The sequence below is a fragment of the Alloprevotella sp. oral taxon 473 str. F0040 genome (genome assembly GCF_000318095.2).
Lineage (GTDB): Bacteria > Bacteroidota > Bacteroidia > Bacteroidales > Bacteroidaceae > Alloprevotella.
Genome location: NZ_KB290710.1, coordinates 142,722 through 200,392 on the forward strand (window position 1 = coordinate 142,722; position 57,671 = coordinate 200,392).

The 57,671-nt window shown below is 48.0% G+C and carries 34 protein-coding genes and 1 pseudogene (1 of these 35 only partly in view); 13 read left to right on the top strand and 22 right to left on the bottom strand.

All coding sequences use genetic code 11. The annotated features are described in order from the left end of the window. Window positions 1-37: 37 nt before the first annotated feature. The 4 genes from HMPREF9999_RS02175 to udk form a co-directional block, all read right to left on the bottom strand. Window positions 38-1,495, bottom strand: a complete 1,458-nt coding sequence (locus HMPREF9999_RS02175) for a TrkH family potassium uptake protein (RefSeq protein ID WP_009436651.1) — start codon at window positions 1,493-1,495, stop codon at window positions 38-40. Window positions 1,496-1,504: 9 nt separating this feature from the next. Continuing rightward, complete coding sequence (gene trkA / locus HMPREF9999_RS02180; protein WP_009436652.1) at window positions 1,505-2,851, bottom strand: Trk system potassium transporter TrkA; 1,347 nt, start codon at window positions 2,849-2,851, stop codon at window positions 1,505-1,507. A 134-nt stretch (window positions 2,852-2,985) separates the two neighbouring features. After that, window positions 2,986-4,896, bottom strand: coding sequence for a 1-deoxy-D-xylulose-5-phosphate synthase (gene dxs / locus HMPREF9999_RS02185; protein ID WP_009436653.1), 1,911 nt, complete (start codon window positions 4,894-4,896; stop codon window positions 2,986-2,988). A 190-nt stretch (window positions 4,897-5,086) separates the two neighbouring features. Next, window positions 5,087-5,725: a uridine kinase gene (udk, locus tag HMPREF9999_RS02190; protein ID WP_009436656.1), complete on the bottom strand. Its 639-nt coding sequence runs from the start codon at window positions 5,723-5,725 to the stop codon at window positions 5,087-5,089. Between the two features lie 441 nt (window positions 5,726-6,166). Between udk and HMPREF9999_RS02195 the strand changes: the two genes are divergently transcribed. Both HMPREF9999_RS02195 and HMPREF9999_RS02200 read left to right on the top strand, forming a co-directional pair. Beyond that, on the top strand, window positions 6,167-6,670 hold the full coding sequence (locus HMPREF9999_RS02195) for a hypothetical protein (RefSeq protein WP_009436657.1): 504 nt from the start codon (window positions 6,167-6,169) through the stop codon (window positions 6,668-6,670). A gap of 181 nt (window positions 6,671-6,851) precedes the next feature. Beyond that, window positions 6,852-8,993 carry a GDSL-type esterase/lipase family protein gene (locus tag HMPREF9999_RS02200; RefSeq protein ID WP_009436658.1) on the top strand — a complete coding sequence of 714 codons (2,142 nt, stop codon included), beginning with the start codon at window positions 6,852-6,854 and terminating at the stop codon, window positions 8,991-8,993. Between the two features lie 219 nt (window positions 8,994-9,212). Here the strand turns inward: HMPREF9999_RS02200 and HMPREF9999_RS02205 are convergent, their stop codons facing one another. From HMPREF9999_RS02205 to HMPREF9999_RS02235, 7 genes are all read right to left on the bottom strand, one after another. Then, complete coding sequence (locus HMPREF9999_RS02205) at window positions 9,213-10,367, bottom strand: TIGR02281 family clan AA aspartic protease (RefSeq protein ID WP_009436659.1); 1,155 nt, start codon at window positions 10,365-10,367, stop codon at window positions 9,213-9,215. 37 nt (window positions 10,368-10,404) lie between these two features. Next, window positions 10,405-11,880 (bottom strand): thioredoxin family protein, encoded by a 1,476-nt coding sequence (locus HMPREF9999_RS10180; protein WP_009436660.1) that lies wholly within the window; start codon window positions 11,878-11,880, stop codon window positions 10,405-10,407. Between the two features lie 222 nt (window positions 11,881-12,102). Continuing rightward, entirely contained in the window at window positions 12,103-13,113 is a 1,011-nt protein-coding gene (locus HMPREF9999_RS02215; RefSeq protein WP_009436661.1) for a fibrobacter succinogenes major paralogous domain-containing protein, read from the bottom strand. A 66-nt stretch (window positions 13,114-13,179) separates the two neighbouring features. Then, entirely contained in the window at window positions 13,180-14,265 is a 1,086-nt protein-coding gene (locus HMPREF9999_RS02220; RefSeq protein WP_044062948.1) for a hypothetical protein, read from the bottom strand. Between the two features lie 106 nt (window positions 14,266-14,371). Then, on the bottom strand, window positions 14,372-14,662 hold the full coding sequence (locus HMPREF9999_RS02225) for a hypothetical protein (protein WP_044062949.1): 291 nt from the start codon (window positions 14,660-14,662) through the stop codon (window positions 14,372-14,374). Between the two features lie 9 nt (window positions 14,663-14,671). Then, window positions 14,672-16,015 (bottom strand): RagB/SusD family nutrient uptake outer membrane protein, encoded by a 1,344-nt coding sequence (locus tag HMPREF9999_RS02230; protein WP_044062951.1) that lies wholly within the window; start codon window positions 16,013-16,015, stop codon window positions 14,672-14,674. 66 nt (window positions 16,016-16,081) lie between these two features. Beyond that, window positions 16,082-19,483 carry a SusC/RagA family TonB-linked outer membrane protein gene (locus HMPREF9999_RS02235; RefSeq protein ID WP_044062989.1) on the bottom strand — a complete coding sequence of 1,134 codons (3,402 nt, stop codon included), beginning with the start codon at window positions 19,481-19,483 and terminating at the stop codon, window positions 16,082-16,084. A 1,268-nt stretch (window positions 19,484-20,751) separates the two neighbouring features. Between HMPREF9999_RS02235 and HMPREF9999_RS02240 the strand changes: the two genes are divergently transcribed. Then, window positions 20,752-23,838: a SusC/RagA family TonB-linked outer membrane protein gene (locus HMPREF9999_RS02240; protein ID WP_009436669.1), complete on the top strand. Its 3,087-nt coding sequence runs from the start codon at window positions 20,752-20,754 to the stop codon at window positions 23,836-23,838. 19 nt (window positions 23,839-23,857) lie between these two features. Beyond that, the gene (locus HMPREF9999_RS02245) at window positions 23,858-25,468 is read left to right on the top strand and encodes a RagB/SusD family nutrient uptake outer membrane protein (protein WP_009436670.1); all 1,611 of its coding nucleotides are present in this window, start codon (window positions 23,858-23,860) and stop codon (window positions 25,466-25,468) included. Window positions 25,469-25,675: 207 nt separating this feature from the next. Here the strand turns inward: HMPREF9999_RS02245 and HMPREF9999_RS10185 are convergent. Both HMPREF9999_RS10185 and HMPREF9999_RS02260 read right to left on the bottom strand, forming a co-directional pair. Beyond that, window positions 25,676-26,557: pseudogene (locus tag HMPREF9999_RS10185) on the bottom strand (IS982 family transposase). A 1,505-nt stretch (window positions 26,558-28,062) separates the two neighbouring features. Next, window positions 28,063-29,703 carry a fumarate hydratase gene (locus HMPREF9999_RS02260; RefSeq protein WP_009436677.1) on the bottom strand — a complete coding sequence of 547 codons (1,641 nt, stop codon included), beginning with the start codon at window positions 29,701-29,703 and terminating at the stop codon, window positions 28,063-28,065. Between the two features lie 246 nt (window positions 29,704-29,949). Here HMPREF9999_RS02260 and HMPREF9999_RS02265 point away from each other — a divergent pair, with 246 nt between their 5' ends. From HMPREF9999_RS02265 to HMPREF9999_RS02295, 7 genes are all read left to right on the top strand, one after another. Next, complete coding sequence (locus HMPREF9999_RS02265; protein ID WP_009436678.1) at window positions 29,950-31,140, top strand: DUF2027 domain-containing protein; 1,191 nt, start codon at window positions 29,950-29,952, stop codon at window positions 31,138-31,140. Window positions 31,141-31,147: 7 nt separating this feature from the next. Next, window positions 31,148-32,260, top strand: coding sequence for an AAA family ATPase (locus tag HMPREF9999_RS02270; protein ID WP_009436679.1), 1,113 nt, complete (start codon window positions 31,148-31,150; stop codon window positions 32,258-32,260). Next, a complete protein-coding gene (locus HMPREF9999_RS02275; protein ID WP_009436680.1) occupies window positions 32,257-32,964 on the top strand; it encodes a DUF4276 family protein in 708 nt (235 codons plus the stop codon). The genes HMPREF9999_RS02270 and HMPREF9999_RS02275 overlap by 4 nt, the downstream gene beginning before the upstream one ends. A gap of 51 nt (window positions 32,965-33,015) precedes the next feature. Next, the gene (locus tag HMPREF9999_RS02280) at window positions 33,016-35,046 is read left to right on the top strand and encodes a S46 family peptidase (RefSeq protein ID WP_009436681.1); all 2,031 of its coding nucleotides are present in this window, start codon (window positions 33,016-33,018) and stop codon (window positions 35,044-35,046) included. Then, complete coding sequence (locus HMPREF9999_RS02285; RefSeq protein ID WP_009436682.1) at window positions 35,043-36,647, top strand: methyltransferase RsmF C-terminal domain-like protein; 1,605 nt, start codon at window positions 35,043-35,045, stop codon at window positions 36,645-36,647. Before HMPREF9999_RS02280 ends, HMPREF9999_RS02285 begins: the two co-directional genes overlap by 4 nt. A 170-nt stretch (window positions 36,648-36,817) precedes the next feature. Further along, window positions 36,818-37,753, top strand: a complete 936-nt coding sequence (gene prmA, locus HMPREF9999_RS02290; RefSeq protein ID WP_009436683.1) for a 50S ribosomal protein L11 methyltransferase — start codon at window positions 36,818-36,820, stop codon at window positions 37,751-37,753. A gap of 31 nt (window positions 37,754-37,784) precedes the next feature. After that, window positions 37,785-38,525, top strand: coding sequence for a beta-L-arabinofuranosidase domain-containing protein (locus HMPREF9999_RS02295; protein WP_009436684.1), 741 nt, complete (start codon window positions 37,785-37,787; stop codon window positions 38,523-38,525). 75 nt (window positions 38,526-38,600) lie between these two features. Here the strand turns inward: HMPREF9999_RS02295 and HMPREF9999_RS02300 are convergent, their stop codons facing one another. Then, window positions 38,601-39,917, bottom strand: a complete 1,317-nt coding sequence (locus HMPREF9999_RS02300) for a hypothetical protein (protein WP_009436685.1) — start codon at window positions 39,915-39,917, stop codon at window positions 38,601-38,603. Between the two features lie 146 nt (window positions 39,918-40,063). Next, complete coding sequence (locus tag HMPREF9999_RS02305) at window positions 40,064-42,805, bottom strand: ATP-binding protein (protein WP_198144608.1); 2,742 nt, start codon at window positions 42,803-42,805, stop codon at window positions 40,064-40,066. Between the two features lie 779 nt (window positions 42,806-43,584). Between HMPREF9999_RS02305 and HMPREF9999_RS02310 the strand changes: the two genes are divergently transcribed. Together HMPREF9999_RS02310 and HMPREF9999_RS10570 are read left to right on the top strand one after the other, a co-directional pair. Further along, the gene (locus HMPREF9999_RS02310) at window positions 43,585-44,913 is read left to right on the top strand and encodes a hypothetical protein (protein WP_009436688.1); all 1,329 of its coding nucleotides are present in this window, start codon (window positions 43,585-43,587) and stop codon (window positions 44,911-44,913) included. 185 nt (window positions 44,914-45,098) lie between these two features. Then, a complete protein-coding gene (locus tag HMPREF9999_RS10570; protein ID WP_009436689.1) occupies window positions 45,099-46,898 on the top strand; it encodes a hypothetical protein in 1,800 nt (599 codons plus the stop codon). Window positions 46,899-47,294: 396 nt separating this feature from the next. Here HMPREF9999_RS10570 and HMPREF9999_RS02325 read toward each other — a convergent pair whose 3' ends face one another. From HMPREF9999_RS02325 to HMPREF9999_RS02360, 7 genes are all read right to left on the bottom strand, one after another. Next, entirely contained in the window at window positions 47,295-49,682 is a 2,388-nt protein-coding gene (locus HMPREF9999_RS02325; protein WP_009436692.1) for a zinc-dependent metalloprotease, read from the bottom strand. 275 nt (window positions 49,683-49,957) lie between these two features. Beyond that, on the bottom strand, window positions 49,958-50,578 hold the full coding sequence (locus tag HMPREF9999_RS02330; RefSeq protein WP_009436693.1) for a hypothetical protein: 621 nt from the start codon (window positions 50,576-50,578) through the stop codon (window positions 49,958-49,960). A gap of 140 nt (window positions 50,579-50,718) precedes the next feature. Next, window positions 50,719-51,765, bottom strand: a complete 1,047-nt coding sequence (locus HMPREF9999_RS02335) for a hypothetical protein (RefSeq protein WP_009436694.1) — start codon at window positions 51,763-51,765, stop codon at window positions 50,719-50,721. A gap of 704 nt (window positions 51,766-52,469) precedes the next feature. Further along, window positions 52,470-53,888, bottom strand: a complete 1,419-nt coding sequence (radA, locus tag HMPREF9999_RS02340) for a DNA repair protein RadA (protein ID WP_009436696.1) — start codon at window positions 53,886-53,888, stop codon at window positions 52,470-52,472. Window positions 53,889-53,967: 79 nt separating this feature from the next. Continuing rightward, window positions 53,968-54,315 carry a MerR family transcriptional regulator gene (locus HMPREF9999_RS02345; RefSeq protein ID WP_044062953.1) on the bottom strand — a complete coding sequence of 116 codons (348 nt, stop codon included), beginning with the start codon at window positions 54,313-54,315 and terminating at the stop codon, window positions 53,968-53,970. Between the two features lie 210 nt (window positions 54,316-54,525). Beyond that, the gene (locus HMPREF9999_RS02350; RefSeq protein ID WP_157049580.1) at window positions 54,526-57,273 is read right to left on the bottom strand and encodes a DUF3472 domain-containing protein; all 2,748 of its coding nucleotides are present in this window, start codon (window positions 57,271-57,273) and stop codon (window positions 54,526-54,528) included. Window positions 57,274-57,488: 215 nt separating this feature from the next. Then, a protein-coding gene (locus tag HMPREF9999_RS02360) for a ComEC/Rec2 family competence protein (RefSeq protein WP_044062954.1) crosses the window boundary here: on the bottom strand, window positions 57,489-57,671 show its final stretch. 2,100 nt of this gene lie beyond the right edge of the window; 183 of the gene's 2,283 nt are visible here — the last part of the coding sequence; the start codon falls outside the window, past its right edge — the gene reads right to left on this strand; its stop codon occupies window positions 57,489-57,491.

The following is a 57,671-nucleotide window of genomic DNA, read 5'->3' on the forward strand; positions in this document are numbered from 1 at the left end:
CTCTAACGTCTAAAGTCTAATCTCTAACGTCTAAATCCTAATTATCTCTCCAGAAGGAGGGTGTGAAAGGGAGGAGGAGCCCGAAGATTTCGAGACGTCCAGCGAGCATGAGGAAGGAACTGAGCCAGAGACCGAGGTCAGGAAGTTCGCTCCAGGAGTCGAGGGGCCCGAGGGAGTAGCCTATGCCAGGGCCTACGTTGCAAAAAGTGGAGATGCTCAGACCGAAACTATCAAACACTGGATAGCCCAGCATGACGAAGATGCTGATGCCTACAATCATGAGGAAAAGATAGCAACAGATATAGGCAAAGATGCTCTGGAGAACGTCGGTGGTGAGATAGTCGTTGTTGATGCGCAAAGGAAGGACAGCGCGAGGGTGGAGGATGCGGCGCACTTCAGTGCGCATGACCTTTATGGCAGTGAGGATGCGCACGGTCTTGACACCACCTGCGGTGCTCCCCGCGCAAGCTCCCATGACACTCACCAAGATGAGGCTAATCCAGGTGAGATGAGGCCACTGCATAAAGTTTTCCGTGGTGAATCCTGTGGTGCTCATCATGGAGGTGACATAGAAGAGCGACTCGCGGAAGCCATGCTCGGAAGGGTCGCCTGAATGCCACCACTGACTCAAGGTGCAGGTGGTGGTGAAGAGGATGATAAAGGTGATAAATAGCCGTAGTTCCTCGTCCTTCCATAAGAGTCTGAAACGCTGTTTGAAAATCATGAAGTAGAGCAGCGAGAAGTTGACAGAGCCGAGGAACATAAAGAACACCGAAACATATTCGATGGCAGGAGAGTTGAAATGGGCTATGCTAGCTGTGTGTGTAGAGAAGCCTCCCGTGGCAATGGTAGCAAAACTATGATTGATGGCATCAAAGGTGTTCATACCACATAGTCGGTAGGCGATGGCACACGCAATGGTGATGAGGAGATAGGTGCTCCAAAGATAGTGGGCAGTGGTGCTAACACGCGAGTGGAGTTTGCCGAGTTTTAGTCCTGTGGCTTCGGCAGAAAAGAGTTCTTGCTCGCCTATACCGAGTGCAGGTAGTAGAGCGAGGGTGAAGAAGATGATCCCCATGCCACCCACCCAGTGGGTGATGCTGCGCCAAAGCAAGATGGAATGGGGCAGAACATCGATATTGGTGAAAGCTGTGGAGCCTGTGGTGGTGAATCCCGACATGGCTTCAAAGAAGGCTGCTGAAGGGCGAAGCATGTGTCCGCCAAAAAGAAAGGGCAGCATGCCCAAAATGCCATAGATAATCCATACGATGGCGACGATGAAAAAGCCATCTCTTCGCTCAAAGTGAGTGGGACCTTTGCCTGCCAAAATACCCAATAATAGACTTAGCGCGGTGCAGATGCCGATGGGTACAATCCATGTGCTGTGGTGAGATTCGCCATAGCCGATGCCTACGAGCCAACAGATGAGGAACAGCAAGGCTTCGAGACCTATGAGTCCTGAGAAGGCGCGAGCAATGATGCGATAGTTCAGCATGAAATGGGGTTATTTGAGAAACTTTTCCAATTTGCGAGTTTCGCTGTGTAGACAGAAGATGAGGAGCACATCGCCAGCTTGGAAGATAGTGTTGCCGTTGGCCAGATACCCTTTGTCACCACGCACATAACCACCTATGCTGGCTTGCGATGGCAGATGGAGATGTTTGACAGCTTTGCGGGTGAAGATGGAGTCAGGTTTGACACAATACTCTAGCACATCGGCATCGGCCACGGTAAAGCTCTTGATGGAGGCCACATTAGCTTTTAGTAGCATGCGATAGATGTGGGCAGCCGCAAAGGTTTTCTTGTTGATGATAGAACCGACATCCACTTTCTCAGCCAGTTCGACGTAGCCGCTCTGTTCGACCATGGCAATGGTTTTGGTGAAATTGAGCAATCGTTTGGCGGAGAGCGATGCGATGATGTTGGACTCTGTGTTTTTGGTGGCAGCCACAAAGACATCAGCTTTGCGGATACCTTCGTCGTTGAGAAAGCTCAAATCGCGGGCATCACCTCTATACACTTGATTTTTGGTGTGGGTGATGGCACTGTGTACGGCTTTCTCTTTTTCAGGATTTCGCTCCACGACCCACGTGCTGATGTCGTTGGGAAGTGTATTGACACTATGGATGGTGATGTCGCTGCCGCCCATATACACCACGCGTTTGGCTTCGGGAATGTTCTCTTTATCGAAAATATGGCGCACGAACTGAATGTGTTCGGGGCGCGTCATGACAAACACCAAGTCGCCTAAGAGTATGGACGTTTCCCCATGAGGGATGATGGTCACACCGTTGCGCTTGATGGCGGTGATGTGGAAGGGATCTTCAGGACTTGAGATTTCCGAGATTACTCTGTCGATGAGTTCGCAGTCTTCGCGCACCACTACGGCAAAAAGTAGGAGTTTTCCACCCTGCATTTCCCACCATTGGCGTGCCCATGGACGAGAGATAAGGTGGTTAATCTCATTGGCTACGAGCAGTTCGGGATAAATCATAGAGTCGATGCCGAGTTTGCGGAAAAACTCTAGGTTGTCTGCTTCCATATACTCTATGCTGTCTACGCGTGCCACGCACTTCTTAGCTCCTAGCTTCTTAGCCAGCATGCAGCTTGTCATGTTGCGGCTCTCATCGGGAGTGACGCCTACGAAGAGGTCACAACCTTCTACACCAACTTCGCGGAGGAAGCTGATGGAAGTGGGAGCACCACGCACTTTAAGCAGGTCTTCGTGCGGGCAAGCCGTTTTGAAAGATTGCTCGTTTTCGGTGATGAGCACGATGTCGTGCTTGTCTCGGGTGAGGAGTGTGGCTAAGTGACTACCCACTTCTCCTGCTCCAGCTATGACTATGCGCATGACTATGATAGAATGGCGCGGTGCGCCTTTTGAGATACTCGGATGATGTTTTGATAGATTTGCTCCTCTAGCGGAGTTTGGGCATTACCTATGAGATTTTGCTCTGCTTAGCTTCTGAGGCAAGTCGATGTCTTTTAGAGATGTGCTGCAATGGCTTGTTCTATGCCAGCTTGGTCGATGCCACAGAGATGGTGTAATTCATGGACAGCTCCATGTTCGACAAAGTTGTCGGGGAGCCCGAGGCGCACCACTTTAGAGGCCACACCATGATCTGCCAAGAGTTCAAGCACAGCACTGCCGATGCCGCCTTGGCGAGCCCCATCTTCGAGGGTGATGAGGGTGCGATGTGTGCGTGCCACTTGGAGTATCAAATCTTCATCTAGAGGTTTGGCGAAGCGCAAATCCACATGGGTGATTTTTACCTTGGGATGTTTCATCTCGATAGCCTCAATGGCATCTGCAGCAGTAACACCGATGGGGCCGAAAGAGAGCAGTGCCACTTCGCCCGTACCTTGTCGAAGCAGACGACCACGCCCTATTTCTACGGCCTTCATAGGGCATCGCCAGTCGCTTTGTCTACCGCCACCACGAGGATAGCGAATCACAAAGGGATGTTTCGCTGCTTGCTGCGCGGTGAACATGAGGTGGCGCAATTCGCATTCGTCGTAGGGAGAAGCGATGATGAGATTGGGGATGGGGCGCAAGGCCGCAATGTCGAAGACACCGTGGTGGGTGGGGCCGTCTTCTCCCACGAGTCCAGCACGATCTAGGCAGAACACCACGGGCAAATCCAAGAGCGCGGTGTCGTGGATGATGTTGTCGTAGGCACGCTGTGCAAACGAACTGTAGATGTTGCAGAAAGGAATCATGCCTTCCTTTGCCATTCCAGCAGAGAAAGTGGTGGCGTGGCCTTCGGCGATGCCGACGTCAAACGTGCGTTCGGGCATCTGTTGCTGCATGATGTGCATGGAACAGCCTGTGAGCATGGCTGGAGTGACCCCAATGATGCGTGGATTTTGTTCGGCGAGTTCGACTAGTGTGTGTCCGAATACGTCTTGAAACTTAGGAGCAGCATCGGGACGTTCGGGAGTAGCGAGTTTCACCTCTGCTTCAGGGTCAAACTTACCTGGAGCGTGCCATCCGAGAGGGTCGGCTTCAGCACATCCGTAGCCTTTGCCCTTAGTGGTCTTGATGTGCAAGAGCTTAGGGCCTTTCATGTCTTTGATGCCTTGGAGAATCTCTACGAGTTCGAGGACGTTATGTCCATCGTAAGGGCCGAAATAGCGGATGTTCATGCCCTCAAAGATGTTTTGTTCTTCGGAGAGGAATGATTTTACTGCATTGTTCAGGCGGATCAAACTCTTGCGACGTGAGGTGTTAAGCAGTCCCCAGTGTTCAAATCGGCGGGCGATGCGATTGCGCCAACGATTATATCCAGCAGAAGCGTGGAGTTTGAGGAGATATTGCTTCATGCCTCCGACAGAGTTAGAGATACTCATGTCATTATCGTTGAGGATGATGAGCAAATCATTGGGAACTTCTGAGGCGTTGTAGAGGCCTTCAAAGGCTAAACCTCCACTCATGGCACCATCGCCGATGATGGCCACTACTTTGCGTTCGGGATGACCTTGTTGCAAGGCCGCAACATTCATGCCGAGGGCAGCAGAGATGGAGTTAGAAGCGTGACCACAAGCAAAGGTGTCGTATTCACTCTCAGAGGGCGAGGGAAATGGTTTGATGCCTCCCAGCTGACGATTGGTGTGAAACTGATCGCGACGGCCAGTGAGGATTTTATGTCCATAGGCTTGGTGTCCCACATCCCACACGATGCGGTCGTCGGGTGTCGTAAACACATAGTGCAAGGCCACCGTCAGTTCGATAGCTCCAAGGCTAGAAGCCAAGTGCCCAGGGTTTTGTGAGAGCTCTTCAAAGATGTCTTGGCGCAACTCCCGACACAGCTGGGGCAGGTCGGCCAGTGACAAACGTCGTAGGTCGGCAGGCGAATCAATGCGCGATAAGAGGGGATATTTTTCGGGAGTTGTCATGTCTGAAAGATGTTAGAGTCAAGATCTTAGGCGTTGTCCTCGTGGAGTTCCTTCCTTGGGTGATGTTGCCATTCTCGACGTGAAGGTACGCAAAAATTGCAGCTACGCAAGTGCGCACCGCAATGTTTCTCATCTACAACGTCAAAAAACAACGTCTATTGTCCAAGGGCAAATAGGTAACGTCTAATGTCTATGTTCCGAGAGCCTCAGAGATTTGTTGTCTTCTGAAAGCAGAACGGATGTATTGTTGCATCATGGCAATGGCGCGCTTGTTGTCGCCGCCATTGGGCAGGATGATGTCGGCATGCTCTTTGGAAGGTTCGATGAACTCATCGTGCATGGGTTTGAGCACATTGCGATATTTCTCGATAAGCATCTCGAGAGAGTGACCACGCTCTGCGATGTCGCGCTCAATGACACGGAGCAAACGCTCATCGCTGCACGTATCGACAAAGATTTTCAAATCCATTTGATCGCGCAGTTCCTTGTCGTAGAGCGCCATGATGCCTTCCACGATGATCACATCGTGGGGTTCCACGTGAATGGGCTCCTCACATCGGGTGCAAGTGAGGTATGAATAGGTGGGTTGCTCGATAGCTTCTCCACGTTTCAATTGTTCGATTTGGTGAGCCAACAGAGGCCAGTCAAAAGCGTTAGGGTGGTCAAAGTTGGTGAGCTTGCGCTGATCTTCTGGCACATCCCATTGGTGCTTGTAATAAGAGTCTTGCGGGATGACGGCCACCGCATCAGGGGGCAAACTTTCCACGATTTTTCGCACCACAGTAGTCTTGCCAGACCCTGTGCCGCCTGCTATTCCGATGATGAGCATGGGAGAGGAGTGAATGTTCAGTTGATGGGAACTGCTAGTTTGGCCATGTGTGGTCTCGATAGTTCCACATCAACGGCACAATTCGTACAGTTTGTAAGGGCAAATGTACGAAGAAAAAATGAAATCTACCCAGTAGTGCCTATAATTTAGCCCCTATAGTTCCCACCTATACCTCGTATTAGCGCATCTTTAGTTGGCATTTTCTTTGTATAAATTATCAGGTGTTATCTCATGCTGTTGGCTTTGTACTCTTCTACTTTAGTCTTTGGTAGCATAATTGTTTAGAGGTTCAGAATGATTTCTTTATCTTGAAAAGCTATTAAAAAGCTGTTTTCAATTTGTCTGCTCAAAAAAGAATGAATAACTTTGGCATACTATTTCAGAGATATCGCACTGTAAGAGTTGCAGGTGCTCTGATACTCATCCTAACATCATTAACTCATGAAAATTAGTGCTTATTTTTTATTGTATAGTCTGTTTGTTTTGCCTTTTTGTCCGAGTGTGGCGAAGGCACAAGAGGTGGTGCGCTATGAGCCCGTCGCACTCTCGTTTTGGACTGCCGACAATCTCTCTATAAGTCTCTCGCGACAAGGCGATGGCTACTTGCTCACCCTCCAACTGAGGGCTACCGACCGCAGATTTCTCCCCGAGAGCACACTGTGGTTACGCACTTTTGATGATCAGATGATCCAACTTTCGGGAAAGCTCATCGACAATGAGGTGCAACTCTCCGTCAAAGACGAATCGGTGTCGGGCTATCCCAAACGCCGCATGGTCGCCACAGCCGTTTACCCCATCACGCGTGCACAGTTGTCGCAGTTGAGTCGTGGAGTGAAGCAACTTCGCCTTTCGACGATTCCCATGACCTATGATGTGCGCTTCGATCGCGACCGTATCGGACAGGCACTCTACAACCTCTTCTTGGCACAAGAAGAAGTGATGTAAGGGCAGAACGTGGTCTACCTATCAGTGCTAGTCTTGTTATGCTAGCGACAACAGAGGCCTTTAGCTGGTACTATTCTGCACTTCTTCGCGTTGTGTCTGTGGACTCTTGCTCCAGCGAACAATAGGATGTCTTCAGATGTCATGAGCCATTCTCCCTTTGTCTTTAAAATATAGTCTTCCCATGTATAAATACCTCCTATCTTTTCTTTTACTACTAACCACACTCTCCGCCACCGCTCGCAAAGTGGTGCGCGTGGCTTGCGTGGGCAATAGCATCACCTACGGCACAGGAATCGCCAATCGTGAGCAAGATGCCTATCCTGCACAATTGCAACGTATGCTCGGAAAGGATTATGTCGTGGGTAACTTCGGAAAACCAGGGGCTACCCTCCTGCGACATGGCCATCGTCCTTATTTCCAGCAGACGGAATTTCGTGAGGCGTTGCAGTTTAAGGGAGATATTGCCGTGATCCATCTCGGCATCAACGACACCGATCCGCGAAATTGGCCCAACTTCCGAGATGAGTTTGTGGGCGACTATGTGGCACTCATGGACTCTCTGCGACAAGCTAATCCCAAAGTGCGCATCATCCTTTCGCGCCTTACGCCGATTCGCTACGATCATCCACGTTTCGACTCTGGCACTGAACTTTGGCGCAGAGAAATCTCCGAGACCATCGACCGCATCGCCGCATCACAGGGCGTGGAACTCATCGATTTCTACCAACCGCTCATAGCGCATCCCGACTGGTTGGGCGATGGCATACATCCTGACCCACGTGGGGCGAAGGTTCTGGCTGAAACTGTGTATAAAGGTATCACGGGCAATTATGGCGGTTTGCAACTTTCACCACTGTTCTCCGATGGCATGGTGCTCCAACGCGGAGGTTGCTATGTCCATGGCCTAGCAAATGCCGGAGCTAACGTGGTGGTGAGCTATGAAGGCCGAGAACTGGGCAAGGCAGTTGCCAACAATCGTGGTGAATGGCGCATTTGGGCAGTGCTTTCCCAGCCTGTGGAGAGCGGAACACTGACCATTGCCGCAGGTCGAGAGGTGAAACGCTTCAAAGATGTGGCAGTGGGCGAAGTGTGGCTCTGCAGTGGACAGTCGAACATGGCTTTCAAGGTGAAACAAGCTGCGACTGCGCAACAAACTATCGCGCAGTGCAACGACAAAGGATTGCGCCTATATAATATGACACCTCGATGGGAAACCGACAATGTGAGTTGGGACAGCACAGCCCTTGCCGAGGTGGATCAGTTGCGACTCTTTGAGGCGCACCCTTGGGAGGTAGCTTCGCCCGAAAGTGTGGGTGATTTTTCTGCTGTGGCCTATTATATGGGCAAGATGATTCGCGATAGTCTCAAAGTGCCTGTGGGCATCGTGTGCAATGCTGTGGGAGGTACGCCCACAGAAGCATGGATAGACCGCCCTGTGTTGGAAGAGCATTTCTCACAAATCTTCCGCAACTGGCGAGGAAATGACTTTGTGATGGACTGGGTGCGCGGACGTGCTGCTAAGAATGTAGCACTTCGTCCCGAGGCACGTCACCCTTATCATCCTGCTTATTGCTATGAAGCTGGGATGCGCCTCCTAGAAGGCTACACTTTTAAGGGAGTGGCGTGGTATCAAGGTGAATCGAATGCGCACAACGCTACGACCTATGCGCGATTGCTGCGCTTGTTGCAAGAGAGTTGGACGCAGCGTTTCACCCAAACTGCGCAAGCTACCGAGCGAGTGGTGGCAGGGCTGGATTCACTTACTCCACAATTGCGCCTGCAACAATTGGCTTTTGCCAAAAAACATCCCTTTTATCTGGTGCAACTTTCCAGTATCGAGCGTCCATCATGGCCTTGGTTTCGCGAAACGCAGCGCAGTCTTGCACAAGAACTCCATCTTCCCCTCATCGTTACCTCCGACAAAGGATTGCGCCGTGATGTGCATCCTCCCTACAAGGCTGAGGTGGGTGAGCGTTTAGGCCGGGCGGTGCTCCGCAACGACTATGGTTTTGCACATAGTCCACTGAGTCCTGAGGTCACCTCTGCCCTCCGCGCTGGTAGTAGTGTGTGGCTCACGCTCGCCACTCCCATTCGCTTGACCACAAGTGACCAACAACCCATGCGCACCTTTGAAGTGGCTGGTGCAGATGAGCGTTTTTATCCCGCGACTGCTGAAGTCACTCCTGCAGGACAGCTTGTGCTTTCTGCTGAGGCAGTGAAACTACCGCGCTATGTACGCTATGGTTGGCAACCTTTCAGCGAGGGTAATGTAGTTTCTTCCCAAGGTCTTCCTCTTTCCACCTTCCGTTTGGAGGTGAAATGAGGAGCGCGCACTTTATTCTCTAGCTTAATAAAACAGCGACCAGCGAGATTCTCATCGAAATCTCGCTGGTCGCGTTCTTTTATATACCGAGTGTTTGCGGCTTGTGTGAGGAGCTGTGCTCCCTCGTGGGGTGATAGGGCTACAAGATAAGGACGTCGTCCTTTCTCCCATCTAGAGAGGAGAGTGGGGCAATCCTAATCCCTATCTGAATCCTAGGCACTATTTGCAATGAATGGTGAGACGTCGCTCTTCTGTGCTGCCTTTGGGGATGAAGACAATCTCTGTTTTCTTGCCTGAAAGCACGAAGGGCGGAGTCGAAACTGCCTTGGCAAAATCGATGCGCTCGCAGCGTTGCCCGTTAATCTCCACGATGCGGTCACCTTGATGGATGGGGAGCTTCGCATTCCACACAATGCCAGCCACGATAGTTCCATCGGCGGTGACGGTGGGCACCACTTCCCATTCGGGTTGATAGACTTTCAAGGGTTCTTTCTGCAAAGGATGAGGCAAGAAGTAGAACGCGCGGCGAGGGAAGTCAATGGCAACATCACCGTAGTTGAAGAGCATCGAACCGAGTCTGGAAGAAGTTCCATCGGTGGTGGTAGTGGCAACGTCCGCAAATCGGAAGCGTGCAATCTCCATTTGGGGAATGAGGATGCGGTGCTTGGTTGTCACTCCCTCTATGCCACTAGCACCCATGGACAAAGTACCGTCGGCAGTGGCCAGAATGCGCGCAGTGGAACGACTCTGGGTGAGGCGTTCGCGCTGACGGTTGGACATTTCGTAGAATCCCTCCGCTCCGCTGTCGAACATCACCGTGTCAGTGTCGCTTTTACCCAAGCGCACAGCCACCATGGGCACATAGTCGTTGGGCAGCAGTGGGAGCGCACGTGAGGGATCTAGGCCAAGTCCTTCGGTGAGGGTGGTGAAGATAAACTGACGTTGGCGAGTGTCCCACTTGACGATGCCCATGCGCAAGAGATTATACCCCAAGATGCCATCAATGAGTTGGGCGGTGGGGTTGCCTTTCTCCCATTGCATGGCTTGGATGTTGCGAAAGGTCACCGCACCTAATTGCAGACTGTCCAAACTCACGAGAGAAGTTTGCACCGCTCTGCCGTTGGAGTCTTCGCCAGTGCGCATTTCTCCTGCTTTGACTCCGATGCGTGAGGCAAACTCATGACTCACGCAGCAAGGCGCACCCGTGTCAAGCAGGAAGCGTCCTTGTTGGCCATTGACTTTCAAGGATACGATGAGCTTGCCCCCCTCATTGACATAGGGCACAATGGCGCGAAAACGCTGTGCCGCTGCGAAGAGTGAGGACGAAATCAACCAGCAGCCGAGGACAAATGACCGAAGAAAGGTAGATGTCATAGGTGAGAAACGGAATTAAACTAGGTGAATGGTAGAACTACTGTTGAGGAGTTGTGGGGATTTTCTCCATTTCCTCGAGAATTTTCTCCATGGGGAGTGAACCCACCACCTTTCCGGCTACAGTGCCATCGGGGTTGAGCACGAGGAGCGTGGGATAGGCAGAGATGCTGTAGCGCTTTGCCACCTCAGGGCCTTCGCCTTTTTCCATATCCAATTTGAGATTCACGAAGCGAGCATTGAACACCTTGCCCACTTCTGGGCGAGGGAAGACGTCGCGAGCCAATATCTTGCAAGGGCCACACCATTCGGTGAAGCAGTCTACAAAGACTTGCTTGCCACTCTCCTTAGCTTTGGCTAAAGCTTCTTTGAGTGAGAGATGATCAAACAAGATGCCATCATTTTTCTCCAAACGGTCTGCTAAGAAACTTAGTTGTTTGGCTCCACTTCCGGTTTCAACTGTAGAACGTTGACGGAGGTAAGTGCAAAGACGTTTGATTTGTTGAGCGTTGAGGTCGGGAAAATCGAAGGTGAGTTCGTAGCTAGCACGAGAACTCTGGAATTTATCGCCTTCTTTTTCCATGAAGTCTACGAGAGCTTCATATTGTTTGGTACCACGAAGTTCGGCGAGCTTGAGCGTAGGGTAGACTCCTGAAGTATCAGCTATGCCAGCTTTGCGTGCCCCTAGGGAGAGGTCTAAGAGGGCATCGGCATCGTAGGGTGTGGTGCCCGAAGCATAAGCCGCTGCTTCTGAATAAAACATACGTTCTAGGAAGCTATTCACCTTGTTTTCACCGATGTTTTTGATGAAAGCATCGCGGTGATCCACCAAATAGTGGTAAAGGGGAGCTTGACGATTGGTGACCAGACGGGAAAGGATGAACCAGTTGTCCTCCTTTGCATATTCCTTCTCCGAAAGTTGTGCCCAATATTCTTGTGCCACTTGGTTGAAGGTGGAGTCGTCTGCGAGGTTCAGCGCATAGAGGTAGTTGCGGAGCGTCTTCTTGTCGCGCTTTCCTTTTTGATAGGCTGCAGAGAGACCAGCGAGAGACGTTTTGGGAGAGAGCGATAGTGCGAGATCTTTTTGGAAATCGGGGAGCTGTTTGCCACCGATGATGCGTTGGATCACATTGCCTTCGGTATCGAGCACGAGGAAGTGCGCAAAGCGGTGAATGTTGTAGCGTTTGGCGATGGCAGCATTCTGACGTTTGCTCACGTCCATGTAGAAAGGTACAAAATTTTTGTGGAGATAGTCAGCAAACGCTTGGTTGGAGAATACGTAAATGTCCATGCCATGGCAGGGAATAGCCCAATCGGCGTAGCAGTTGAAGAAGATGGGTTTCTTCTCTGCTTTGGCGCGTGTCAAGGCTTCGTCGAGAGAGCGCACATAGTTTACTTTGATGTCGGCCTTTACTTTGTCGCCATACATGCTGGGTTCTACTTGAGCCGAGGCAGAAAGAGGGGCAAGACATCCCAATGCAGTGGCACAAGCCAGGAATAGAGATTTGATAGTCATAAGGGGAAATACTTAGACGTTGGATGTAATCTTGAGAGAAATTTCGTCAAAGGTACGGATTCTTTCTGGAAGATGTAGACGAAAACTCAGAAAAAATCTCCGACGTTTTTCAAAAGAACTCGGAGATTTTCTCAAAACTCTCGGAGTTTTTTCTGAAAAAGTCCGAGAGTTCTACACCAATTCTCGGAGAAATCGTTGGGAAGTCTCCGAAAGGGCTTTCTATTATTGGGCTTTTGGGGTGAAGTCTTTCACACAGCGCACGCTATAGAGTACGGGTCGTTCCATATTGTCTAAGCGAGAAGTGCCGCGCCACACCTTGTCGTTGAAGTGGGAAGACATGCGCACGATGGCACCAGGCAGAGAGTCATTGAGTGTCACGGGAGTCGATGTCCAATAGTACCATGATTTTCCACGATTCACATAGAGCTGACCGCGGGCTTTCTGGTAGGCATTGGCCCCCGCCAAGGGAGCATTGAAACCTGCTGCACCTCCTTCGCTCATCACGGTGCCTAAACCTGCACCGCGCCAAGCATTGTCGAGCTGAGCTTCTTGGGAAGAGAGTCCAAGAGCTTGCTCAAGTTGCTGCCAATCTTGGTCGGAGGGGAGTCGCCATCCCTCAGGTACAGATGCTTTTGCCGCAGCGTAGGAATAGAGGAAACCGTATTTCTGAACATATCCTCCATTAGCCTTTTCTGCTTTCTCAAAGTTGGCGCGGCCATATTTGGCACGAGCGGCAGGTTGAAGGGCGAAGCTGGCGAGGCGAGTGGTGAGGGTGTCGTCGAAATCGGGGTTGAGATAGGCGATGTTTTCACGCAGTTGGGCTGCGGTCAAACGACCGCGCTTGAAATGCTTGAAGAGTGGGAGGATGAAATTGTCGATGGGAGTACCATCCACTTTCCAGCCATCGAACTTCGGATCAAGGAAGAGTTCTTCTATCATTTGCCCTAGGATTTGGTCGTCGGGCACCATTTTCTTTTGATCCACGGGTTTTTCTTCCCAGGTGAAAGCACCATCTAGGCTATAACCATTGGGGGCATAGCGCAGATTTTCGGCCAACCAAAGTTGATTGCCCACACGAATGGTGTGGTAAACATTGTTGTCGCGTGGGTCGGTGAAGTCGGGGCCAGCCGTAACGGCCGAGGAGCGATAGGAAAAACTGGGGTTTTCTTCATCGTGACAGCCGATGAGCGCGCCAGTGGCTAGCAGGAGTAGAGTATATAATAGGGACTTCATGAGAGGACTAAGTCATTATCGGTGAGAAATGTGCAGAGAAATGCGTGTCGGAGTCGTAAGCGACGTCTATTGTTCTATGCGATTGTAGTTGAGATTCAAGCCCAGTGTTTGGCTAATAAAGTTGTAGAGCAACTCATATTTCTGCATCACGAGGGGGAAGTCTCCATAGCGTTGGCGGAAACCTCCATCGCCCAGATAGAGCAGAGCCTGAAGATATTGTTCGCGGTCTTCGCTGTCATCACTTGGGGCGTAGGCTCCCGATTGTTTCCAGCCAGCGAGGAAACCGAATTGTGCGATTTCGGCAATCATGGCCTTGCGCATGTTTTGGGCTTCTTCTTCATCTTTAGCAATGGGCTCTTGACCACCGGTGCTACGCAACAGCAGAGTTACGATGTCTTCGTGGTTGTAGGGGGTGAAAGGAGGTTCATCGAAGAGTGCATTCACAGAGTAGACGAAGCTCTTTTTGCCCAAGTCCAAGACGGTGGGTAGGGGATAGGTGCTATTGAGCTTCTTCCATTCTTGACCATACCACCCATTGGTCTTGCTTACCTCAGCGAAACGACCACAGAGAGCAGACTGGGCTTTCACGCGATCGCTCACCATGCTTTGCACGATGGTGCTGATTTGGGCGGCTACTTTGGCGGAGTCGGTGAGCGAACGCACTTGAGCGAGCACGAGAGTGCGGAATCCCACGTGGAAAGTGGGCTGTTGCGTGCGGTGAGCTGAGGCGGCAGTGAGGGTGTCAGCCACAAGGATGCTGAAAGGTCGCATGGGCTTAGAAATCTGGCCGAGATAACTGCGGATGAAGCGGAGCGCGCGCATCTGATCTTCGGGAGCGGTGAGATAGACGTAGGAGTATTTTACCCCGCGATTGTAGCCCGAAAAGGTCCAGTTGAGATCTACGGTTTCGTAAGTCGTACGAGGCTTTCCGTCTACACCAAGACCTTCAGTGTGTTTGGCGATGGTGTCGTTGAAATATACGGGAACACCAAAGTCTTTGTAGAGCAAATAGCGAGCATGTTGGATGGAGTCGTTGGGTTGATCGGTGATGACAAAGTCATTGCCATAGGTGAGCCCAGGAGTGATGGGGTCTTCGCTGCTGCATCCTACGAGAGCGAGGAGCGAACAGAGGAACAGAAATATATGTTTCATGGGGATGGAGCTTAAAATGTGGGAAGACGTGAGAGTCTTAGTAATAGGGTGGGCATAAAGATACCCTAAAGTCCTAAAGATTCATCATAGAGCAGTGCTCTGAATACTACGGAGCAGGCGTGGGAGTTTCGGGAGTGTTCTCCTCTTTTTCATCTGGGACGTTAGGCAACTCACGAGGTTTCTTCACTTCCACGCGCTCTGGGCGCACATGGTTGGGCATGGGCACCTTGTCGAAAGAGATGACACTCTCGGGAAGTGAGAAGGTGTAGGCAGCATCGCCCGAGGGGAGGAGGAAAAGATGCGTGGTGAGGAAAGAGTTTTGCTCCGTGTAAGCATTGAAAGCGTGAACGACAGTCTTGCGCAAAGGATATTTCTCCAGCACACTATAGCGGCGCAAGTCGAACCATCAGTGACCCTCGAAGCAAAGTTCGCGGCGGCGTTCGTTGCGAATCTCATTGACCAAGTCTTCTCCTGTGTGGTTCGTTAACTTTTCGTCTATACGCTGGCGTTGCAGTTGGTGAAGCACGGTGGTAGCTTCGGCATCCTTGCCCTGCATGGCCAAGGCTTCTGCCAAATTGAGGTAGGCTTCTGATGTGCGGAGGGTGAAACCATCGGAAATGTGGTTGGCTTCGGTGGTGCGCTCATATTTATTGGCCAATCCTAGACTGTCGGACAAAGAGTTTGTGCTGAAGAAGGTGCTGCGACGTGCATCGAAAGCCGAGAACAATTCGTAAAGTTCGCGCGAAACACAATAGTCGGCTGGTGCACCTGTGAGCGAAGTGTTACGATCTGCGGCAGCGAGGTGGTTGGCTCCTTGAGTGAAGAGGATTTCCACATTGTTGCGAGTCAGGAAAGGTTGACCGCTTTGCAAAGCAGACAGAGGAGTGAGCTTGGCACGAGGACTTTCTACCACGCGACGAGCAGCCTTTTCGGCATCGCTCCAGCGTTGCATGTAGAGATATACGCGGCTCAAGAGGAGATTGGCGGCTTCGGCCGATGCGCGGTGCAGACGGAAGCGGTCGGGCTGTGGAGAAACAGCCAGTTCGCTGGCTGCTGTCTCCAGGTCTTTAGCCATTTGCGCATAGACAGCGGCGTTGGTGGCGCGAGAAAACTGCGTTTCTTTGTCTTTGTTGTGCTCCACATAGGAAGTGAGCTTCAGAGGAACACAGAGGTCAACGGCTGCGGAGTCGAGGCGGTAGGGACGTCCGTAGAGATTGGCCAGAGCAAAATAGAATTGTGAGCGTGCAAAGAGGGCTTCCCCTTTGACACGATGGTAGAGTGCATCGTCTTCTTGGGTGGCATGTGGCATGTCGTCGATAAGGTCTACGATGTTATTCACATGGTTGATGCGCGTGTAGAGCGTTTTGAGCGTAGCATCGTCGTTGCCTTTGTTGGTGCGGCCATAATTGTAGCGCACATCTTGTTGCCAAGTGAAGTAGCCGTACATCGGAGCCACGGTGTGTGTCCATGCCGTGTTACCAATATTGCCTTGTTGTGACGTGCCAGTGGTGTTAATATCATCGTCGAGGATGTTGATAAATCCATAGGTGCTGGCCGAAACCCCTTTGTTCACGACATGGCTTTTGAGATATACATCGCCCACCAAGAGCTCGTTGAGGTCTTGCACGGTCTTTGCGACTACACGATCTTGAGAATACTGATCGAGAAAGTCGTTGCAGCTTGCAGTGCTTAGGAGCGAAAGGGCAAGTGCGAGGGTGGAAAACTTGTGATTCATGAGTAATCTATGCATTGGTTGAGGCTATGGTGGCTGACTTAAGGGAAGATAACACACCGACTGCCTCAAGATGGGAGATGATTAGAACGAAATTCTCAGGCCAAAGGTGAACGATGGGCGAAGTGAGAGGGCTGTTTGCAGTGAGAAACCTGACTGCGTGGGATCCTGTCCTTCGAGAGCAGATGATTTGAGTGTGAAGACATTGGTCATCGCTGCATCAAGTGCTAGGTTGGAGAAGGGCATACCCTTGAGTTGCTTGCGAGAGAACTGGTAGCGCAAGGCAAGATTGCTCAAACGCAAGTAACTACCCGATACTACTCGTGCATTGGAGTTGTCATACATCATCCAATAGTTGTCGGCGAAAGCCTCGAAACCTTGGGTCGCTGCGGGAGTAGCAGCACTCCAGTGGTAGCGGTTCTCTTGAAACGCTGGATCGCTGGGACTAATCAAGGAAGGAAGCTGAGTGTGCTTCTCATCGCCAGGTTTGCGCCAACGTTTGGTAAACTCTTTGCGCACGTTGTTTTCAGAAGACACTCCATCGAGCACATCCTTATATAAGGCGAATTTACGAATCTTATTGCCAAGGGCATAGTTGAAGCTCGCAGAGAGCGACCACTGTTGGTAGCGTAGTGTGCTGTAGAATGAGCCAGCGAGATTGGGTTCACGACTTCCGCTCTGAGAACCTACGCGCTGCATGATGCGGTCCAGGGGTTGTCCTTCGAGTAAATGCTGACGATCGCGGTAATCATCGAAGAGAGGGAGCCCATTTTGTGGATCGAGTCCGATGAAATTGTAGCTATAGAAGGTGCCAATGGGCTTGCCGTCGATGATGGCCGTGCCATTGAGGTACTTTTCTATCTTATATTTGTTGGCGGTTTTGGTGTTTATGCTGTTATAAACTACGGAGTAGTTGGCAGACACCAGCCACGTCCAATCGCGGGTCTTGATGGGATAGGCCGAAACATTGATGCTGAAACCACTATTCGTGATATCACTGCCGTTCATTGTGTAGTTTTCCACACCATTGAAGGGAGAAACCAACGTGTTGTCAAAGGCATCTTTAGTGTGCTTGTAGTAGGCATCTACACCCACAGTGAGGCGATAGTCGAAGAGTGAAGCATCTACGCCCACATTCCACTGATCGGTCTGTTCCCAACGCAGATAGGGATTGGGCAAAGCATCGACTTTTGCCACATTTTCTCCATAGTAGGTGTCGAGACTCTCTTGGCGCAATAGGAGATTTGGCGTTTGATTGTCTACCATATTACCCGTTTTACCAAAGGAGGTGCGCAGGCGCAAGTCGCTCACTGCATCATAGCGACGCAAGAAGAGGGACTTCAGATTGAGCATACCAGAGGCGGACCACACAGGGAGGAATTTTTCGTTGCTGCGTGAGCCAAACTTGTTGGAAGCATCAAAGCGCGTGTTGGCACTCAATGAGAAGAGGCTACCATAAGAATAGGAAAAAATGGCGTAGCCACTCAGGCGGTGCGTCTTGTCGGCACGGAGCGTGGGGTGATTGTGTGCCACCCATGAAGCATATTTTGGGAAACGATTCATTTCCTCTGCTGTCATGTTCACATATTTCAAACCACGACTCTTGAAGAAACCGCGTGTGTTCTCGCTGAATCCGTCAGTGTTCGACACATTCATTTCATAACCCAACGAAGCACTGAGGAGGTGCAGTTTCTTCTCTCCGAGGGCATGGCGGAAATTGGCTTGTGCACGGAGCGTAAAGTTTTCGTTTACGTTCGTTCCTGTGTTGTACACGCCGCCGTAAGGCATATCCGAGAGACCATAATCGCCAGGAATGGGAGCTTGTCCATATTCTGCATTGCGCAACTGCGCTGCATAATTGGATTTCTCGCCGAACCAAGTGGAATTGTCGGAGTGAGTGCGCTGATAAGAGGTGGTGAGGGTGAGGTCGAGCAGTGTTTTGAAACGATATGTCAAATCAAGGGCTGCCATGATACCGTTTGAGCTGTAGAGCTTCTCTGCATTCTCAATCTCATTCAGAATGTTGTAAGCATATTTGTACTGCTCGTTCTTGTCCGTGCCCACATTGTAGGCGTGTCGTTGGTAGAAGAAATAAGAACCATCGTTGTTGAAGGCTGGAAGTGCCCGCGTGGTATTATAGGCATAACCCAAGAGATCGATTTCTCCAGGGAGTTGTGTTTTCTTCTGTACGTTGGCATTGAGGCGGATATTCGCTTGGATCACCTTCGCAATGCGAGTTTGCATGTTGAGCGAGGCGGTGTAGCGGTCGTTGTTGTGGTGCAGTTGCACGCCCTCTTCGCGATTGTAGCCCAGAGATGCGTAATATCTGGCAGTTTCACTACCTCCCGACAGTGCCACAGTGTGATTGTGGTTGAAGGTGTCGTGGGTGAGCAACTTAAACCAGTCGGTATTCACCGTTTCCGCACGTTGCACCTCAGCCAAGAATCCATTGTAGTCCGTCTGTCCAGTGACAAATCGGTGATAAGCCCCTTCGTAGCCCACCATCGTCATGTGGTTGGGGAAGGTGTAGTGGAGATTCATCAATTCTTGTCCAAACTGCACGCGCTCTTGTGAGTTCATCAAGTAGATGTTGCGGTCTGAATAGCGCGGACGAGCGGTGAATTTGAATTGGCTGTTGTAGGTGATGCGTGGAGGGCCAGGTTCCCCCTTCTTAGTGGTCACCACAATCACACCATTGGCTGCGCGAGTGCCGTAGAGAGCAGTGGCAGCCGCGTCCTTAAGTACGTCGACACGTTCAATGTCTTGAGGGTTAATCCCTGAAATCGCGTTGCCGATGTAGTTGATGTAGTCTGGATCATTAAGCTGGTCGTTGGTCACATCGACAGGGTCGGAGAGAGGGATGCCATCTAGCACCCACAGAGGTTCGCGATTGCCGATGAGCGTGGAAGTACCGCGGATGCGCATACGAGCAGTTGCCCCCACTTCGCCAGAGTTCTGCATGAATACCATGTCGGGCACGCGACCTTCTAGAGCTTGTTCCAAACTCGTCATACCTGGCATGAGGATTTCTTCCATCTTCAACGAAGTGATGGCGCTAGTCTTCTCACGAGTCGAAATCGTGCCATATCCTGTCACCACGGCTTCTCCGAGACTTTGACTGTGATCTTCGAGCATGAAGTCGTAGTGTGTCACATTAGTGCGTCCACTCTTGGTTTGTCTCTTCATGCCAAGGTAGGAAGCCGAAATAGAAAGGCCCGCTGTGCTAGTGCCTGCTGGAAGTTTCACACGATAAGCACCTTTGTTGTCGGTTTGCGCTGTCCAAACTTTGCGCCCCAGTGTGACCCGCACGTAAACTCCTACGAGGGGTTCGCCCTGTTTGTTGAACACCATGCCCGTCACCACGTTATCTTGCATGGTGTTTTGGGAGGTAGCGGTGGTTTGCGCGGATAGTGGGGTGGTGGCCGTCAAGGCTCCTGCCGCGATGAACGCGGCTATTAAACTACGAAATGGGGGATAAGTCCTCATAGGCATGAAGAGATAAGATGAAGAAATGAGCGGTCGGAGATTGCATAAAAGATGTTGTTATGTGCTTATATGCAGAGACTCGATTGCAAATATACTAGTTGTTCTTGATTATAACAAGATTTTATTTATTTTTCTGCAATGTTTTCTGCGAGGGATATTTGTTTTAATGGAAAAGTGGTGGGAAATGTGGTAAAAATGTCGCTTTTTTATTGCGATAATTGCTTTTTGTCTATCTTGTGGTTGCTAGAGAAAAGTGAGTTTTTTGCGAATTTCGTTAGAAAAGCTATATATTCTGAGATGAAATGGTGAGGTAATTACGATGTATGTGGCTATTACTAATGGTATAATTCAATAATGTAAAATGGTATAAGAGAAAAAATGCACAAAAAACTGAGCATTATATTTGAAGCACTGTCTTGCTTCCCTCTAGCTTTCGGTTCTGGATTGTCTATTCGACGGCATATAATGCAACTCCTGGCTTGCGATGGGCTTTGGGAACCGTAGAAAATGGAAGAGTCCATGGGAAGAGGCATGAAATATCTAGGGATTTTTAGGAATATCGTGCAGTGTCTTTGGTAAAGTATTAGGAGTGGATACTAGGGAGAAATCAGCGGGAAAATCTATTCATATCTTCTGTTTAAGAGACTCTAGCCTTATTGTATAGAGGATTATTGCGCAACTTGAGTTTTTTTGCGCAAAATATGGCTCTGAAAATCTCGTAACTTTTCGGAGAGAACGCTGTTTACTCCCATTTTTGTTGGGATTTTTCTCGAAAAGAGGGATGACAATGAGAAAAAATGAAGAAAAAATTTGGAGAAGTCAAAATAAAATCTCAAATTCGCTCATGAAAACAATTAAAAACAGCAAGTGAACATTGCAAAAATGGGTATCTAAAGTTCAATTTCAAGAATTTTTACTTGAAAACTTTCACCTTTTATTCACTGCTATTAGGCATAAATCCTTATTTTCCCATGAAGATGCCATTTAGGACCTCAATCCTAAGACCAAGACGAAAACAAAATTGAAAGTACTCGCACCATTCATTGCGATGTATACGCCAATCTTCTATAACCGAAACAACGGACGGATTTAACCATGCTTAAGGAAGCACAGAGCTCTCAACAGGAGTGTCACCAATCCTTGTAGCCTAATCTTGTCGTCCGAATCTTAGAGTCCTTCGTGATTCTCTATTGTCTTTTACCTAAAAAACAAACCCTATGATGAGCAATGCTAATCGTAGACCCTCCGCTAGCCGAGGTGCTTCGCGGATGTCGGCCTTTATCGGCTTGATGTGTGCCTTAGGTGCACTGCCTTTCTCCCCAGCGCAAGCTCTTGCTGCGCAAGCCACCAACCATCGTGCAGCGGTGATGGAGCAACAACGCGTCAATGCAAAACGTGTCACTGGTGTGGTGCGCGATGCTAAAGGTGAAGTTCTCGTGGGTGCTCTCGTGCGCGATGCTCAAAATCCACGCATCAGCACATTGACCAACGAACGCGGTGCTTTCACTCTCAGTGGAGTACGTAGTGGTCATGTCAATGTTAGCTATATAGGTTATGATAAAGTAGACGTAGCAGTGGGAGATGGTTCTCCACTTTCTATCACCTTGAAAGAAACGAATAGTAATCTTTCCGAAGTGGTGGTCGTGGGTTATGGTCGCCAAACCAAAGCAAACCTCACTGGTTCCGTAGCACAAATCAAGAGTGAAGAATTGCAGAGCCGTCCCGTGCAAAACGTATCTTCAGCCCTCCAAGGCTTGATGCCTGGTGTCACGGTTACTGCAGGACAAGGTCGTCCTGGCGCCGATGGATCCACCATCCGCGTGCGCGGTATCGGTACGCTCAATAATTCCGCTCCTTATATCCTCATTGATGGTATTGAAGCCGGTACGCTCAACTCTCTTGACCCTAATGATATCGAGAGCATTTCTGTGTTGAAAGACGCAGCTTCTGCAGCCATCTATGGTTCTAAGGCTTCCAATGGTGTGATTTTGGTGACCACCAAACGCGGTAAGACCGGTAAGCCAGTCGTAAGTTACAATGGTAACGTAGGTTTCCTCAATGCGACTCGCTTAGTAGAACGCTTGAGCTCTTATGAATATGCCAAAATGTATAACGATGCTCTTGCGGCTAATGGCAAGAAGGCACGTTGGTCTGATGAGGATCTCAAGAAATTTGCCGATGGATCTGATCCCGATGGACACCCCAATACTGATTGGTACGGACTTGCTTACAAGACAGGTGTACAACACTCACACAATGTCAACGTATCTGGCGGTACAGACCTAGTGAAGTACATGGCCTCTGCTGGTTATATGAACCAAGAAGGTATTCTTCAATCGTCCAATCGTGAGCGTTTCACCATGCGTTCTAACTTGGACTTCAATTTCTCTCCCAAACTCACAGGACACGTTGGCTTAAATTTCATTCAGGACAACCACAACGACCCTAATAATAACTATGTAGGTGGTGGTTCTGATCAAATTATCCGACAACTTAATATCATCGCTCCTTGGATTCCCGCACACTTTAAGAATGGCACTTATGGTACTATTAGTGATGGTAACCCAATAGCATGGCTCGAAGCTAATCAACCCGTCAAGAATGAAGACCGTACCATCACGGCTAATTTGGGTTTGGACTATCAGCTTCTCAATAACCTTATGCTGAGTGCGAAACTCGGCCACGTAGCAAGTAATGCTTATGAACAATCCTTCTTGAAGTATTTCCGCTACAATCCTAACAAGGAGACGTCTCCCAACAACTTAACTGAAGGTTTTGGCGACGACACTCGCACCACCCTCGATCTTACGCTCAATTACGACAAGCAGTTTGGCGTTCATGGCCTCAAATTCTTAGGAGGTTATCATGCCGAACGCTATCACTATCATGGACTTTCTGCCTATAGAAAGAACTTCCCAGGCAATGAACTCACCGACATGAATGCAGGTGAAGCTGCTACAGCAACCAATGGTGGCTACTCTCGCGATTTGAACATGCTGAGCTATTTTGCACGTGTCAATTACGATCTGATGGGTCGTTACCTCTTTGAGGCCAATGTTCGTGCAGATGCTTCTTCACGTTTCGCCAAGGGACATCGTTGGGGCTACTTCCCCTCTTTCTCTGCTGCATGGCGCATTTCTGAAGAGTCCTTCATGGAAAACACCAAGGATTGGCTCAACTATCTCAAGATTCGTGGTTCATGGGGGCTTTTGGGTAACCAAGATGCACTCAAGGACTACTACCCAGCTGTGAATACTTACACTATTGGTGGCGTGAGCAACTTCAATGGTAAGCCCAACACAGGCTATTATCAAGGCAGCTACAAGCAAACTACAATTTCTTGGGAAAAGGCACGTACTTGGGGTGTGGGTGTAGACTTCCAATTGTGGAACGAACTCACTGGTAGCCTTGATTTCTATGACCGCAAGACCACAGGTATCATCATGAAAGTGCCTGCGCCTTATGAATTCATGTTGGGTGACTACATGGACAATGTGGGTGCTATGCGCAACACTGGTGTGGAATTGACCCTTGGTTACCAAAAGAAATGGGGTGAATGGTCATTTGGCGCACAAGCCAACGTGTCTTACAACAAGAACGAAATCCTCAACCTTGGTGGTGTAGACTATCTGCCCGATGGCAACCAACGCAAGGCTGTAGGCCATGCTCTCGGCACATACTACATGTATGAAGCTGATGGTTTCTTCCCAAGTGAAGAAGCTGCACAGGAATGGATGAAGAAGTATAGTGGTAAACCTGGCTATCCCTTCGGTAGTAATAAGTTCCATGCTGGTGACTTGATTTATAAGGACACCAATGGTGATGGTAAGATCACAGAAGACGACCGCACCTACCACGGCACGGCACATCCTAAGTGGAACTTCGGTTTGGTACTCAATCTCGGTTGGCGCAACTTCGACTTCCAAGCAATCCTTGCAGGTTATGCCGGAGCACAACGTGTGCTGGGTTCTGAAATCTATGGAGACTTCCAAGGTGACAACTCTCACCCCTCTACTATCTGGCGCGACTCTTGGACTTACAACAAGAGCAATCCTAAGATGCCACGCGTCGTAGAAGGCGAACAGTCTATGAGTCACTGGCGTCGTGTCATGAGCTCTTTCTGGCTCAACAACACTAGCCACCTCCGTCTCAAGAATATCCAATTGGGCTACACGCTTCCTCAAAGTGTCACTCGCACCCTTGGCATATCTAAGATGCGTTGCTACTATTCTGTCGAAAATCTCTTGACCATCGACGGCATGAAGGTGAATACTGATCCCGAAACCTATGTAGAACGCGGATCTAACTATCCTCTCATGATGACCAACTCATTGGGTATTTCCGTGACCTTCTAACCTCAAAATAGACACTATCATGAAACGTATTAAATATGCCGTTGTTGCGCTCGCCGCGCTCTTCGCCACTTCATGTTCAGACTTCCTAGACACCACGCCCCACGATGCCATTAGCCCTTCGACTACGTGGAAGAGTGCAGAAGATGTCAATAAGTTTCTCACGGGAGCTTATGCTGGATGGGCTAGCTCTAACTCCATTTTCTATCTTGATGCAGCTTCCGATATCGCCTACAACAACTTCCCTTGGGAAGGATGGCGCCCCATTGGTAACGGCACATGGACAGCCAGCAGCACAGGAGCATCTTTCTATGGCTATAGCTTGATCTCTCGTTGCAACAACGTAGTGAACAACATCGACCGTGCCAAAATTGCTGACAAGGCTGTCTACAACAATCTTCTCGGACAAGCCCTTGCCATCCGTGCTTATGCTTATGCTCGCATGAACTTCTGGTATGGTGGTGTGCCCATCTTGGATGATTTCTTCCCTAACTCTGAAGCAGCCAAGGTGCCTCGCAACACCGAAGCGGAAGTTTGGGAACACTTCGACAAAGACATCGATCGTGCCATCATGCTGCTGCCCAACACACCTGCTGAAAGTGGTAGAATCGCTAAAGGAGCCGCCCTTGCCATTAAGATGCGCTATGCACTCTATCGTGGCAACTGGCAGCAAGCAGCAGAAACTGCAAAGGCAATCATGGATTTGAAGCAGTATGAACTCGATAAGGACTATGCTGCTCCTTTCACTATGGCTGGCAACAAGTCGAAAGAGATCATTGCAGCCGAAGAGCACGATGAGGTGCAAAACGAATTGACTATCTTGGGACAACTCTACAACAATGGTGATGGTGGATGGTCGTCCATCGTGCCCACACAAAACCTCGTGGACCTGTATCTCATGAAGGATGGACTTCCCAAGGAAGAGTCTAGACTCTACGACAAGACTCACCCCTTTGCTAACCGTGACCCACGCATGGCAAAGACTATTCTCTATCCTGGTTGCGACTATTGGAACGGCGTGTACAATACCCTCGATAAGCAACTTGACGGCAAAGACAATCCTGACTTTCCTACTAAGGCTGCCAACTCTTCTAAGACTGCGCTCACTTGGGCAAAATATCTCTACCCCAAATCGCAATATGCGGACATATGGAGCACTTCTGCCTCAGTCGTAGTCTTCCGCTATGCTGAAGTTTTGTTGTCGCGTGCTGAAGCGCTCAACGAACTCAGTGGCCCTTCTGAAGAAGTCTACGCTTTGATTGATCAGCTCCGCACACGCGCAGGAATGCCTACGGTGGATCGCGCAAAATATGCTACAAAAGATGCACTTCGTGAGGTGATTCGCCGTGAACGCACCGTAGAACTTGCAGGAGAAGGTCTCCGCCGTGCCGACATTGTGCGTTGGAAGGATGCTTCTGGTAAGATGGTAGCTGAAACCGTGTTGAATGGCAACCTTACTCGCATCACTGGTACTGTGGATATGAAGGGTGCTAACCCCGAAACTCGTGCTACTATTGCTGAAGAACGCGATGTTATCGAAGATCGCTCCTTCAAGCCCGAGTATCGCTACTGGCCTATTCCACAAAGTGCAATAGACCGTAACCCCAAGCTCAAGCAAAATCCTGGATACTAATCCATCAACCTGTTTCATTTTCTTCAAGTCCCCTCTTTACGGAGGGGACTTTTGTTTTGGGGGCTTGAGAGGAATGGCTAGAGTATAAAAGGAGTCTGTCATCAAAAAAAGGAAGCCATCAGGTCTTATAGTAATCTTTCGCCACGTGCTCACGCTTGGAGTAGTTGCTCTCATTAGTGACTTCTCTTTAACGTGAGTTCGACGAATTCAGAACAATGCAAGCTGTGTATCAATAGCCCTTTGCGCATTGATGCACGGCTTCTTTGGGAATGGGCAATAGGCTGCAATTGCCCCTAATAAGTTGACGATGAAATTGTCAAAGCATCTATGTCTGGAGTGTTCCACTTGCGCAATGTTCTTCAGTTTATCATTTACTGTTTTATAATAGCTCTTTTTCTGAGCAAGAGTTTGTCTGAAGCACTCATTAAAGCTCTTTTCATGTTACTTTTCAATCTGGTGTTGTATTCTGTCAACGAAAAGCCTTTGAAAGAGGTTCTTGCTGCTGTACCCTTTGTCACCAAGAGTTTACCATGTATGAACTCTACAAAAAACGTTTTTACTCCAAAGGCATACGGTCATCAATATCTCCTGGCGTTATTATAAAGTTGAGAAGCTCTCCTTTCTCATTATAAATCAAGTGCAATTTGAAATCGAAGAACCAACCCAAAGAGCATTTCCGTCTTTGGGCTATGCCTTTGAAAACTTTGTGAACATGTATTCTTGGGTTCTTACAGACACGCAATGGGGTATAGTCAACAAAGCTTATGCCCGTGCATTTTCCCAAGAGGACTTTCTTGGTAAAAAAGGTTAAGAGTGCGAATATCTCCCTTACTAATTCTACTAAAAGGTTATAAGAAACAACATTGGGAAACAGATGAAGAAGATACTTGCTTACTTTTTCAAAAAGAAATGTTTAAAGTAGCGGTTACCGGAGTCGTGGAAAAGAATCATTATCAGCATGACTTCGGCCTTTGACATCATGGAACTGGGATGATATTTTCTTTTCTCGGTAGGTTTTAGTGTATATTTTGTTGTTATTGCATCAAAAAACTTGCAGAAATCGTCTGCTATACAAAATATTTCAGTAATTTTGTCTTAGGTGATTATAGCGTTTATAGTTTGTAACTCTATATATCAACACCTTAAAATTACAACGAATTTCGCTAATTGCCAATCTACAGGTACTTATAACTCATCAAACTCACGTTGTTAAAAATAAATATAAACAAAATTATGAGACATCTATTTCCTGTTCTTTTCTTCGTGGCAACACTAATAGCCACAAGTAGTTTTACGTATGAGACGACTTCTACAACTCGCGCAGAAAACGTTAGTTTGCAGACGCAAAAGAAGTATAAGGGGAGGAAAGCTTGTAAGCGTTCGAAAGCCCGTAAGAAAAGAACTACCTGCTCTGTTGAGGTCGGTCGGGTTGTATACATTACTCCTACAGGTTCTTGTTACCATTCACGAACATCTTGTCCTGCATTGTGGCGTGGAAACTACTCTCGCACATCTTTAAGTTCTGTACGAAGTGAAGGCTATCGTTCATGTTCAAGATGTTATTAACATAACGAGAATTCGTCGAACTCACGTTATTTTTACCTTCACTCTTCTCATCTCTTTTACGAGGTGAATGCTCCTAATAAAACTAAAATCCTAACGCTCTCGCGCGCACGCGCGTGCGCACATTACAAGAGTTTTTGTCTTTTAACTTTCACAACCTTCACATGCTTCCCCTGTAATATTTTATTTTACAGAGAGTTATGTCCGTTTTTCGGACATATTTTAACTATTCAATCCTTTGAGCCGTTTTTTCTTGCCTGAAATTGCTCAAAAAAGCTCGTCTACTCAAGTCTGAAAGAGCTTCAACATCTTGATAAATTCTAGGAGAGAACTCAAAAGTTCTCGGAGATTTTACTCAAACTCTCCGACTTCTTCCATTACTTTTCCTAGTTTTTGGGAACACTTCTCAGAGACTTTCATGTTTCAAGTTTCCATTTTTCTTCTTTTTTCGATAACTGAAAAGAGGTCTTCTCAGCCAGAAAACTATTGCTGTGAACGAACCGTGTTCCTATTACCTTGGTAATAGTCTGTAGTCTAGGTGAATACGCAAACTTTTGTGAAGGTTGTGAAAGCAAAAAGTGCAAAACTGCAGGAATGCGCGCGCACGCGTACGCGCGAGAGACATTGCAATATGAGCAGTTTTCATTCTATATAGTGCGTAGTTCTTAATGGTGTTATTCCATCATGAGTTTTCTTAGCTTTCCATTTCCATAAGAGAAAAGACAACGCTGATGTCTACACTCATCTTCGTAAGCTATTTTCTGGCTTCTTCGCACTTACTTCTGTGTTTGCAGAGCTTTTGCATCGCAAGACATGGGAAAGTCTTTGTGTCTCCACTCAGGAGCAGAATTGTAGCATTAGGACGTTGGTTTTTCAGTAGTTTGTTTTGACATGGCTGCGCAAAGCTGGATGGACTTGGAGAGGTAAAGAAAAGAGGCTACATCAAAAGGAAATGTTGATGTAGCCTCTGAGTTATAAATGCTATGCTAACAAATCGTTAGACACAGGAATGAGTTAAGCGAGCATCTAAATTAGTGCGCGCAACCTGTTTGGGGCAATTGCTTGAAGAAGTCGTTACCCTTGTTGTCCACCAAGATGAAGGCAGGGAAATCTTCTACTTCGATTTTCCAGATAGCCTCCATGCCGAGTTCGGGATATTCTACGCACTCGATGGACTTGATGTTGTTTTGGGCGAGGATAGCCGCAGGACCACCGATAGAACCGAGGTAGAAACCACCATATTTCTGACAAGCATCGGTGACTTGCTGTGAGCGGTTACCCTTAGCAAGCATAATCATACCACCACCTTGGCTTTGGAAGAGATCCACATAGGAGTCCATACGTCCGGCAGTGGTGGGACCCATAGAGCCGCAAGCCATGCCCGCAGGAGTCTTGGCAGGGCCAGCGTAGTAGATGGGGTGATTCTTGAGATATTCGGGCATGGGCTGACCAGCATCCAGGCGTTCCTTAATCTTAGCGTGCGCGATGTCGCGACCCACGATGATCGTTCCGTTGAGCGAAAGGCGAGTAGACACGGGATATTTGTCGAGCTCTGCAAGAATTTCTGGCATGGGGCGATTGAGATTAATCTTTACCGCTTCACCCTCACCAGCTTGACGATACTCTTCTGGGATGAGGCTGCCAGGATTGTCATCGAGCTTTTCAATCCAAATACCATCTTTGTTTATCTTGCACTTGATGTTGCGGTCGGCAGAGCAGCTCACACCGAGACCCACAGGGCAAGAAGCACCGTGACGAGGCAGGCGAACCACGCGGATGTCGTGGGCAAAATATTTACCACCAAACTGAGCACCAAGCCCAATCTTGCGGGTTTCTTCGAGCAAACGTTCCTCGAGTTCTACATCGCGGAAGGCACGTCCCGTCTCATCTCCCGTAGTGGGGAGAGAATCGTAGAAGTGGGTAGAAGCCAATTTCACGGTGAGCATGGTCTTTTCCGCGCTGGTTCCACCAATGACGATGGCGATGTGGTAGGGAGGGCAAGCTGCGGTGCCGAGGGTCTTCATCTTACCCACGAGGAAAGGCACGAGCGTGTCGGGGTTGAGGATAGCCTTAGTCTCTTGGTAGAGATAACTCTTGTTGGCAGAGCCGCCACCTTTGGTGACACAGAGGAAGTGATATTCGTCGCCGTGAGTGGCTTCGATGTCGATTTGCGCGGGCAGGTTGCAACGTGTGTTCACCTCATCGTACATGTTGAGAGGCGCGTTTTGTGAGTAGCGCAAGTTTTCCTCAGTGTAAGTCTTGTAGACACCCTTAGCGATAGCCTCTTCGTCGCAGAATCCTGTCCACACTTGTTGGCCCTTCTCGGCGTGAATGATGGCCGTGCCTGTGTCTTGGCAGATGGGAAGTTGGCCGCGCACGGCTACTTCTGCGTTACGGAGGAAGGTGAGAGCCACATAGCGGTCGTTGTCGGAGGCTTCGGGATCGCGAAGAATCTTCGCCACCTGCTCATTGTGTGAGCGACGGAGGAGGAAAGAAACGTCGCGGAAGGCTTGATTCACCATCTTGGTGATGCCCTCTGCTTCGACTTTAAGGATGGGATGTCCCTCAAACTCGCTCACTGAAACGTGATCTTTAGTGAGAAGGTAGTATTCCGTCTCATCGGCTCCCAACTGGAACATGGGGGCATAGCGAAAATCAGGTGTTTGTGCCATGACTTTAAATTGTTATGTCGTTATGTATGTGTATGAATTTATCTATGCTTCTACTCTCTCCTGCGAGATGAGTCGTGCGCAACTTAATGAGTGTGTGCACTTTCGTGTTACAAAGGTAAGCATTTAAGGAGAAACACGTTGATATTTCTTTTAATTTCTTTCTGTCTGGAGCTAATTTCTAAGGTCTAACGGCCGAGGTCTAACGGCTTTTTTGTATCTTTGCTGCAAACCATTTGGAAAGAGATTATGAATATTGGCGATAAAGTGCGTTTCCTCAACACCACGGGAGGCGGAAGAATTGCTGGTTTCCAAGGCAAAGACTTGGTGCTGGTGTGTGATGATGACGGATTTGAAATCCCTACTCTCCGTTCGGAAATCGTGGTGATTGAGACGGATAACTATAATTTGGTGCGCAAACCGATGGCTTCCAAGGAGCGTCCATCCACTCATGAAGCTGATGGCATGAGCCACACGAGCATCAAAGCCGCGCTTGCTGCCCATGCTGTGGCTGCGAGTGCTGCTGATGGGGGGCTTTCTACTGAGGATTCAGTGGAGGACGATTCAGAACCAGCAGATAAAGATATCACTTTCCAACCTCGTCCTTTGGAGCGTCGTGGTGCCGATCAAGTGAACTTCTACATTGGCTTCCTGCCTGTGGACAGTCGTTCGCTGAGTCAGACCGAATTTGAGGTGTATCTCATCAACGACTCCAACCTTTATGTGCGTTTCCTCCTGCTCACGCAAGAGGGGGAGCAATATTCGCTCCGTCATGAAGGACTCGTGTTGCCTAATCAGAAACTGCAGCTCGACACCATCGGACATAGCGACCTTCCACAATGGGAACGTCTTACGTTCCAACTGCTGGCGTATAAGACGGACAAGCCCTTCGCACTGAAATCTCCGATGAATATCACTCTGCGTGTGGATGGCACGAAGTTCTATAAGTTGCACAGTTTCGCTCCCTCCGATTTCTTCACCGACCCTGCCCTCGTTCGTCCGCTTGTGGCTGACGATCGGCCTGCTCAGTCGGTGAGCATCGCTGCCGAAATGGTGGAAGAAGCGTTGATTACCCCCGAGGTGGTGCGTCAAGCTCCCGAGCGTCCCAAGCGACAACCTGCCCGCCAAACTGATCGTTCGGCGGTGATGGATAAGAATGCCATTGTGGAAGTGGATCTCCATGCCACGGCTTTGCTCGATTCCACCCGTGGGCTGACGAATGTAGACATTCTCACAGTGCAAATCAAGGCTTTCCACGACACCATGCGCCAATATGCCAAAGACAAAGGCCGTCGCATTGTCTTCATCCACGGCAAGGGCGAAGGTGTGCTCCGCGCTACACTGCTCAAAGAACTCAAACAAAACTATCGCCACTGCACGCACCAAGATGCCTCCTTCCGCGAATACGGCTTCGGTGCCACCATGGTGACGGTGAGATAACAATAAAATGGAAAAAGTAAAACTCTCTCAAATCACCATCAGAGGCTATAAATCTATAGCCTCTGAGCATCCTGTGACGCTGAATTTGCAGGATGTGACTTTGTTGATTGGGGCTAATGGTGCAGGAAAAAGCAACATTTTGAGTTTTTTCAAGTTGCTAGGCTTCATGATGAATGGAGCTCTGCAACGCTATGTAGAACAGGAGGGTACGAGCAATGCGCTGCTACACTATGGAGTCAAAGAAACTCCACAACTTTCTTGTGAATTAGTCTACCGCTATGCCCAAGGAAAAGACACTTATCGCTTCACTTTGGCTCATGCTACAGAGGGGCGTCTTCTGATTGATGACGAAAAGGTGCTTAGCAATTGTGGTCATACTAGTGATGATGTCCAAGGAATATCTCCTGATTATAACTATAGGGAGAGTGGTCTTTTAAAGAGTACAGCCGAAAAAAACATTAGGATAAGAGAGATTTTGTTGCAAACAAAATTTTATCAGTTTCATGATTCCTCTTCCAATGGACCACTGCGACAAGCCTCACAAGTAGACACTGCCAACTATTTGCAAACACAGGCCACAAATCTTGCAGCCTTTTTGTTGTTTCTCAAAGAGAATTATCCTGTAGAGTTTCGCAAAATAGAGGAGCATGTGCGCTTTGTTGTCCCCAACTTCCGAGAGTTCTATCTTGTACCTAATAAGGGTTATGTCTCGCTAAAGTGGTATGACACTTCAGGCAATGACTATGTGCTAACTGCCGACCAGCTCTCCGATGGTTCTATACGCTTTATCGCGTTAGCTACTCTGCTTTTGCAACCTCAAGAGACGATAGCTCGTGTGATCATTTTGGATGAACCTGAACTAGGATTGCACCCCATGGCCATTGATGCTCTGGCGCATCTTATAGAAGATGCCTCGCTGAAGTCACAAATTCTTGTGTCCACGCAGTCCAAAGAATTGATTGATTATTTCGAACCTCAAAATATAGCCGTTGTGGAGATGGCAGAAGACTCTCATACAACGACAGTTCAGCAATTGGATAACGAAGCCTTATCCTCGTGGCTGGAAAATTATACTTTGAGTGAACTTTGGGATAAGAATGTTCTGGGAGGAAGGCCATGAAGCAAATCATCCTACATATCGTTTGTGAGGGACAGACTGAAGAAAGTTTTGTAAAGAAAGTACTGCAACCTTATCTGAGAAATTACGGAATTGTGGCAAAGCCCATTCTTGTTACTACGAGCAGAAGTAAGCGTGTACAAGGTGGGATTGTGAATTTCTCCCATATAGAAAGGGATATCCAAGACTCTTTGAAGCAGTGGAGTAGCAACAACTATGAATATCATGTGGTGACTACCTTCATTGATTATTATGCTCTCCCCAATGATTTCCCAGGATTTAAGGAAGCTCAGCAGCATCTTGATCCCTACCAGCGCGTGGAATGCTTAGAAAAAGCTTTAGGTGAGCACATACATTCATCGCGTTTTCTCCCTTATATCCAACTGCATGAGTTTGAAACCTTAGTGCTGTGTGGCTATCAATATCTTGCTGCATATTATCCTGATTGTAAAGGACTGGAGGAAAAACTGATGAATGAGTTTACCAGTCATGACAATCCCGAATATATCGATGGGGGAGCAATTACAGCTCCCAGCAAACGCATCTTAAAGCTCTTAGAAAGTATCTATAAAAAGAAGTACAATAAACCCTTTATGGGGACTCATGTTACAGCACAAGTAGGTATTGAACGCTTACGGGAGCTTTGTTTTCATTTCAATCAATGGGTGGCGCAGATTATTGCCTTGGCAGATACCGCAAAAGGGTAGAGTATAAGGGCAATATATTCCACCAAACAACATATAACATCATATTTCCACATGAAGAAATTACTACTCTCTCTACTTGCTCTTCTCTCTTTCTCAGCGGCGTATGCCGACGAGGGGATGTGGCTCCTCAAACTCATGAAGGAGCAGCACCTAGAAGACTCCCTCAAAAAGGCTGGGTTGCAAATCAGTCCTAGCGAACTCTACAACGAAACACAACCTTCCTTGCGCGATGTCATCGGACGTTTCGGAGGAGGTTGCACAGGTGAGGTGGTGTCCTCCAAAGGACTCGTGTTCACTAACAATCACTGCGGATTCTCCTACGTGCATGCCATGTCTACCATGCAGCACAACTATCTGCAAGATGGGTTCTTTGCTAAGAGTCTCTCCGAAGAACTCCCCGTGCCCGACCTCACTTTCACCTTTGTCGTGAGCATCGTAGATGTGACGGATCAGGTGGAAGCTGCAGCGAATAAGGCGAAAGTCGATGAGTATTACCGTCAGAGCAATCTCTTCCTTCGTCCACTTGCCGAGAAGATGCTCAAAAAGAATAAAACCTTTGCCAAAAAGCGCGGTGTTACCCTCCGCATTGTGCCTTATTTCGGAGGCAATCGTTACTATGCCTTTTACGAACAACGCTATGACGATGTGCGCCTTGTGGTGAATCCTCCACAACAGATCGGACAATTTGGCTTTAACCAAGACAACTGGATTTGGCCACGCCACAATGCTGACTTTGCAGTGTTCCGTATCTATGCAGATGCTAAGGGACAACCTGCGACATACTCTAAAAACAATCAACCTCTCGAGTGCAAAAAATGGTTGCCCGTGAGCTTGAAAGGCATCGACGAGAACGACTATACGATGATCATGGGATTCCCTGGCAGAACGAGTCGCTATCTCACGGCATCGCAAGTGCGCCTTCGCACTGAAAGCATCAACGAGCCCATCAATCTCGCTGGAGATGCCGAACTTCGCTTCATGAAAGCGTTGATGGATAGCGACAAAGATATGTCGCTCAAGTATGCCAACGACTATATGCGTTTGGGCAACATGGTGAAAAACTTCGGTGGCATGAATGCTAGCGTGCGTTCCACTGGACTGCTCGGCATTAAGGCCGAAGAAGAAAAGCGTTTCCGTGCCTTTGCAGTGAAGAGCGGTAAGCAAGAGTACATGACTATCATCGACCGTATGGACTCCCTCGTGGCAGCGGTGAAAGACACCCTCCACGACTACAACTTGCTTCGCTTCACTTTTGGTGCGCAAGATTTCAAGAATGACCGCAGCACCGTGGCTACAGTGGACAAAGCCTACGACTTAGGCAAAATGAAATTGCTGTCGGGCTATTGGACGAAGTATCATAAGCTCAATTTACAACCTGAGTTTGTGAGCAACGATATGGGAGCTTATTTTGATGCACTCTATCAAAATTCCCTCTTTGCCGATAGTGCAAAACTGAAAATTGCCACTGCAGAAGCCTTGGGCAACGATGTTCTCGCCACCCACTGGGCTGCCTACCGCAAAGCTCTCTCTGCATATCAACCCGCAGTGGAGCGTTATGAAAAGAAAGTGGCAGAGCTTAATCGCATTTATGTGCGTGGTCTTTGCGAAATGTACGACTGGGCGAAGAGTCCCGATGCCAATTCCACGCTCCGCATGACCTATGGTCACGTCAAGGGATACGCTCCCCGCGATGCCGTTCGCTACGATTGGAAGACGACTCTCCGAGGCATGTTTGAGAAAGAGAATCCTGCTGATCCCGACTATGTGATTGATGAGAAACTTCGTCAGCACTATCTCACCAAAAACTACGGCCCCTATGCCAATGCCGAGGGAGAATTGCCCACATGCTTCCTCAGTAACAACGACATCACAGGAGGTAATTCGGGTAGTGCCGTACTCAATGCGCGCGGAGAACTCATTGGTCTAGCCTTCGACGGCAATATCGAGAGCCTTTCGTCCGACCTCCGCTTCAATCCAGCCTTGCAACGCTGCATCAATGCCGACATTCGCTACATCCTCTTCGTCATTGACACTTATGGAGGTTCGAAATATCTCATTGATGAAATGGAGATAAGAAAATGATCCCACAAGCCTTTCAACAACAGATGTGCGCCCTTCTCGGAGATGCCGAGGCGGGCGCGCTCTGCACTGCATTATCTAGCGGAAACACTCCGACCAGCCTCCGCACCAATCCCTTCAAACCTCTCAAAGATGGGGGATGTCTGTTTGCACCAGTGGACAATGGTGAGTCGCCCTCCGACATTGCTGCTCCTCTCACCTTGCGCCCTGTGTCTTGGTGTGAATCAGGACTCTATTTGTCGGAGCGTCCCACTTTTGCGCACGACCCTTTGTGGCATGCAGGTGCCTACTATGTGCAAGAAGCAGCTTCGATGTTCATTGCACAAGCCTATAAAGTCATCGAAAGCACCTATGCTGATGAGGCTACAAAGGGAAATCCCCTAAAGATGCTCGACCTCTGTGCTGCCCCTGGTGGGAAGAGCACGCTCTGGCGCAGTTTACTTCCCGACGATGCCTTGTTGGTGGCTAACGAACCGATGCGACAGCGTGCGCAGATCTTGGCAGAAAACCTCACAAAATGGGGACATCCTCACACCTTCGTCACGCAAGCCTTCCCTGATGCTTTCACAAGTTTAGAGGAAACGTTCGATATCGTGGCTACCGATGTCCCTTGTTCGGGTGAGGGAATGTTTCGTAAAGACGAACAAGCCCGTGAAGAGTGGTCGCCTGCTGCCGTCATCTCCTGTGCAGACCGCCAGCGCGACATTCTCACAGCCGTGTGGCCAGCCTTGAAAGAGGGAGGATTCTGTGTGTATTCCACCTGCACGTTCAACCGTGAAGAGAACGAAGACCTCGTGACTTGGACTTGCACCACACTTGGCGCGGAGTTGGTGGAAATCCCCACCGATGCCGCTTGGCATATCTCGGGTGACACCACTGGGCGCAACCTCCCTGTTTATCATTTCTTCCCTCATCGCACCGAGGGAGAAGGACTCTTTCTCGCATTGCTTCGCAAAAAAACGGAGACCAATTCGACAGATGGCAGAGTGAAGGCCAAGATTGCAGCAAAACTCTCCGAGAGTTCTCAGCAAAACTCGGAGATATTTCAGAAAAAGTCCGAGAGTTTTGCGAAAAAGTCCGACTTTTTTTTAGAAAACTCAGAGTATTCCTCGAAGAAGTCAGAAAAGTCGAAAGGTAATCGACCAGCAAAGGGGAAGCACCGCGGAGGACAGCCCACGGCAAAGCCCGATGCAGTCCTGCTTTCTTGGTTAGCCGAAGCCCATCTTTCTAGTTTTGTGCGTTCTGAAGCTGGAGTGTGGACAGCTGTTCCCACAGCCTTTGTAGGCATTCGAGAGAGGTTGGCACAAGTGGCACCTTTACTCATCGGAGGCATCGAAATAGCTGAAGAAAAAGGCAAGAAACTCGTGCCGCAACATGCACTCGCCATGTCTATTTCAGCCTCAGATTCCGCCTTTCCACGTGTGGAGATTTCGCGTGAGTTAGCATTATCCTATCTCCACCGCGAAGCCATCACCCTCCCAGCCGAAGCACCGCGCGGTTATATACTCCTCACCTATCGCGGACTCCCCTTGGGGTTTGCCAACAATCTCGGCAATCGTGCCAATAATCTCTATCCTAATGAGTGGAGATTGAGAAATCTCTGAGGACTCTTCAGAGCATTGCCTTTTTTGCTCTGCAATCTGATAAGAAACATCCTAATGAGGTGCAGCAATCTAACAGTGTTTCACCTTAACGTCTCCGTCAATCGACCCATGATAACTCGTTGATGACGTAGACTAGCACAAAGGGTCTGCGACCCTCCCACATCTACAATATGCACTATCTCGAATTTATATTTACCCTCTCCCCTAGTTCTGAAGCCGCTTACGATGTTTTGAGCGCAGTATTGGCCGAAATCGGATTTGAAAGTTTCGTTCACACTGACGAATTGGACTTACCCCGTGTGGCTATCAACAACAATTTTCCCGAATCTGCGGTGTTTGCTGATAAAGCAGCCGAAGATACTTTCAAAGCCTACATACAGACGGAGTTCTTCGATGCCGATGCACTCGCAGCGGTCTTGGCAGATTTCCCCATTCCAGACGTGAAGATCACCTACCAACAGGCGGAAGCGGAACACAAGAATTGGAACGAGGAGTGGGAGAAAAACTATTTTCAACCGCTCATCATTGGTGAAGATGCCGAGCATCCTCGCTGTGTCATTGCCGCCACCTTCCACAAAGATGTACCACAAGGGGAGTATAACATTCGCATCAATCCACAAATGTCATTTGGCACAGGGCATCACCAAACCACAGCTCAGATGATAGACCGCATCCTTACGGACGATTTCAACGGAAAGTTTGTCCTCGACATGGGATGTGGCACGGGTATCTTGGCTATCTTGGCGAAGATGCGCGGTGCCTCACAGTGTGTGGCGGTGGACTACGATGAATGGTGCGTGAACAACACACGCGACAACATTGCCCTCAATGAGATTTCTGACATCATGGTGGTGCATGGGGATGCCTCTGCCTTGAAACCGCTAGAAAACACCTTTGATGTCATCATAGCCAACATCAATCGCAACATTCTGCTCCAAGACCTCGACAAGTATGTGGCATCACTCCGCGTGGGAGGTACGATTTATATGAGTGGTTTTTACACGGAAGATGTGTTGAGTCTCGTGGAGAAAGGCACAATGCTTGGGCTGTCGCTGGTGGATGTGAAACAACGTGACAACTGGGCTTGCTTGAAAATGAGTCGCTAACCGATAGTCTGCCTCTAACTTTTGTTTTAAGATGATAGCTCGCCTTTTTCTCATTCTTCTCCTCGGACTCACGCTCGGAAGCTTTGCACAGAAACCGCTGAAACAGCCGCTCTCTTTCGTGTCGGCTCAAAGCATTTTGGTGATAGATCCCACAGAAGACAATGTTGTGCAGAGAGCGATGCGAGTTTCTCCCTATCTCACCCCTCAAACACCCGAGTTGGTGACAGATTCGGTGAAGCACTATCGCAAACTCTTGCGCCAGTCTCCAGCTGTGTCAGCCTGCGATGTGCACACGCTCGAACAGCTCTTCTTGCTCTCTGGCGATGCTCGCTTCATTCATGCCCTGGATAGTTTGCGCGCATCATATAGTGCACAACAAAAAGCAGACAGTACGAGCCGAATGGCTGCGCAGCGTCTGCTCAACACTTTGGGATGGGTGGCTGCCACTGAAGGACAGAAGCTCTATATTAACCTCAGAGAGAGTTGTCTGATTCCCATCAACACTCCTCAACTGAAGGTGACGATAGACCAAATCGTTCAAGAGGGGCGCATGAAATTTCGCATCTCTGGATTGCCTACTCCTCAAACCGGAGGAAGCCGCACGCGATTTTCTCTCTATCTTTGTTTGCCAGGAGGGGTGAATCCTCAACGTATATTTCTCAATGGTCACCGACTCCTCTCTCCCAAATGGGAACGCGGGTTTTTGGTGCTTGACCGTGATTGGCGCAACATGGAAGAGGTGTATTATGAACTTCCTATGAGTGGAAACTGATGACGTAAGTAGAGAACACCGAATAAAGGAAAAGCGGAGGACAGCTGCATGAAGTAGCTGTCCTCCGTCGTTTTGTCATTGTTCGATTCTAATAGTACTTTTGGGGATTACTTGTTGTTTGCCATCGGCAAAGGTGATCACCAACTTTGTCAATACCATGTTGGTAGCATCGGCAGGGGCTTTGTAGGTAGAGGTGTCCCAGTCCCAGGTGTGGCTTGAACCACTTTTCAGCATGCCGCTTCCTTTGAACACACCAGAAGTGCGGGCTTCTCCTGCATCAGTGGAAAGTGTCCAGTGTATCTCTATGTCGCGGATGGGATTGTCATTGAGATTGGTGTAGGAAAAGTGGAATGACACACTAGCATCGTTGTGCCAACTCCAGTGGCGCACAAAGCCATAGGGAGCAAACTGCTTAAGACGATTGAGTGCACTCAGATATTCGGCTGCATTTTGTATCACTTGCGCTTCGCTAGAAAAGGGATGCGCGCGGAGACTATCGTTGAAAATTTCCCAGTGATAGCGATAATCTGGATCTTCTTGGAGAGTCTTAGGCAGAAGTACCTTATGAACCTTCTCATATTGGAAGTCTAGGGGCAGTTGCTCTGTGGTACTATAGAATAATGTATCACCACTAATTCCATACGTGCGAAGCATGCTGGTTTTGCTCTCACTGTCGCAACCCGAATCCATGCAAATGAGTCGATGTCCTTTGGTGGGCACAAGATTCCAAGGGTGGTTCTCAATATATTGTTTACGTTTTTGTACAGCATAGGCCTGTTGAGCATCCTCCCAACGCTTTTTTTCCAAGGAGTCATAGACCGTGCTAAGAGAGTCTGCAACAAACTTTTGGCGAGCTTCTAAGGTGGCTTTGGCTCGCTCTTTGTAATAGATGTTTCTTTGATCTATGAGTTCTACCAGCTGAATGTTGCGTGCGGCAATAGCGTTGTCTAGTGCTATTCCTGTGAGGTGTGGGATTGCTCGGTCTCTGCGCATGATACGTTCTTGCGCACCTTTTAGTTCAACTTCGTAGTTCCCTATTTCTGTGAGCACATAAATGGCACCTATTCGCTTGTTGTAGGCGTAAATCTCTACGATACTATCTACAGACTCTACAGTCTTTTGTGTAGATTTGCGATAGACCCCTTGTGCATCAGGACTATAATGTACTATCACTCGTCGAGCGACTGAGTTTTTTGCATCATATACTTCTCCACTTCCCATGCGCTGTGCTGGTGAGGGAAGACTCCCCATGAGGGTTGCACATAGAGTGATAAAAAGAAGAAATAGCCATTTGTGGCAAGAGGGGTATAGAAAACTGCTGTTTGCCCCATGATTTAGTTTGTTCTCTTTGACAGGGTATGCATCTTCAGCTAAGATAGATTGTTCCTTCATTGCTCGTTAAGTTTATAATAGCAGAGATGTATATGAAAAAGATGAGGAGCAGTATGCATAAACTATGCTTCTTTTGTTCACTCTCAGTTCTCAATACATCCCATTTCTTTAGATTGGGATAAAGCTAATCGATAGACTTTATCTTTCTATCCTTTTTCCATTTTTCGATATTTACTAGGAGTTACACCATAAACCTTTTTGAAGGCATGATAGAAACTTGACACATGCTCAAAGCCTGTTTTTAGTGCAATGTCTTCTATGCTGAGCTCTACTTTGGTTTTGAGTAGAATACTTGCACGTTGCATTTTGATGCGTAACACGAATGTGGCAGGAGATTCCCCAGTGATAGCCACTATTTTACGGTAGAATTGTCGCTGACTCATGCAGAGTCTTTCTGCCAAAGTAGCCACTTCCAGTTGGCGTTTATCAAGTAGTGCATAGATGTGATCCACTGTTTTGCTAAGAAATAGACGTTCTGCTTCTGAGGGCTGTGATTCTTCGGAATGCTCATTGGCTTGAGAATCACAATATTTACAGCGCAAGGACCGGTGTCTATCCAAAAGCTTTTCTACTCTAGTACGCAGCTCCTCGTTGTTGAAGGGTTTTGTGACATAAGCATCGGCTCCTGCAGCAATGCCCTTGATGCGTTCTTCTTCAGTCACTTTGGCTGTCACCACAATAATGGGGATATGATTGATAATTTCATTGGCTCGCACACAGCGACAAAGCTCTAATCCATCCATTTTGGGCATCATCAGGTCTGTGATAATAAGATCGGGCACTAAATCTATAGCTTTTTCTAGACCTTCTTCTCCATGAGAGGCGTAAGAAACAGCAAAATGTTCTGTAAATAGTGAGCCTATATAAGCGGCTACATCACGATTGTCTTCGATGATGAGTAGGCGTGTTTGGGTATCTTCTTCTTCACTGTCGAAGAGAGAGAAGTTTTGTATGGGAATGAGAGGCTCATTAGAGGATATCGTTTCATCTGTCTTCTCAACGAGAGTCTTGGCACATTGTAAAGACCTAATGGGAATTATGAGATGGAAAGTAGTACCTTGGTTTATCGTACTCTCTACCGATATAGTACCACCTACGGCATCAATAATTTGTTTAACCAAGGTTAAACCTACACCTGTACCTATGGGGGCACTGCAGTCTTGCCCTTGAAAGAATGGCTCAAAAACGTGCTGGATGTCTTCTGGGGCAATTCCCTGGCCTGTATCAAAAACGTCAATAAATAAATGCTTGTTTTGTTGATGAAGTTTTACTTTAATTTGTCCAAATTCTGGAGTGAATTTGAAAGCATTGGCCAAGAGATTATTGAGAACCTTGTTAGCATAATCTGGTACGAAGTTCATTTCTACTGGTCCCTGCGACATAAATTGTAAATCTATGTTGCGTTGTTTGGCATATTCTCGGTAGGTCTCAACTATCATTAAGATATGTGCCTCTATATTGCCTCTTTTCCAGTTAGGATTGCCTATGGAAGACTTAACCTTTGTGATATCGAGTAACTGATTAATGAGTGTAAGTAATCCATTTCCGTGACGTGAGATGATTTGTGCCTTGTTTTGTACTTCACTTGCTGGATATTGTTGCAAATCTTGCGTTAAACCTAAAATAACAGTGAGGGGAGTGCGGAATTCGTGCGTGATACTCGTGAAGAAATGCTCACGTACGGTCAATATATGCTTAAGTTCTAGGAGGCTCTTACGACGGAGACGTTGGATGTAGAGTACTATTCCAAGTAATCCTGTGACAAGAAATAATGCTATCATGGATAATCGTTTCCACCATTGTTCACGTTGGAATTCATGTTTGCGTATGTCCTCTATTCTTTGGTGTTGGCGATCAGAAATTACACGTTGTAGGGTCTCAATCTCAAAAAGATTACGAGCATTGACCATACTGTCTTCTCGCATATCAGCTTGTTTATAGAGCATGAGTGCAAGTTTATGGTTGCCTTCATGTTCGTTGAGCTTCGCCCTCACCCGATCAATCTTCGATAAGTATTCTTTAGCAGCAATGCGGTGGGCTGTGGCTTGTGCACTATCCAATTGTATGCGCGCGCTATCTGTCATACCTGCTTCTACATAAGCGTCAGCCAAAGAAAGAGCTGGTTGCATCCAGAGCCATAAATCGCGATCTGTGTGTACTAAATTCATGGATTCTCTAAATTCTTCAATGGCTTTGCGATAATTTCCTTGCAAAGCATAGATGCGCCCAAAGTTCATGTGTCCATAAGCCTTGCCTGTATAGCTGTTGGCCAGCTCACTATGATACATTGACCCTTTGTAAAATATCCATGCCGAATCAATTAGACCACGATTTTCATAAACACTTCCTAAATTGGCTAGATCTACGTTCATCCCTAGATGGCTATTCAGACGTTTCTCCACAGCAAGTGCTTTGCGTAACATCTCATCGGCTTTCTGGTAGCTGCCAATTGATAAATACACGTTTCCAGCACCATTATAAGCTATGGCTTTACATTTCAGCATCTTCTCATTCATATCTTCTTCAGCATACGACTGACAGGTCTCAAGTGCACGAAGATGGTAGTCTAGAGCATCGTAGTATAGGCCTAGTCTTCTGTAGTTCACACCAATATCATTGAGTGCACTGGTTTTCATTAGCGTGTCATCGAGCATTTCGGCCAAATGTAGTTGCAGTTCATGAGTCTTTACGGCATCTGCATATTGACTTGCTGTTTGATAACCATGACCTAAAGCAGCTAGTGCAGCCATCTCTCGTTCTAAATCTCCCGAAGTTCGATGTGTATTTACAGATTGAATGAGAGAGTCTATATTTTTTGTATGGTTGGTTGTCGTGTCGAGCTGTAGTCTTTGCTCATCAGTATAGGCTGGAGTTGAATTAGGCTTCACATTACAGCCTATAATAAGGAGTAAAGAGCTTATTATTATGATGCACCCTAAAGAATATGTACCTAACCACAGTGATTTTTTCGCAGCATTTATACTTGAAAATATAGCAATGTGGCCACTACAACAAGTAGTTTTTTTATTTTCTATGTGATATGACATAGTAGACGTGTGCTAGGTCTGGGAAAAACAAATGATGATAAGATTACCCAAAAATACGATGTTTCATCGAAACAACAATTTTTTTTTGTTTTTTTGTTACAGATAAAACTGATATTACGCATGTATTCCTAAATGATTTTTTCATATAAACTCTCCTTTTTATTATATATGAAATATCTAAAGAGTCTCGAAAAAATCAAAGACTTTTTTGGGAGAATAATTGAGAATCGTGGTTTTTCTCTTCTCTTTTTAGTACGTCTTTCTTTTGAAAAGCTATTTTCTTTGTATACAAACATTGTTCTTGAAGAAGTGTAAAGTTGTTTTTGTTTTTGTGTTGATTAATAGTGCTTTGTGATTGTTGTTATGTCCATTTATCACATTTTTTCTTCTGTGAAAGGTCTGGGAATCGTAGTTTTTTGTCCAGAAATCACAACGAATATTGCGTCCAATCCATGTAGTTTTGCATCGTAATATTAAAATGCCAGCATAGAGTCGCATTTGTAAACTCTAAGCTCAATATTTTGTAAACCTCAAAAATATATAAAGCCAAACAACCTTAACGCCCGAGCCTCCTTTAGGCGTTGCCCAATAGAGTTTCAACAGGGAGGCAATATAATACAATGAACGGAAAACGAACAATACCGCTTCTTCCGCCCAATAAAGGCAGGAAAGCAAAAGTCGGTCTTACCATCCTGTTCGCCACCGCCGCCATGGCTTCCATGCAAGCACAAAATGTAGACTTAGGTTGGCTACAGGAACCCCAAGATCTCAATAGCGAGCTCCGCACTCACACTTGGAGTGTCTATGCTCAAGGAGGAGTTTCATGGGCGTCTGGAGTGTGGTATCGAAATCTCGATGCAAAACGGAGCTATCAAATCTCACCCGCTGTAGGTGTTGGCGTAGACTTCACCATTAAACCTTGGGTAAGAGTTGGGGCTGACTATCTATTATCCCGCTATCGTAGAGAGCAGCGTCCATCGCAGATTAATCCTCACGAAATGCCTGTCAAGGTCTATGGCAATTATCTGATGAATGTGCATAGTGCCAAGCTTAGTGCTGGATTCAATGCTATGGAGTTCTGGCCCAACCGCAAGGCTCAATGGCTGAACATCTGGGCTGGTACTGGAGTAGGATACTCCATCGGTCGAGGCAATGAATATGCTTTCACCTTCAACAATACCTTTACGAAAGGTGGTGAGACGAAACCCTTAACTGGTTTAGCTCAAATTGATAATAGCTCATCAGTAGTCATCACTGGCAATGTGCGAACAACCAATCGTCATGAAAACTTTAAGAGTTTGTACATACCAGCTGTTCTTCAGGTTGAAGCCGATGTGAGCCGTCGTTTCACACTTGGCTTAAAAGGAGAAGTAGACTTTATGCTCCAGCGCAACAATATTGCACCTAAACATTTGTACTATGGCTTAGCCACTGTGCGTTACAACTTTGTGACGAGTGGCGCTCAAGTATGTCGTACCTACTATCGTGGAGAAATTGTCAAACTACTCGAACGTATCAACATACTTCAAGAAGACCTAGCTGTAGCACAAGCTGAAGCTGCACGTGAGGCTGCTCTTCGTCAGCAAGTAGAACAAGAGAAAGCTGCTCTTGAAATCCGACTCGCAGACTGCGAGAAAGGACAGATGGTTTCTCATTTCGTTCAGTTTGAGAACAACAGCAGTGAACTTTCAGTTGTTGAGCTAGCTAAGTTGCGACAGTTTGCCCAAATGGCTCGAGGCAAGAAGCTTTCACTTTTAGGTGAAGCTAGCACTCTAGGCACTTCTGGTCGTAACCAAACACTCTCCGAACATCGATTAGCTCGTGTGGTAATGGTGCTTATTCAAGAAGGTTTTTCTCTCGAAGACCTCCAACCACAAAATGCTATTGGTGACAAGAATGGTAAGCCTGATGCAACAGGTCGCAGAGTTACGATCCAATCACACCGATAATTTCCAGCTCTTTCTAGAGTTTGAACCTCTAACTGGGAAATCCCAACCAACCCTTATCTGAATCACACATCCGCAGCATACAGCACTTCATTGCATAATATCTAGCTGTATTTCTGCACCTGCTTTTACCCAAAGTACACACATAAATTAGTCTCAATACGTCACACATACAAACACTCAGTAACATGAAACGTATTCAACCTATCCTGTTCGCCAGCGCAGTATTGTTGGCAACACCTAGCCTTTTCACTGCATGCCAAGAAGACGCTCCTGAAATCAATTACACCATGAACGTGAGTGTAATCAATGATTTCACGAAAGTGGTCGAAGCGATCAATAATGGTTCGCTCAAGAATGAAGAAGCCATCAAGAAGCTTACGGAAGCTATTGATAATATGGCAGTGAAACAATCAGAGAAACTTCAAAGCATTAAGGACGTACTCGTATCTGCTAATGCAACTCTTGAGACTAAGCTCTCGGCCATTGAATCTACCATGCAGGCACAGACTCTTTCTCTCGAAAATAAGTTTGAGTTGCTCCGTGTTGCAGTACAAAACCACACATTGAAGGCAGAAGAAGTGGGAACCAAGTTAGCCACTGCCATCGATCATCTCAGTGGTGATGTAAGTGCCAAGCTGGCAAGTATTAGAGAAGCGATTGATAAGTCTACTACATCAATGGCTGCGAAGCTTGCACTTCTCGAAGCTGCTATGAAGGCTCATACACTTACTTTTGAGAAAAAGTATGATCTTGCGCTTGATCTCATGGCCAAGCATACCCTTAAGCTCGATGAGATTGGGGCTAAACTGGCGAGAGCTATCGATAACATGAATGGAGATTTAAGTACGAAACTCGACTTCATCAAGCAAGCAATCAACGACCAATCCAAAAGTATCAATGAAAAGCTAGCACTTCTCGAAGCTGCTATGAATGCTCAGACGCTCACACTTGAATCAAAGCTCTCTCTTCTCAATACAGCTATAGCTAACCATACCTTGAAGCTTGAAGAAATGGGCAAAAAGCTGGCTACGGCTATTGACAATTTGAGAGGTGATGTTGCAACTAAGCTTGGACAAATTAACGCAGTCTTAGGCGATACTCATAAGACCCTGGAAGAAAAGCTAGCACTTCTCGAAGCTGCTATGAATGCTCAGACGCTCACACTCTCTGGTCAATTGGCAACTATTAAGAAGGCTATGGATGAGCAGGTCATAGAGCAACGCAAGATGGCAGAACTCATTGCTAAGGCTATTGATAACATGAAGGAAAGCAACGAAAAGAAGCTTGAAGCTATCAATAAGACTCTTGAGGATACTAACACAACTCTTAAAGATAAGCTTAATCTAATCCAAGGAGTAGTTGCGTCCCAAACGTTGTCTCTAGAGAAAAAGTTTGATATCCTTAACAAGGCTCAGCAAGATAACCTTGTTAAACAAGAGGAGGTGGCTAAGAAGATAGCTGAGTCCATTGATCAGATGAAGAAAAGTGATGCTGAGAAGATGGCTGAGATTACCCAGGCCATCAAAGACATCACGAAAACAGGTGGCGTAATTGATTTGGTCAAAGGAGCTATTGAAGCTCAAACAAATATATTGAAGACAAAGCTTGAGGCTATTCGAGTAGGTCTTGACAAAATGCCTAACTACACTACTCAACTCAATCTTATTCAAGAGGCTATTAAGTCTATGCCTAATATTGTGGGTAAGTTGGAAGCTCTGAATACTTCTCTTGGTGCTTTGAAGAACTTTGATCAAAAGTTCGATGCAGCAGTGAAAGCACTCCATGCCATCAAGAATCAAGTGAAGGGTAGTAATGCAAAACAAGCTGAGATTGCCGCCAAGATTGCCGAAACCACCAAGGCTATCGAAGCTCTCACTGCACAAGTGAAAGAGGACAATGGCAAAGCACAAACTGCCTACGCAGCACTTAAAGATAAGCTTGCCGACCTCCAAACTCAATTGGCTGTTATTGCAGGTAAGCTATAGACCTCATATAGGTCTATAGCATAGAGCTAAAGTGCCTAGCACTATTAGAACGTGACTGAACAAGTCACCAGGAAAGATTCCTTTTTGTTTCTTGCTATTTTAGAAGGTGCTCTCCGGGAGGAGGGCACCTTCTTTTTTTGGGGGGATGAAAAGATTGCAATGCTCAGAGGCACGCTTGGGTGTTTTAGGGGTAGAGGCGAAACAGTATTGAAAGAGCTAGTCTTAAAGTTCTATCCTTAGTAGGGCTCATCAGTAATATGAACTATGGACTCGGAAGAAGTGGCGCACGGAAAAGAAGAAAATAACTGTGTATCACTAAAGAATAAGATAGGCTCTCCTACCCCAAAGGGCAGGAGAGCCTATCATTATGGCATTGTTCCAAAGAAGGTGTTGTGTCTATTTGCCTTCCATAGCTAGACGAATCTGACGAGAGAGGTCGGCATAGTGAGCACGCGTGGCAGCATCTTGTGGATGGGCTGCAGACAAACGTGACTGGATGCGAGTGAGCAAGCTCGTCATGTATGGGCGTCCATCACTATCTGCGGTGGCTTTCCAGCCTTTGATGAGACGAGTTACAGCTTGTTGTTGGACAAATCTGCGCCATGACCCCACACGATAGGGGGTAGTAGCTTCGCGGAAGAAGAGGCGGAGTAAATCATCCACATAGGCAGTGGGTGGATAGGCTTGAGCAGTGGGAGCACCAGTGGCGTTGACCGCGATGTTGTTGAACGTGTGTGGATCCACCAAACGGCTTACGGCCATCTCCGCTAGCGGACGAATGAGCTCTTGAGGCTTGGCGCTGAGACGAGAAATGTAGGGTTCGCTAATCATCCATGTGGGACATTGCAGCACATTCTTGTCGAGCCAAGTGAGGGCGCGTTGTTGACGTTCACGTGTCATGGTGGTGAACATCGCACCACTTTGCTCTACGCTCTTGTGTTCGCGGTGCACACCACCTACTTGTGCCAGCACATGGCCGATGTAGCGGCGGTATTGTCCGAACACAGCCTTGTAGCCTTCAGCCAGGTTATCACCGAGATTGCCTTCTTCATGCACCCATTCGGGGAGACCCTTCACCACGCGACGGAGATTTTTCAAACCATAGTCCGAAGCCTTCATCACATCGTCACTCAAATCCTCGGTGAGGGCAAGTGGATCGTTGTCGTGGCCCTCACCACCAAACCACAAGCGACGATTGCCTGTAATGGTCTTTACGGTGAGGTTGTTAAGCGTTTTACGTTCTTCTAGCTCTGACTTAGCGTTAGGATAGTAAGAATAGCCCCACTGGATGGCCCATTTGTCATAGTCGTTGATGCGTGGGAAGATGCCAGCATAGCCAATGTTGTCTTCTGGTTGAGCCACATAGTTGAAGCGAGCATAGTCCATGATAGAAGATGTGTGGCCGTGCTTCTCCACCCAAGCCTTGTCGCGGAGCTTCTCCACAGGCGTAGCAGCACTAGCTCCCATGTTGTGGCGCAAACCCAGGGTGTGTCCCACCTCGTGAGAGGAGACAAAGCGGATGAGTTCACCCATGAGTTCTTCATCAAACTCCTGCTTTCTAGCGCGTGGGTCGATGGCACCAGCTTGCACCATGTACCAATCGTGGAGCAGCTTCATCACATTGTGATACCATCCGATGTGACTCTCGATGATTTCTCCCGTGCGTGGGTCGTGCACATTGGGACCATAGGCGTTAGGTATGGGTGAAGCAAGATAGCGAATCACCGAATAGCGCGCATCTTCGAGGCTCATATCGGGACGATCCGTAGGCCATTCTTTCGCAAGGATAGCGTTTTTGAATCCCGCTTGCTCAAAGGCCTTCTGCCAATCTTCCACACCGAGTTTGAGGTACTTCACCCACTGTTTGGGTGTAGCTGGGTCGATGTAGTAGACAATAGGCTTCTTGGGTTCTACCAATTCCCCACGTTTCATCTTTTCTATGTCCTCCTCCTTGGGTTCAAGTCGCCAGCGAGCTACGATAGAACGGCGTTTCACCTGTTGTTGTTGGTCATCAAATTCCACAAATGAGTTAGTGAAATAGCCAACACGAGGGTCGAAGGTGCGGCTACGCATGGGATTTTCGGGCAACAACACAAAAGAAGTGTTGAGACGGAAGGTGATGAGTCCAGTATGTGCCGCAGAGGGGATCTTGCTAGGCTTAGCAGTGAAGGTCTTTACGGTGATAATTTCAGTGTTGATAGGGAAGGTCTTCACCGTGTCTACGTAAGAAAGGTCTCCTCTCAAGGCATTCACTTCAAAAGTGCCCTTGCTGCGTGTGTTCAGGCCCGTCACAGGATTGTCACCTTTGAGGAAGTCGGTGGCTTTGATGCGATAACTTTTAGCCTTAGTCACAGAGTCGGTCAGTGTTTCTTCGATTTTGAAGGCTGCCACGATGGGATTTTCTGCACTCGCTTCCACTGATTTCCAGATGCGCTGAGTGCTATCGGAGTGAGCCGCAAACATTTCGCTGCGGAGCAACAGCTGGTTGTTGTGGCGTTCCCAAGTCACCATCTTGCTGTTGGCCATTTCTCCACCATACATTTGTGCACCAGCAGGTGTGCTCACGAAGCGTGTGGTCACCAACATGGGACGTTTCAGCAGACTATCGGAGACAACGAAAAACCAATCGTCTTTTTCACGTTGAAAACTAAGCAATCCTTTGCGAATCGGAGCTTTTTTCTCCACCTTAGCAGGAGGAGGTGTTTCCTTTTTCTTCTTGCGCGCTTGTGCAGGTGTGGCGCAGAGGGTCAGTGCCAGCGGCAGGACATAGAGTAATTTGGTCATTAGAGGTTAGGGATAGTCCCATTTTTTGCTCAATCTCGACTTCTTTTGCATCAAGATTGTGCGGAGTTAGACATATAAGTTGGGTGGTGACAGCATTGCTGTAGGGCACGATGTTCACCCTATTGGTATAAACGCACGGAATCGCATAGCCTACTAGTGAGCAGACTGTGCGAGTTCGCGTGTGATGAGTATTAAGAATTTAGCAGGCAAGTTCTTAGAAGTTGCCTAACTTTTCAGCATACGCCTCAAGATAGTGGCGTATCCTTTTTACATAATTAGCGCACAAAGACTTTCTTACCTCCTACGATGTAGAGACCTTGTGGGAGAGCAGAAGGTTGAAACTGGGTTTGCACCAAGCGACCGCTGAGGTCATAAACAGCTTGTTGCGCGAAGGATGGAACAGCCACGCGGTTCACACTCGTGGGCACTGCGAGGATTTCTGCAACATTGAAGACATAGTCTCCCACTTCTTCCAAGAGTTGGAAAGCTCCTCTCCATACGAGCCAAGTATTGGGCTCCAGTTTATGAAGTTGCTCCAATACAGATTGACCAGAAGCTGGGAGAATGCGTGGCACCACGTTTGTGTTTTCTGCACCTTCTTCAAATTTCACAGTGGCAGTGTCGCCAATGGCGAAGAGGAAATCCGTGGCTTGCACTTCCTCTTTGGGAGTTTTGCCATTGGCACCGAAGCCTGCAAAACGTTCCACAAGGTAAAACTCTTGACCATTTTCCAAGAGGTTCATCCATAGTTCTTCGTTTCCTGTGATTTCCACCACATTGTAAGGATTGTCCTTCGTGCCGTTGCCAGCTTTTTTAGGAGTTTGAGCTACGGCTACTGCGGAGGAAAGGCTCACAAAGAGCGAGAGGAAGAGCAATTTCAGTGTAGAAAGTTGCATAGGCTAAAAGCGATTTATAGGTGAATATATGGGTAGACTATGTAAGAATTTGGCTGCCACTCCACTTTGCTACATCCAAACCGATGGCTCACGAAGAGTTTTTCTTAGTTTGTATGCTCTGCGCTCAGACTCTCTAGCGACTAGTGATTCAAAATCTTCTTTCCGTTAATCACGTAGATGCCTTGTGGGAGAGAAGAAAGTTGGGCAGCTCTGCCCACTTTTCGGCCGTTGAGGTCGAATACGTCCGAGGGAGTTGTGGTGATGAGGCTAGAAATGGTGCGAAGAGCAGTGAGTGTCTTAGGAGTGAGTGAGAGAAAATGAGTATCTTCAAGCTGCAAAGCTTCCTTCAAAATTTGAATTTTGTGGTAGTCGAGTGCCAGATAAATCTCTGTAGGGCGTTTGAAATCAATATATTGCCCATTGTTTTCCCCGAGTTCAAAGCCCACTCTACCCACTTCTACAACAAATCGGTAGAAGGTGTGGTTCATATCTGGTGTGCGAGTGACTCCTGAGCGAAGCATCGTCTTGTGATAGGGAAGATTACTCTTTTGATTTATCAGCGTCACAGGATAAGTGCCAGGTTCACCCACGAGCAGAAAGGCAGAATAGTCGAATTTGCTGCCTGCAATGGTGGTGTGAGCAGGGAACGTCTCTGTGAGGAGTTTGCGTTCTTGTGGGTAAATGTAGGGAGAAACCAGCTTGATATCTGAATTGCGGAGCATGAAAGTACCTTTTGTGGCAAAACCTCCGATACCTTGATCACCGATAACAGCACGATAAGCTCCGTCCAATGTTTCGGCAACGAAGACGTATTCTCCACGTTCATCATATCTCTTGCCACCTTCATAGATGAAATAGCCATGTATGAGCCAGTCGGTCTTAGAGTCTGCCCATTCGAGTCCGCGAACAAACTGCTCGGCGCGCACGATGATGGGATATTCAGCCGTGCCCACGATGAAGTTGTCGCCCACTCGGTGCTGAGGAGTGGCCTCTTTGAGGCTGTTGCCGAAGCCGATGAAGTTCACCTTGATGAAGACATCCTCTTGCGTTTTAGCGAGAGCATCTCGGTTTTCGAAGGCTTCTTGCGCAGTATAGGGTGACTGAGGAGTCCCATTGCCTGCGAATGCGGCGAGAGTGACGAAGGTTATAGCGACAAAAGTAAGGAATTTTCGAATAAAATGTTGCATCTAATAGTCTTTTTAATCAATTAAATTGTAATATGTCTGTGAAATGTCTAGTTAGAGTTTGCAAAATTCACTAATTTCAAAGAGGGATATGCGTATATTCCTATGTCAAAAAAGTGTTTTTTCTAGACAAATGCTTTACTTTTTGGTTTGACATGTAGAATATGTCTGCAGAAATTCTTTTCAAATCATCTCAGTGATGAGTGTAATGCTCCTACCTTATGGACGAGTGAATAAATATTGCGCCCTTTTCATCTGCATCGCTTGGCCAGCGATGGAAATAATGATAGAAAAAGAGTGATGGATGGAGAAGAGTTGTGAGGGAGGAAATTCTGTGTTGTAATTGCAAAATTACGATTTTCGACTGGTTTGTGCAATACTTAATAATGAGGATTAGCAGTAAAATAGCTTGATTTATAGATGGATATGTTTTTTTAATTCGTCATTATAGATTACAAACTCCGAGTTCAAGGGCTGAATCGAATGAGGAGTATCGGAGAAATATGCTTGTTATTTTCGAGGTATTTCAGGATAAAAAGCATCCGTGTAGGCGTAGATGACACTGCGCATCTCTCATACGTGCAAAAAAACTCCGAGACTTCTCAGAAAATGTCGGAGATTTTCTGAAAAGTCTCGGAGAACTTTTGAAAAAAGTCGGAGTTTTTAGGAGCAACTCTCGGAGAGTTTATGTGACACCCCTTGATGCTCTAGCCAAAAAGTTCGCGCAGAGCAGCCTCGACTCTCGACACGGGCACTAATTCAATCCCTGTGAATTGGTGGCGATCGAGCGATTTCATATTTTGCTCCGGGAGGAGAAAACGGGTGAACCCTAACTTTTGGGCTTCGGCAATGCGGCGATCTATGCGAGTCACAGGGCGAATCTCACCGCTGAGTCCGCATTCGCCAGCCATGGCCACGGAGCGATCTATGGGTGTGTCCACGTTGCTCGACAGCACAGCGGCAATGACACTGAGGTCTATGGCAGGGTCGGTGACGCGGATGCCGCCTGCGATGTTGAGAAACACGTCTTTAGCCCCGAGCTTGAAGCCCACGCGCTTTTCCAGCACGGCAAGGAGCATGTTGAGTCTGCGAAGATCGAAGCCCGTGGCCGAACGTTGTGGCGTACCGTAGGCAGCTGTTGAAACGAGAGCTTGGGTTTCGATGAGGAAAGGTCGCACGCCTTCGAGAGCAGCACAGATGGCCACGCCCGAAAGTGGTTCACCGCCTTGGGTGAGCAGGAGTTCGGAGGGATTGTCTACAGGGCGCAATCCCGATTGGTTCATCTCGTAGATGCCCAGTTCTGAGGTCGATCCAAATCTGTTTTTGATGCTGCGTAAGATGCGGTAGAAATAGTGGCGGTCGCCCTCAAATTGTAGCACGCAGTCGACGATGTGTTCTAGCACTTTAGGCCCTGCGATGCTGCCCTCTTTGGTGATGTGGCCGATGAGGAGCACAGGGACGTTGTTGTCTTTGGCATATTTGAGCAGCGCAGTGGCACATTCGCGGATTTGGGTCACACTGCCAGGAGAGGATTCCACACTCTCCGTTTGCATGGTCTGCACGGAGTCCACGATGAGCAGCTCAGGTTGCACGGCTTTCACCTGTTCCAAAATCACTTCTAGGCGAGTTTCGCAAAAAAGTAGTGGTTCTTCGCCAGCTGCAGTGGTGGGATTGCCTTGAGTTTGTGGGGAAGTGCTGAGACGATCAGCGCGCAGTTTGATTTGTCGCTCACTCTCTTCACCACTCACATAGAGGATGCGGCGGTCGCTCATGCGCAGCACGGTCTGGAGCAGCAGTGTAGACTTACCGATCCCTGGTTCACCTCCCAAGAGAATCAGGCTGCCTGGGACGATGCCACCGCCCAACACGCGGTTGAGCTCTGCATCGTGTGTGTCATAGCGTTCCTCTTCGGTGGCGTTGATTTCTGAAAGTCGCTGCGGTTTGCTGCGCTGCCTGTCCAGTCCTGCCGAGACCACAGCAGCTGCGCCCCTGCTAGGTGAGGCTACGGGGGAGATGTTGACTTCTTTGAAGGTGTTCCATTGTCCGCACGATGGGCAACGCCCCACCCACTTGGGAGAGTCGTAACCACAGTTGTCGCAGACATAGGCAGTTTTGGCTTTGGCCATGATAGAATCGTTAGTCGTTAGAAATCAAACATTCAGAAAGAGGTAGTCAGGAGAGTGCTCGAAGCAGTAGGCTATGGGCTTATTCCAAATCGCCAAGAGCCGCTTTGAGTTCCACGAGTTCGGAGCGGATGGAGCGCAGCCGGTCAATCACCTCGGCAGACTGCACCTCACCCTCTTTGTTTTTGCGGAGGGCTTCGCGGGCGGCTTCAATGCGCAAGCCACGGACTTTGACGAGATTGTAAATCACCTTGATGGTTTCAATGTCGTCTTTGGTGTATTGTCGCACTCCACGCCCCCCCTTTTTAGGAGAAATCTGAGGAAACTCTCGTTCCCAAAAGCGAAGGAGTGTGTCGTTGACCCCGAGCATTTCGGCCACTTCTCCGATGGAGTAATAGAGTTTGTATTTAGGTTCTTTGGACAATGCCATAATTTTAGATAGTGATGTGAGGAAAAGTGTGTGCGCCATTGCCCTCAATCCCTAGGAGATTGACGACAATGGCGCGATCACGATCGCACAAAGTGTGCTACAAATTTACGTTTTTCTCGTGACGTGTGCAAATTTGCCTCCTTTTCCTCCTAGAAGCGTGGGGAGTTTGGAGAGAATTGTGCTCGTCACTGGGACATATCAGAGGAAGCATCAATGCGTTTGCACGGATTTTCCCTGCTTTGAAATCACCACTTGTCCAGCTGTAGGAGTGGTGATGCGACGTCCCGAAAGGTCAAAAAGAGCTGCTGAAGCATCATTAGGATTTGCACTGGCATCTGCCGCAGAATGGAGACTTCCGATGCCAGTGGGTACCACAAATTTTCCAGTTTTGAGATAATCGCGAAGGGCTTTCACGAGTGCTGCTTTGGGCTGGAGATAGAGATTCTCAAAGATGCGCCAAGCCGCTCCCAGAGTGCCTTTCCCTGTAAGCTCTTGTCCTTCTGGAGCAGTGGGATGTGCCACTAGAGGAGAACGCTTGCCGGTGGTGTTGCTCAGTGAGAAGCCGATGCCTCTGCGACTGATTTGTATCTTCACTGGAGTTTCGCTCATTGTTGCAGCCGCGTCACCGTTGCCAGGTTGGAGGAATTGGCCAGACTGTAGGTTGTATACCACATATTGTGCGGGGTTTCCTGAACGATCGTCCCCAACAATGAGCCAGTTGGCGGTAGCATCTGTGACACTTGTGGCTTGCTTGTAAGCCTCTTGGGCATCTTTCACCATCTTCTCATCGACATTGCGGAGAGAGGGTGAGGCAGACTTGAGAGGTTGTACGAGAGTGCCCGACACTTCAGCATTGGTGAGCACATAGCAACGCTCGGCATTGAGCGAACTCAATTTGTCGATAGGCACGTATTTTATGACTTTCCCCTTCTGGGCAAGAGAGACGAGGGCGTGGGAAAGCTCTTTCTCAGTGGCGGTGTTGAGGCGATCATTCACCTCACCAAGGTATTTTTCCACATCAGTCTTGGGATAATGATTCCACTGATCGGCTTTAGCATATTGTTCTGCTACAAGTTCACGAAGGCGGTCGGGATTCTTGCCCTCAAATTTCACCTCTGCTATAGCCATAAAGCCCTCGCCTTGGCCATATCCTTCGGTAAATCGCAAGCGCAGACCTTGACCGTCGCTCAATTTTAGGGTTTGGGTGAGGATAATCTCTTGTTGATCTGCATTGGCTAAGCCATAAACGCCTTGAGTTTTCCAACCGCCCATAGGATCTGCCACTTGTACGCTCACAGTGCGTGCGCGATAGTTGCTGCTAGAATGCTTAGCTTCATTGAGCAGTACGATGCGACTGAGTTGAACTTCCCCTTGGTGTTTGAAGTCTATGTAGTGTGGATAGTGGTTGTGCGTTTTGCTCATCCATTCTGAGTGCCAGAAGGTGCCCAGTTTGCCATCGAGGACAAAGGCTGCTCGGCCATTGTCTTTCTCACCTACGGTTTCTTCTGAACTAAATCCTGTCACCTTCCATTCCTTTTGAGGGATCTCGGTGTAGACATCCGATAAGAGAGCATTCATGCGCTGAATGTCTTGTCTTTGGATGGCTGGTGCTACGTATTGAGCATGGAGTTGCGCGAGAGCCTCATCCGAAGGGAGGAAGTCACCAGGTTGAAGATATTTCAGAGTGATGGGAGTTCCAGCTTTGGGTTCTATGTATCCGCCAGATTGCATGTAGGCTGCTGGTTCACCATCGTAGACCATTTGAGTTTGGTATCTATCATTGCGCGCACCTTTGTCTGTGCCACCATCGGTGTGACCAAAGTGAAATTGGTTGCGGTTGAACCATTCTCCGCCAAGCATAGAGCGAGTGAAGACGCGACGATAGTAGGCTTTGTGGGGCATGTGTCCTTGGCTGGTGGCACCACGTGTGAACTCTTCGAGGAAAGAGTTGAAACCACTGCCGAAATACTGCACCTGTCCTGCCATGCGCTGGGAGGAGATGTAGTGCCACTTGTCGTCGATGCCGCGCACATTGTACCAAGCGGAGATGATTGTATTTTCGTAGTTGGAGCCATCTTTGAGTTGGATTTGCTCAGGTTGCACATTGAGCAAGAATCTCACCCAATGTCCGGGCTTCCAGTAGTCACCATTGAGGAGCACATGGACACCAGTGCCTTCGCCACCAAAGCGTTCTGCTACCGTGCGTTTGAGCGTACTGTCGATGGCTATGACGCCACTTCGTTTGTAGCCTGCGAGTGAGGCATCACTGTCTGTGTCGCCATTGTCCCACGTGGAGAAAATCACCGTGTGGTTGGTTTTGCCATCATCCATCTTTCCGTTGTTCTGAATACCAACGTAGCCTTTCGCAAAGCCGAAAGCCTCGACATAAGTGCCTTTGTAGTCTGCATCGTCTGGGATTTGAACTTCGTTGTAAATCCAATTGAAGGAATCGCCAGCAGGGAGTTTACCATTGCTGCTTCCAAACCCGTTGAGGTGGAGAGAGGGGACGCTGCGCCATGCGGCTAGATATACGGCATTAGCTCCCTTGGCATCAGTGGAGGAGATGGTGAAGTCGTGGAGTTCAGAATAAGGCTGTGCGCCGCGCAGCACGAAACGATACCAACCGTCTGCAGGTGCTCGGAAGGTAAAGTCGTTGGCTGGCTGCGCGGTGGCAATGTCTTGAGCTTTGTCCATCTGCGCCACGTCGATGGTGCCGCGATTGGTGGACTTTACTGTGAAAGTGCCTTTGGGGAATCGGATGTACCACGCAGGCATGTAGCCTTCCATCGGATAGTGGGAGGAATAGCCCACGCGTTCAGTGCTTTTCATTTGTTTGTCGAGGATGTAACCTCCGGCAGTACCTTGATTTTGCACGCTAATTTTCCACGTTGTAGCCGTTTGCGCGAGCATCATACTCGAGCATCCCATACAGAGGAGGGAGAGTAATGTTTTTTTCATGGAGCAGTGTATTTCAAAGTGTCGATGCAAGATGTGAGTTGTACGATACGACACAAAAGTAATAAGGCAAATTTAGTTAATCTGTCTAGAACTGCCAAACGTCTTAATCTATTTATCATCTGTTATCACATAAAGGCTGGCGTGAAATCACGCATTTTATCCTTGTATATAGATGCGTTGATGCAGAGAAGCAACATGCGTAAAAATTTTGTAGCCTAATGGAAGAGTAGGGTGAACGTCGGTTCTTGCTGCAAATCATAACAAGGGAGTCGCAATCGTGCTGCATCCAACAGATATTGCCTGCGGTAGAAGTCGGTCATTGCAGCGGAGAGTACCAGCACTTTAGGACGATAGTAGGCTAATAGATGTGAGAGAGGACGGTGCACATCATGCCCCAC

Excerpts from the sequence above, each read along its gene's own strand:
- HMPREF9999_RS02175 (WP_009436651.1), bottom strand. The coding sequence starts at position 1,495 with ATGCTGAACTATCGCATCATTGCTCGCGCCTTCTCAGGACTCATAGGT.
- trkA (WP_009436652.1), bottom strand. The coding sequence starts at position 2,851 with ATGCGCATAGTCATAGCTGGAGCAGGAGAAGTGGGTAGTCACTTAGCC.
- dxs (WP_009436653.1), bottom strand. The coding sequence starts at position 4,896 with ATGACAACTCCCGAAAAATATCCCCTCTTATCGCGCATTGATTCGCCT.
- udk (WP_009436656.1), bottom strand. The coding sequence starts at position 5,725 with ATGCTCATCATCGGAATAGCAGGCGGCACAGGGTCTGGCAAGACTACT.
- HMPREF9999_RS02195 (WP_009436657.1), top strand. The coding sequence starts at position 6,167 with ATGAAAATTAGTGCTTATTTTTTATTGTATAGTCTGTTTGTTTTGCCT.
- HMPREF9999_RS02200 (WP_009436658.1), top strand. The coding sequence starts at position 6,852 with ATGTATAAATACCTCCTATCTTTTCTTTTACTACTAACCACACTCTCC.
- HMPREF9999_RS02205 (WP_009436659.1), bottom strand. The coding sequence starts at position 10,367 with ATGACATCTACCTTTCTTCGGTCATTTGTCCTCGGCTGCTGGTTGATT.
- HMPREF9999_RS10180 (WP_009436660.1), bottom strand. The coding sequence starts at position 11,880 with ATGACTATCAAATCTCTATTCCTGGCTTGTGCCACTGCATTGGGATGT.
- HMPREF9999_RS02215 (WP_009436661.1), bottom strand. The coding sequence starts at position 13,113 with ATGAAGTCCCTATTATATACTCTACTCCTGCTAGCCACTGGCGCGCTC.
- HMPREF9999_RS02220 (WP_044062948.1), bottom strand. The coding sequence starts at position 14,265 with ATGAAACATATATTTCTGTTCCTCTGTTCGCTCCTCGCTCTCGTAGGA.
- HMPREF9999_RS02230 (WP_044062951.1), bottom strand. The coding sequence starts at position 16,015 with ATGCATAGATTACTCATGAATCACAAGTTTTCCACCCTCGCACTTGCC.
- HMPREF9999_RS02235 (WP_044062989.1), bottom strand. The coding sequence starts at position 19,483 with ATGAGGACTTATCCCCCATTTCGTAGTTTAATAGCCGCGTTCATCGCG.
- HMPREF9999_RS02240 (WP_009436669.1), top strand. The coding sequence starts at position 20,752 with ATGTCGGCCTTTATCGGCTTGATGTGTGCCTTAGGTGCACTGCCTTTC.
- HMPREF9999_RS02245 (WP_009436670.1), top strand. The coding sequence starts at position 23,858 with ATGAAACGTATTAAATATGCCGTTGTTGCGCTCGCCGCGCTCTTCGCC.
- HMPREF9999_RS02260 (WP_009436677.1), bottom strand. The coding sequence starts at position 29,703 with ATGGCACAAACACCTGATTTTCGCTATGCCCCCATGTTCCAGTTGGGA.
- HMPREF9999_RS02265 (WP_009436678.1), top strand. The coding sequence starts at position 29,950 with ATGAATATTGGCGATAAAGTGCGTTTCCTCAACACCACGGGAGGCGGA.
- HMPREF9999_RS02270 (WP_009436679.1), top strand. The coding sequence starts at position 31,148 with ATGGAAAAAGTAAAACTCTCTCAAATCACCATCAGAGGCTATAAATCT.
- HMPREF9999_RS02275 (WP_009436680.1), top strand. The coding sequence starts at position 32,257 with ATGAAGCAAATCATCCTACATATCGTTTGTGAGGGACAGACTGAAGAA.
- HMPREF9999_RS02280 (WP_009436681.1), top strand. The coding sequence starts at position 33,016 with ATGAAGAAATTACTACTCTCTCTACTTGCTCTTCTCTCTTTCTCAGCG.
- HMPREF9999_RS02285 (WP_009436682.1), top strand. The coding sequence starts at position 35,043 with ATGATCCCACAAGCCTTTCAACAACAGATGTGCGCCCTTCTCGGAGAT.
- prmA (WP_009436683.1), top strand. The coding sequence starts at position 36,818 with ATGCACTATCTCGAATTTATATTTACCCTCTCCCCTAGTTCTGAAGCC.
- HMPREF9999_RS02295 (WP_009436684.1), top strand. The coding sequence starts at position 37,785 with ATGATAGCTCGCCTTTTTCTCATTCTTCTCCTCGGACTCACGCTCGGA.
- HMPREF9999_RS02300 (WP_009436685.1), bottom strand. The coding sequence starts at position 39,917 with ATGAAGGAACAATCTATCTTAGCTGAAGATGCATACCCTGTCAAAGAG.
- HMPREF9999_RS02310 (WP_009436688.1), top strand. The coding sequence starts at position 43,585 with ATGAACGGAAAACGAACAATACCGCTTCTTCCGCCCAATAAAGGCAGG.
- HMPREF9999_RS10570 (WP_009436689.1), top strand. The coding sequence starts at position 45,099 with ATGAAACGTATTCAACCTATCCTGTTCGCCAGCGCAGTATTGTTGGCA.
- HMPREF9999_RS02325 (WP_009436692.1), bottom strand. The coding sequence starts at position 49,682 with ATGACCAAATTACTCTATGTCCTGCCGCTGGCACTGACCCTCTGCGCC.
- HMPREF9999_RS02330 (WP_009436693.1), bottom strand. The coding sequence starts at position 50,578 with ATGCAACTTTCTACACTGAAATTGCTCTTCCTCTCGCTCTTTGTGAGC.
- HMPREF9999_RS02335 (WP_009436694.1), bottom strand. The coding sequence starts at position 51,765 with ATGCAACATTTTATTCGAAAATTCCTTACTTTTGTCGCTATAACCTTC.
- radA (WP_009436696.1), bottom strand. The coding sequence starts at position 53,888 with ATGGCCAAAGCCAAAACTGCCTATGTCTGCGACAACTGTGGTTACGAC.
- HMPREF9999_RS02345 (WP_044062953.1), bottom strand. The coding sequence starts at position 54,315 with ATGGCATTGTCCAAAGAACCTAAATACAAACTCTATTACTCCATCGGA.
- HMPREF9999_RS02350 (WP_157049580.1), bottom strand. The coding sequence starts at position 57,273 with ATGAAAAAAACATTACTCTCCCTCCTCTGTATGGGATGCTCGAGTATG.